Source organism: Pseudomonas sp. Pseusp97 (assembly GCF_047304025.1).
Classification (GTDB): Bacteria; Pseudomonadota; Gammaproteobacteria; order Pseudomonadales; family Pseudomonadaceae; genus Pseudomonas.
Map to the genome: position 1 here is coordinate 1 of NZ_JBGLYK010000025.1, position 44,093 is coordinate 44,093.

At 66.2% G+C, this 44,093-nt stretch carries 37 protein-coding genes; 19 read left to right on the plus strand and 18 right to left on the minus strand.

Features of this window, described 5'->3' with window-relative positions; all coding sequences use genetic code 11:
• Nucleotides 1–54: 54 nt before the first annotated feature.
• The 6 genes from ACCC94_RS07505 (at nucleotide 55) to ACCC94_RS07530 (ending at nucleotide 3,798) form a co-directional block, all read left to right on the plus strand.
• Entirely contained in the window at nucleotides 55–519 is a 465-nt protein-coding gene (locus tag ACCC94_RS07505) for a multidrug transporter (RefSeq protein ID WP_413348684.1), read from the plus strand.
• A gap of 60 nt (nucleotides 520–579) precedes the next feature.
• Complete coding sequence (locus tag ACCC94_RS07510; RefSeq protein ID WP_413348685.1) at nucleotides 580–1,410, plus strand: SDR family oxidoreductase; 831 nt, start codon at nucleotides 580–582, stop codon at nucleotides 1,408–1,410.
• The gene (locus ACCC94_RS07515; RefSeq protein ID WP_413348686.1) at nucleotides 1,410–1,796 is read left to right on the plus strand and encodes a hypothetical protein; all 387 of its coding nucleotides are present in this window, start codon (nucleotides 1,410–1,412) and stop codon (nucleotides 1,794–1,796) included. Before ACCC94_RS07510 ends, ACCC94_RS07515 begins: the two co-directional genes overlap by 1 nt.
• An 85-nt stretch (nucleotides 1,797–1,881) precedes the next feature.
• Nucleotides 1,882–2,553 carry a tyrosine-protein phosphatase gene (locus tag ACCC94_RS07520; RefSeq protein ID WP_413348687.1) on the plus strand — a complete coding sequence of 224 codons (672 nt, stop codon included), beginning with the start codon at nucleotides 1,882–1,884 and terminating at the stop codon, nucleotides 2,551–2,553.
• A gap of 74 nt (nucleotides 2,554–2,627) precedes the next feature.
• The gene (locus ACCC94_RS07525) at nucleotides 2,628–3,515 is read left to right on the plus strand and encodes a TIGR01459 family HAD-type hydrolase (RefSeq protein ID WP_413348688.1); all 888 of its coding nucleotides are present in this window, start codon (nucleotides 2,628–2,630) and stop codon (nucleotides 3,513–3,515) included.
• Nucleotides 3,516–3,546: 31 nt separating this feature from the next.
• On the plus strand, nucleotides 3,547–3,798 hold the full coding sequence (locus ACCC94_RS07530; protein WP_413348689.1) for a hypothetical protein: 252 nt from the start codon (nucleotides 3,547–3,549) through the stop codon (nucleotides 3,796–3,798).
• 563 nt (nucleotides 3,799–4,361) lie between these two features.
• Here the strand turns inward: ACCC94_RS07530 and ACCC94_RS07535 are convergent.
• From ACCC94_RS07535 to ACCC94_RS07550, 4 genes are read right to left on the minus strand one after another with little or no spacing between them, the layout of a single operon-like run.
• On the minus strand, nucleotides 4,362–5,267 hold the full coding sequence (locus tag ACCC94_RS07535) for an efflux RND transporter periplasmic adaptor subunit (RefSeq protein ID WP_413348690.1): 906 nt from the start codon (nucleotides 5,265–5,267) through the stop codon (nucleotides 4,362–4,364).
• A 13-nt stretch (nucleotides 5,268–5,280) separates the two neighbouring features.
• Nucleotides 5,281–5,481 carry a DUF1656 domain-containing protein gene (locus ACCC94_RS07540; RefSeq protein WP_413348716.1) on the minus strand — a complete coding sequence of 67 codons (201 nt, stop codon included), beginning with the start codon at nucleotides 5,479–5,481 and terminating at the stop codon, nucleotides 5,281–5,283.
• Nucleotide 5,482: 1 nt separating this feature from the next.
• Nucleotides 5,483–7,684, minus strand: a complete 2,202-nt coding sequence (locus tag ACCC94_RS07545; protein WP_413348691.1) for an FUSC family protein — start codon at nucleotides 7,682–7,684, stop codon at nucleotides 5,483–5,485.
• 1 nt (nucleotide 7,685) lies between these two features.
• Nucleotides 7,686–9,194 carry an efflux transporter outer membrane subunit gene (locus ACCC94_RS07550; RefSeq protein WP_413348692.1) on the minus strand — a complete coding sequence of 503 codons (1,509 nt, stop codon included), beginning with the start codon at nucleotides 9,192–9,194 and terminating at the stop codon, nucleotides 7,686–7,688.
• 294 nt (nucleotides 9,195–9,488) lie between these two features.
• Between ACCC94_RS07550 and ACCC94_RS07555 the strand changes: the two genes are divergently transcribed.
• Both ACCC94_RS07555 and ACCC94_RS07560 read left to right on the plus strand, forming a co-directional pair.
• On the plus strand, nucleotides 9,489–10,424 hold the full coding sequence (locus tag ACCC94_RS07555; RefSeq protein WP_017519048.1) for a LysR family transcriptional regulator: 936 nt from the start codon (nucleotides 9,489–9,491) through the stop codon (nucleotides 10,422–10,424).
• Between the two features lie 301 nt (nucleotides 10,425–10,725).
• Nucleotides 10,726–11,700 (plus strand): 2-hydroxyacid dehydrogenase, encoded by a 975-nt coding sequence (locus ACCC94_RS07560; RefSeq protein WP_413348693.1) that lies wholly within the window; start codon nucleotides 10,726–10,728, stop codon nucleotides 11,698–11,700.
• Between the two features lie 233 nt (nucleotides 11,701–11,933).
• On the opposite strand, the gene ACCC94_RS07565 is transcribed toward ACCC94_RS07560, so the two are convergent.
• On the minus strand, nucleotides 11,934–12,827 hold the full coding sequence (locus tag ACCC94_RS07565) for a DMT family transporter (RefSeq protein WP_413348694.1): 894 nt from the start codon (nucleotides 12,825–12,827) through the stop codon (nucleotides 11,934–11,936).
• Between the two features lie 137 nt (nucleotides 12,828–12,964).
• Between ACCC94_RS07565 and ACCC94_RS07570 the strand changes: the two genes are divergently transcribed.
• A complete protein-coding gene (locus ACCC94_RS07570; RefSeq protein ID WP_413348695.1) occupies nucleotides 12,965–13,840 on the plus strand; it encodes a helix-turn-helix domain-containing protein in 876 nt (291 codons plus the stop codon).
• A 538-nt stretch (nucleotides 13,841–14,378) separates the two neighbouring features.
• Here ACCC94_RS07570 and ACCC94_RS07575 read toward each other — a convergent pair.
• The 9 genes from ACCC94_RS07575 to ACCC94_RS07615 all read right to left on the minus strand — a co-directional run bounded on the left by ACCC94_RS07575 (nucleotide 14,379) and on the right by ACCC94_RS07615 (nucleotide 27,584).
• Nucleotides 14,379–15,155: an ABC transporter substrate-binding protein gene (locus ACCC94_RS07575; protein ID WP_413348696.1), complete on the minus strand. Its 777-nt coding sequence runs from the start codon at nucleotides 15,153–15,155 to the stop codon at nucleotides 14,379–14,381.
• 758 nt (nucleotides 15,156–15,913) lie between these two features.
• Nucleotides 15,914–16,900: a GTP 3',8-cyclase MoaA gene (gene moaA, locus ACCC94_RS07580; protein ID WP_413348698.1), complete on the minus strand. Its 987-nt coding sequence runs from the start codon at nucleotides 16,898–16,900 to the stop codon at nucleotides 15,914–15,916.
• 177 nt (nucleotides 16,901–17,077) lie between these two features.
• Complete coding sequence (locus tag ACCC94_RS07585; RefSeq protein ID WP_413348699.1) at nucleotides 17,078–17,896, minus strand: peptidylprolyl isomerase; 819 nt, start codon at nucleotides 17,894–17,896, stop codon at nucleotides 17,078–17,080.
• Between the two features lie 97 nt (nucleotides 17,897–17,993).
• Complete coding sequence (gene narI / locus ACCC94_RS07590; RefSeq protein ID WP_045210685.1) at nucleotides 17,994–18,680, minus strand: respiratory nitrate reductase subunit gamma; 687 nt, start codon at nucleotides 18,678–18,680, stop codon at nucleotides 17,994–17,996.
• A gap of 2 nt (nucleotides 18,681–18,682) precedes the next feature.
• A complete protein-coding gene (narJ, locus tag ACCC94_RS07595; protein WP_413348717.1) occupies nucleotides 18,683–19,423 on the minus strand; it encodes a nitrate reductase molybdenum cofactor assembly chaperone in 741 nt (246 codons plus the stop codon).
• Nucleotides 19,424–19,440: 17 nt separating this feature from the next.
• Entirely contained in the window at nucleotides 19,441–20,976 is a 1,536-nt protein-coding gene (gene narH / locus ACCC94_RS07600) for a nitrate reductase subunit beta (RefSeq protein WP_413348700.1), read from the minus strand.
• An 11-nt stretch (nucleotides 20,977–20,987) separates the two neighbouring features.
• Nucleotides 20,988–24,767 carry a nitrate reductase subunit alpha gene (locus tag ACCC94_RS07605; RefSeq protein WP_413348702.1) on the minus strand — a complete coding sequence of 1,260 codons (3,780 nt, stop codon included), beginning with the start codon at nucleotides 24,765–24,767 and terminating at the stop codon, nucleotides 20,988–20,990.
• 99 nt (nucleotides 24,768–24,866) lie between these two features.
• Entirely contained in the window at nucleotides 24,867–26,270 is a 1,404-nt protein-coding gene (locus tag ACCC94_RS07610; protein WP_413348703.1) for a NarK family nitrate/nitrite MFS transporter, read from the minus strand.
• Between the two features lie 12 nt (nucleotides 26,271–26,282).
• Nucleotides 26,283–27,584: a nitrate/nitrite transporter gene (locus ACCC94_RS07615; RefSeq protein WP_413348704.1), complete on the minus strand. Its 1,302-nt coding sequence runs from the start codon at nucleotides 27,582–27,584 to the stop codon at nucleotides 26,283–26,285.
• A 173-nt stretch (nucleotides 27,585–27,757) separates the two neighbouring features.
• Here ACCC94_RS07615 and ACCC94_RS07620 point away from each other — a divergent pair, with 173 nt between their 5' ends.
• Both ACCC94_RS07620 and narL read left to right on the plus strand, forming a co-directional pair.
• The gene (locus tag ACCC94_RS07620) at nucleotides 27,758–29,620 is read left to right on the plus strand and encodes a histidine kinase (RefSeq protein ID WP_413348705.1); all 1,863 of its coding nucleotides are present in this window, start codon (nucleotides 27,758–27,760) and stop codon (nucleotides 29,618–29,620) included.
• The gene (narL, locus tag ACCC94_RS07625) at nucleotides 29,617–30,270 is read left to right on the plus strand and encodes a two-component system response regulator NarL (protein WP_192435315.1); all 654 of its coding nucleotides are present in this window, start codon (nucleotides 29,617–29,619) and stop codon (nucleotides 30,268–30,270) included. Before ACCC94_RS07620 ends, narL begins: the two co-directional genes overlap by 4 nt.
• A gap of 257 nt (nucleotides 30,271–30,527) precedes the next feature.
• Here narL and ACCC94_RS07630 read toward each other — a convergent pair whose 3' ends face one another.
• A complete protein-coding gene (locus ACCC94_RS07630; RefSeq protein WP_413348706.1) occupies nucleotides 30,528–31,421 on the minus strand; it encodes a LysR substrate-binding domain-containing protein in 894 nt (297 codons plus the stop codon).
• Nucleotides 31,422–31,551: 130 nt separating this feature from the next.
• Here ACCC94_RS07630 and ACCC94_RS07635 point away from each other — a divergent pair, with 130 nt between their 5' ends.
• The 6 genes from ACCC94_RS07635 (at nucleotide 31,552) to ACCC94_RS07660 (ending at nucleotide 37,932) form a co-directional block, all read left to right on the plus strand.
• Nucleotides 31,552–32,631, plus strand: a complete 1,080-nt coding sequence (locus ACCC94_RS07635; protein WP_413348707.1) for an ABC transporter ATP-binding protein — start codon at nucleotides 31,552–31,554, stop codon at nucleotides 32,629–32,631.
• Nucleotides 32,632–32,671: 40 nt separating this feature from the next.
• Nucleotides 32,672–33,793, plus strand: a complete 1,122-nt coding sequence (locus ACCC94_RS07640) for an ABC transporter substrate-binding protein (RefSeq protein ID WP_413348708.1) — start codon at nucleotides 32,672–32,674, stop codon at nucleotides 33,791–33,793.
• A 1-nt stretch (nucleotide 33,794) separates the two neighbouring features.
• Nucleotides 33,795–34,646, plus strand: coding sequence for an ABC transporter permease (locus ACCC94_RS07645; protein ID WP_081516856.1), 852 nt, complete (start codon nucleotides 33,795–33,797; stop codon nucleotides 34,644–34,646).
• A complete protein-coding gene (locus ACCC94_RS07650; protein ID WP_413348709.1) occupies nucleotides 34,643–35,485 on the plus strand; it encodes an ABC transporter permease in 843 nt (280 codons plus the stop codon). The genes ACCC94_RS07645 and ACCC94_RS07650 overlap by 4 nt, the downstream gene beginning before the upstream one ends.
• Before the next feature lie 87 nt (nucleotides 35,486–35,572).
• A complete protein-coding gene (locus tag ACCC94_RS07655) occupies nucleotides 35,573–36,724 on the plus strand; it encodes a M24 family metallopeptidase (RefSeq protein ID WP_413348710.1) in 1,152 nt (383 codons plus the stop codon).
• A gap of 113 nt (nucleotides 36,725–36,837) precedes the next feature.
• Complete coding sequence (locus ACCC94_RS07660) at nucleotides 36,838–37,932, plus strand: hypothetical protein (RefSeq protein ID WP_413348711.1); 1,095 nt, start codon at nucleotides 36,838–36,840, stop codon at nucleotides 37,930–37,932.
• Between the two features lie 225 nt (nucleotides 37,933–38,157).
• Here the strand turns inward: ACCC94_RS07660 and ACCC94_RS07665 are convergent, their stop codons facing one another.
• The 3 genes from ACCC94_RS07665 to ACCC94_RS07675 form a co-directional block, all read right to left on the minus strand.
• A complete protein-coding gene (locus ACCC94_RS07665; protein ID WP_413348712.1) occupies nucleotides 38,158–38,958 on the minus strand; it encodes a lytic transglycosylase domain-containing protein in 801 nt (266 codons plus the stop codon).
• Between the two features lie 290 nt (nucleotides 38,959–39,248).
• Nucleotides 39,249–39,608, minus strand: coding sequence for a cupin domain-containing protein (locus ACCC94_RS07670; protein ID WP_413348713.1), 360 nt, complete (start codon nucleotides 39,606–39,608; stop codon nucleotides 39,249–39,251).
• Between the two features lie 11 nt (nucleotides 39,609–39,619).
• Nucleotides 39,620–41,005 carry an NAD(P)/FAD-dependent oxidoreductase gene (locus ACCC94_RS07675; RefSeq protein ID WP_413348714.1) on the minus strand — a complete coding sequence of 462 codons (1,386 nt, stop codon included), beginning with the start codon at nucleotides 41,003–41,005 and terminating at the stop codon, nucleotides 39,620–39,622.
• A gap of 254 nt (nucleotides 41,006–41,259) precedes the next feature.
• Between ACCC94_RS07675 and ACCC94_RS07680 the strand changes: the two genes are divergently transcribed.
• Both ACCC94_RS07680 and ACCC94_RS07685 read left to right on the plus strand, forming a co-directional pair.
• Nucleotides 41,260–42,000, plus strand: a complete 741-nt coding sequence (locus ACCC94_RS07680) for a helix-turn-helix domain-containing protein (protein ID WP_413348718.1) — start codon at nucleotides 41,260–41,262, stop codon at nucleotides 41,998–42,000.
• 268 nt (nucleotides 42,001–42,268) lie between these two features.
• Nucleotides 42,269–43,741 (plus strand): aldehyde dehydrogenase family protein, encoded by a 1,473-nt coding sequence (locus tag ACCC94_RS07685; protein ID WP_413348715.1) that lies wholly within the window; start codon nucleotides 42,269–42,271, stop codon nucleotides 43,739–43,741.
• Nucleotides 43,742–44,093: the final 352 nt, after the last annotated feature.

Sequence of the window (44,093 nt, forward strand, 5' to 3'; positions counted from 1 at the left end):
GCCCCACCCCGCCGCCTGCTAAGGTAATGCTCGAAACCCTGCGCGGAGCGCTCCATGCTGTACGGCATCCTGCTGATCGTCACCTGGATCATCCTGCTGATCCGCTACCCCTCCCGCGCCCTGCCGATCTCCGGCGCCGGGCTGGTCGGCCTGGCCGCAGTGATCGCCATCGCCATCTGGCAGGACAACAGCGACGCCCGCCAACTCCAGCACCTGGAGCTGCGCATCGCCTACCAGCCCGACCAATGCCAACCCGGCCGCCCGCTGGCCGTCAGCCTGAAGAACGGCTCCTCCCGTCCGCTGCTGGAGCTGCGCTGGAAAGTCGCCGCCTACCGTCCCGGCGATACCACCGACCTCGCCGAAAACCTCTACGAAGCCCCGCGCTACCGTGGCCCCGGCGCGCTGCTCGCCGGCGACAGCTGGAGCGACTGCCTGCCGCTGCCGCCGCTGCGCCCCGGCTACCGCGCCAGCACCCTGGAATTTCGCGCCGAGCGGGTGAGCGGCCGCTTCGGCAACTGATTCACCTGCCCCGCACAATCCGGTACGGTAGTCCCGCCCACAGACAAGGACTGCCAGACCATGCCCCAACCCGTCGCCCTCATCACCGGATGCTCCAGCGGTATCGGCCGCGCCCTCGCCGATGCCTTCCAGGCCGCCGGCTATCAGGTCTGGGCCACCGCCCGCCGCGATGAAGACGTCGCCGCCCTCGGCCAGGCGGGTTTTCGTGGCGTGCTGCTGGACGTCAACGACGAGCCCGCCGTCGAGCGCCTCGCCGAGTTGCTGCAGCGCGAAGCCGGCGGCCTCGATGTGCTGATCAACAACGCTGGCTACGGCGCCATGGGACCGCTGCTGGACGGCGGCAGCCAGGCGATCCGCCGGCAGTTCGAAACCAACGTGTTCGCCGTGGTCGGCGTCACCCGCGCACTGTTCCCGGCGCTGCGCGCGCGGCGCGGGCTGGTGGTGAACATCGGCAGCGTGTCCGGCGTGCTGGTCACCCCCTTCGCCGGCGCCTACTGCGCATCGAAGGCGGCGGTACACGCGCTGAACGATGCCCTGCGCCTGGAACTGGCACCCTTCGGCATCGAAGTGATGGAAGTGCAGCCCGGCGCCATCGCCTCCAACTTCGGCGCCAACGCCAGCCGCGAGATGGCCGCGGTGGTCAGCGAGGATTCCGCCTGGTGGCCGCTGCGTAAATTCATCCAGGCGCGCGCCGCCGCCTCGCAGGATAAACCCACGCCCGCCAGCGACTTCGCCCGCCAATTGCTGGCCGCTGCGCAGAAGTCCCCGCGCCCGCGCCTGGTGCGCATCGGCAACGGCAGCCGGGCCCTGCCGCTGATTTCGCGTTGGCTGCCCAGCGGGTTGCTGGACAAGGTGCTGAAGAAACGCTTCGGCCTCGACGGGCAACTCTGATGACGCATCCGCTCCGCTACCTCGCCCTCGCTGGCATCCTCGCCGCCTTCGTCCTCAACGTGGTAGCGCGTGGGCTGCTGCGGGTCGGCGGGGTGCCGGCGACGCTGCTGGTGGCGGCGGTGATCGCCGTCGCCATGGCCTTCTGGTTCGCCCGCCGGTACAAGCGCGTGGCGGAAACCGGCGAGCGCTGGCGGCTGACGGCACTGTACGGCGCAGGGCTGGCGGTGCTCTACGCCATCCTGGTGGGCATGGCCGCGTGGAAGAACACCCCGAGCCCTGCGGCGCTGCTGATCTACGCGCTGAACTACCTGTGCTACCCGCTGTGCGTCTGGTGGTTCTTCCGCCCCGGCGTGCTCGCGCGTTTTCTTCCCGCCGACCGGCGCTGAGCGACCTTCACGCTTTCTTCACCTGTTTTTTATCCGGACACAACCGGGCCCCGCCTAAGGTAACGCGGACCTTAGAGGAGCCCCCATGTCCCTGCCCCCGATTCTCCGTGGCGCCATCGTCGCCGCCCTGCTGAGCACTGCACTGCAGAGCATCAGCCCGCTCGCCCTGGCCGTCGGCGAAACTTCTGCCGACTGGGCCAGGCCGGTGGACAAGTCGTTCAATCTCTACCAGATGTCGCCGACCCTCTACCGCAGCGCCCTGCCCTCCGGGCAGAACCTGCCGGTGCTGGAGCAGCTTAAGGTGAAGACCGTGGTCAGCTTCATCAAGGACGACGACCGCGAGTGGATCGGTCAGCAGAACATCGAGACGGTGAGCTTCCCCACCCACGCCGACCGCGTCGACGACGCCGACGTGCTGAAGGTCCTGCGCATCCTGCAGAGCGCAGAGCAGAACGGCCCGGTGCTGATGCACTGCAAGCACGGCAGCGACCGCACCGGCCTGTTCTCGGCCATGTACCGCACGGTCATCCAGGGCTGGAGCAAGGAAGACGCCCTCAAGGAAATGACCGAAGCCGGCTTCGGCAGCGCCGATGACATGGAAGACGCCATCGCCTACGTCAGGAAAGCCGATATCGGCAAACTGCAGCAGGCCCTGGCCAGCGGCGAGTGCAGCACTTCGGCCTTCGCCGGCTGCCAGCTCAAGGGTTGGCTGGCGGATACCTTCGGCGAGCAGCGCCCGCCTCATCCGGCGCACTGATCGGCACGTCTGTCACACCGGGAGGGTGAGAGTGCGCTAACGTGGGCGCATTCCCACCGTTTCACAGGCATGCCATGACTTCTTCCCGCTTCAGCGCCGTCACCCACACCCGCTACATCGACCACGCCGGCCTGGATGCCTTCTGCGCCGACTACGACGGCTTCCTGCTCGACCTCTGGGGCGTGCTGATCGACGGCGTGGACGTGTTTCCCGGCGCCCTCGACTGGCTCGCCCGCCGCGCAGCCGAAGGCAAGCCGGTGTGGTTCCTCAGCAACGCCTCGCGCAGCGTCCCGGAGATGGCCGACACGCTGGTGCGCCTGGGCGTCTCCCGCGAGCTGTTCGCCGGCATCACCACTTCCGGCCAACTGGCCATCGACGCCTTCACCCATGAGCGCGAATTCCAGCGCGGCGGCATCTACACCGTCGGCGTGGGCGATGCGCTGACCACCTGGCCGGTAGAGATCCGCGAGCGCTTCTGCGACGACATCCATGCGGCCTCGATGATCCTCGGCGTGGGCAGCTTCCCGCAGGATGAGCTGGAAGAGCGTTTCGCCCCGCTGCGCAGCGCCACGGACAAACCTTTCCTGTGCGCCAACCCCGACCGCGTCGTGGTGTCCGGCGGCCAGACGGTGTTCGGCGCCGGTCGGCTGGCCGAGGCCTTCGCCGAGGAAGGCGGCAGCGTGCACTGGTACGGCAAGCCCGATCCGTCGGCCTTCCGCATCGCCCAGCGGCAGCTGGAAGCGCGCGGCGCCAAGCACATCCTGTTCGTCGGCGACTCGCTGGTGACCGACGTGCCCGGCGCGCTGGCCGCACGCATCGACACCCTGTGGCTGGCGTCCACCGGCATCCATCGCCAGGCGCTGGGCGTGCCTTTCAACGGCGCGCTGGACCCGGAAAAGACCAACGCGCTGCTCGACGGCTACCCAGTTCGTCCGCACTTTGCCGCACCGGGGCTGGTCTGAGTTCAGGACATCCACCTGAGCTCGAGCGCCCATGAACGAACTGATCGACCTGCTGCAATGGCCGGCCATGCTGGTCACCGTCCTCGCCGCCTGGCTGGTGGGCTCCCGCGACCGAAGGCGGCGCAAGCTGGGCTTCTGGGTGTTCATCGCCAGCAATGCGCTGTGGATAGCCTGGGGTCTGCCGGCCCAGGCCTACGCGCTGGTGCTGCTGCAGCTGTGCCTGGCGGCGATGAACATCCGCGGCAGCTACAAGAACCGCCGGCGCGAGCAAAACGAAGGCTGAGCGTCCTTGTAGGAGCGAGCTTGCTCGCGAACAGCCCAACTCCGGTGCCATGCGGTTCGCGAGCAAGCTCGCTCCTACGAAGAGCTCCACCCTGAGCTCCGTCCTACGCGCTGTGCCTGGCGGCGATGAAATCCGCGGCAGCTACAAGAACCGCCGGCGCGGAAAGGGCGAAGGGTAAACCGATCCCTGTAGGAGCGAGCTTGCTCGCGAACAGCCCAGCTCCGGTGCCATGCGGTTCGCGAGCAAGCTCGCTCCTACAAGAGCACAAGCCCTGCGCGACTGGGAATCCGTAGGGCGCATAACCCGGAACGGGTTATCCGCCATTGCCGGCGGATAACGCCTGAGGTGTCATGCGCGCTACGCAGCTCGGGTGCTCGCCTCTCGTAGGAGCGGATCTTATCCGCGAATCCTGCGAACAGTTCGACGGTTCAGGTCAGGCACCGTTTTCACGGTGAACGCGGAGAAGCTCCGCTCCTAGAGCCAAATCCCGCAGCACGTAGCACGCGATCCGGCTGCAAAAGAAAACGGGAGCCGAAGCTCCCGTTTTCATTCACCCGATCAGATCACCGCGCCGCCGCAGCCGCGCCGTCGGAGTGCTCCGCGTCGCGGCTCTGCGGGTTGACGATCACGGTGGCGGTGATGCCGGCCGCCAGCAGCACGCCGTCCGGCACTTCGTCGATGTGGATGCGCACGGGTACGCGCTGGGCCAGGCGCACCCAGTTGAAGGTCGGGTTGACGTCGGCCACCAGCTCGCGGCTTTCCGGGTTGTCGCGGTCGTAGATGGCGCGGGCGATGCTCTCGACGTGGCCCTTGAGGCGTTCGCCGCTCATCAGTTGCAGCTCGGCCGGATCACCAACGCGGATGTGCGGCAGCTTGGTCTCTTCGAAGTAGCCGTAGATCCAGTAGGAGTTCTCGTCGACCACGGCCATCTTCGCCTCGCCGACGCGGGCGTAGTCGCCACGGTGCACATTGAGGTTGGTCACGTAGCCGTCCACCGAGGCGCGCACCTGGGTGCGCTCCAGGTTCAGCCTGGCGGCGTCCAGCGCGGCCAGGGCCTGCTGGTAGTCGGCCTCGGAGGCGGCGGCGGTGTTGCTGGCGTCGTCCAGGCTCTCGCGGGAGACGACTTCCTCATCCATGGCGCGACGGCGCTTGGCATTGAGCAGGCGCATCTGCAGGGTGGCCTTGCGCGAGTCGACCAGGGCCTGGGCCTGCTTCACGGCGATCTGGTAGTGGTCCGGGTCGATCTGCATCAAGAGGTCGCCCTTCTTCACCTGCTGGTTGTCGCGCACCGGCACGTCGACCACCACGCCGGAGACGTCGGCGGCGACATTGATGATGTCGGCGCGCACCCGGCCGTCGCGGGTCCAGGGCGTATCCATGTAGTTCACCCAGAGGGCGCGGCCGATCAACGCGGCGACCGCCAGGATGATCAGGGTCGCCAGCAGGCTGATGATGGATTTGAGGGTCATGGGTGCACGCTCGTTACTTGTAGATAGTGAGAGACAGGCCGCCGAACAGGCAGGCAAACAGGCACACGCGGAAAAGCGCCGGGTGCCAGGTGAAGCGGTACAGGCCAATGGAAGCCAGGATGCGGTCGAGGCCCCAGCAGATCACCGCGGCAACGAGGAACATCAGGGTCAGGGTCGGCATGTAGACCCCGTGGAACGCGATCTCGCGGGGCAGGTCAGGCAGCATGGGTCGATCTTCCAGAAGAGGTTTCGCCATCGCGCAGCGGCGACTGCGGGTCGAGCAGGCTGCTGCGGATGAAGTGCAGGTAGCTGAGCACGCGGCGCAGCGGCGAGCTTTCGAAGTCCGGGGCGCGCGGCTCATCGGTGCTCTTCACGCAGTCGATGGCCTGCTCCACGGCGGCCAGGGCACGTTCGCGGTTGGCCTCGCACGGCTTGACGAACAGCCGGATCAGCGCGCGGCCCATGGCGCGGATCGACTGCCGCCACGGCGACGTCTGCGCGTAGCAGGGCTCGTTCGGCAGGTTCTCCTGCTCGACGCGCAGCTCGATGATCGAATGGCCGATCTCCAGCACGACGAAGGTCCAGCGCAGAAGGCGGCGCTGCATCTGCGGGCTGCGCGCGGCAACACCGTAGGCCTGGTTGAGCAGGTCGCGGGTACCGCTCTCGAAGGACGAAACCAGGCCGTCGAGCTTACCGCTGATGGCCTCCACCACGCGCAGGCGCAGGTCCTTCTCCAGGCGCCGCCACAGCCAGGCGCTGGTGGGCGGCATGATCACAGCGGCGACCACCGCGGCCAGGCTTTGCGACAGCACCAGGGCGATGTACTCGTTGAGCATGCGGCCCGGATCGTAGACGGTGAGGTTCGCCGGGATCGCGCCGAAGCTGAAGAACACCAGCAGGCCCAGGCCGTAGCCGGCGTACTGCGGCTTGATGGAAAAGAACGCACCCACCGCGAATACCGGCGCCAGGGCGAAGGCCAGCAAGGCAAAACCGTCCAGGTGCGGGAACACGAAGAAGGTTTCGGAAAAGCCGAGGATGGCCGCGAAGAAAGTGCCCACGGCCATCTGCATGGCCATCTTCGCCGGGTCCGGCGCAGCCGACACCAACGCGGCGACAGCAGCGGCGTTGAGCACGAAGGTGCTGCCGCTGGGCCAGGCGGTTTCGATCCAGAAGATGCCGAACACCAGCACCATCAGCGCGGTGCGCCCGCCGGCCACCAGCGAGGCGACCAGGTTGGCCTTGGGCGAGAAGCCGTGCTTCCAGTTCTCCCGCTCGTGCTTGTGGGCGGCCAGGGAAGCGTGGGTCAGGGCGTAGTTGTAGAGGTCGTCGGCCAGGCGATAGAGCAGCTCGCCGGCGGTATTGTAATCCAGCAGCGCGGACGGCTCGTCCTGCTCGGCGAGCAGCTGCGCGCGGCCAGAGCGGATGCGTTGCATCATCCGCGTGCGGTGGCTTTCCAGCTGGGCGGCGAGGCGTTCGGCGTCACGGTCGGTCACCGACTGGCCGCGCCACGGGGCGAGAACCTGGGCCAGTTCGTCCAGGCACGGCTGCAGCGCACGCAGCACGGCCTCGGCTTCCTGCGCACGCAGGCGCGAGAGCAGCTGGTGCAGCGCGTGGTAACGGGTGGTGAGGACCATGAACTCGTTGTTCAGGCGCGACAGGCGGCCGGAACGCAGGCGCATGTGCGGGTCTTCGAAGCGGGTGGCGCTGCGCAGCGCTTCCAGGCCCACGGCCTGGGAGGCGAAGGCCACGTTGGCCGCCTCGAACTTCGGCCGCTCGCCGCCGCCGAGGTTGTCCAGGACGAAGCCGGCGAAGGCGCCGAAACGCTGGTAAAGCGCACTGCGCATGGCAGTGCTGGAGGTCTGCGGGAACAGCGTGGCGCTGACCACCATGGAACAGAGGATGCCCAGGCTGATTTCCAGCACGCGCCAGATCGCCGACATGAACGCGGCTTCCGGGTGCAGGGTGGCGGGCAGGCCGATCAGCGTGGCGGTGTAGCCGGCAAGCACGCAGGCGTAGGAGCGGAAGTCGCGGTAGCGCGCGGCACCCACGGTGCACAGACCGATCCACAGCGCCGAGACCAGCAGGAACAACTCGCGCTGCTGGGCGAAGATGGCGATCAGCGCGACCATCACGGAGAGGCCGACCAGGCTGCCGAGAATCCGGTAGAAGCTCTTGGCGAACACCTGGCCGCTCTGCGGCTGCATGACGATGAACACGGTGATGGTCGCGGTGCTCGGCTGCGGCAGTTCCAGGCGCATCGCCAGCCACAGGGTCAGCAACGCGGCGAGCAGCACCTTGGCGATATACACCCAGGTGACGCCGTCGCTGCGGCCCCACTCCAGCAGCGCGCGGCGCAGGGCGTCCAGCGGCGCCAGCTGGCGGGTGGCAGTGCTACCGTCGAAGGAATCGCCGGCCATCTCAGCGCTCGCCGGCCGCGCGGACGCTGACGGTCTCGGGAACCATCTTCGTCTCTTTCGGGCCTTCCTGCTTGTCCATCAGGCCGCCGCCCAGGGCAACGACGAGGCCGGCATGGGTGGCCAGGCGCGCGGCGCGAACCTGCTGTTCCACCAGTTGCTGCTGGAACAGGCGGGTCTGCGCGTTGAGCACATTGAGGTAGTCGGTCAGGCCGCCACGGTAGGCCTTGGTGGCGATGTCGTAGGTGCGCTGGGCCGAGGCCACGGACTTGGCGGCGAAGCCTTCCTGCAGCTCCATGGAGTGCATGCGGATCAACTGGTCGGAGATGCCCTTGAGGGCGTTGATCAGCGTCTGGTTGTACTGCGCCACGGCGGCGTCGTAGCCGGCGGATTCCTGGCTCAGCTGCGAGCGGCGGCGACCGCCGTCGAAGATCGGCAGGGAGATGGCCGGGCCGACGCCGTAGGTGAATTTCTCGGCATTGAGGAACTCCAGCACGCCGCCGCCGACGGCGCTGTAGCCGATGCTCGCGACCAGGTCGACGTTGGGGTAGAACTCGGCGCGGGCGACGTCCACGCCCTTGGCTTGGGCGGCAACCTTCCAGCGGCTGGCGACCACGTCCGGGCGATGGCCGAGCAGCTCCATCGGCAGCTTGCTGGGCAGGCCCGGACCTTCGGCAAGCTTCAGGCTCGGCCGCTGGATCGAGGCGCCGGCGCCGGGACCTTTACCGGCGAGAGCGGCGATCTGGTTGCGGGTGAGCTGGATTTCCTCGTCCACCGCTTCGATCTTGCGTTCGGTTTCCGGCAGCGGAACCTCCGCCTGGCTGACTTCGAAATGCGTGCCGATGCCACCGTCAAGGCGGCGCTGGGCCAGGGCCAGGATGCCCTGCTGCTGCGCCAGCATGGCCTTGCCGATGTCCAGCTTGGCGTACTGCAGCGACAGCTGGATGTAGGCGCGGACGATATTGCCCTCCAGCTCCAGCTGGGCCATGCGCGCCTCGGCGGCGGTCATCTTGGCGATGTTGACGTAGCGCTCGGTGTTGCTGCGCTCGCGGCCCCAGAGGTCCAGCGAATAGTTGAAGCCCAGGGCGGCGTTGTTGTTGAAGGTGGTGCTGTCGGCCAGGTCGCCCGGGCCGTAGAAGTAGTCGGTCGGCCAGCGGTGGCGGGTCAGCGAGGCATCCACGCCGATCTGCGGCGACTCGGCGGACTCGGCGATGCCGGCCATGGCCATGGCCATGCGCACCCGCGCCTCGGCCTGGGCCAGGGTCGGGCTGCCCTCCAGCGCGGTCTGCACCCAGGCATTCAACTGCGGATCGCCATAGGCGCGCCACCACTGCTCGGCCGGCCAGCCAGCTTCCTGGTTGGCATGCGCGATGGCGGCGTCGGTGGCCAGCTCGGTGTCGCCCAGGCGCTGTTCCTGCGGGGCGATGCCGTTGGTGCTGATACATCCGGCGATTGTTGAAAAAATGACAAAGGAGCCGACGAACGTCAGTCCTTTCACGAGGTGACGCGACACGGTGGAGGTCCTGGAAGTGGTCTAGCTTTTCAGCGTGGGGCTTTCATGCGTGGAGGTGCCGGCAAAGCCACTGGCGGCGATTGAATTCTAGGGATGGGGAAGGGAACGGATAAGCCGGCTGATTTGTGATTGTTTATTACCGATAATGAAACAATGTGTGTCGCCATCCATGTGACAATAGGCCGCCCCCGCTCTGCTCCGCGCATTGCCATCCATCAAGGACATGCCGCCGGCGACGACGTAACGCTTCATTGGCGTCGCCACTCGGGACAGACGCCCACTGACGAGGCCCCAATGGACACACTGCAGACCATGCGTGCGTTCGCCTGTGTCGCGGAAACCGGCAGTTTCACCGCCGCCGCGCAGCAGCTGAACACCACCACCGCCTACGTATCCCGCGCGGTCGCCAATCTGGAGTCCCACCTGCGGACCCGCCTGCTCAACCGCACCACCCGGCGCATCGCCCTCACCGAAGCCGGGCAGCGCTACCTGCTGCGTTGCGAGCAGATCCTCGCCTACGTCGAGGAAGCCGAAGCCGAGGCCAGCGACGCCCACGCCCGCCCCGCCGGCCGCCTGCGCGTGCATTCGATGACCGGCATCGGCCAGCATTACGTGATCCGCGCCATCGCCAACTACCGTCAGTTGCACCCGGACGTGACCTTCGAGCTGACCATGGCCAACCGCGTGCCGGACCTGCTCGACGAAGGCTTCGACGTGGCTATCGTGGTCGCCTCGGAACTGCCCGACTCGGGCCTGGTGTCCCAGCGCATCGGCGAGACCTACAGCATCCTCTGCGCCTCGCCCGACTACCTGGCCCGGCGCGGTACGCCCAAGACCCCGACGGAGCTGATGGAGCACGATTGCCTGCGTCTGATCAGCCCGGTGCTGCCGCTGGACAAGTGGCTGTTCGACGGCCCCAACGGCCAGGAAATGATCACCCTGGGCCCCTCGCCCTTCCAGGTGAACGTCGGCGATGCGATGACCGAGGCCATCGGCTCGGGCATGGGCATCAGCGCCCTGCCCGTCTACTCGGCCATCGACGGCCTGCGCGACGGCTCGCTGGTGCGCGTGCTGCCGCACTACAAGCTGCAGATCCTCAACGTCTACGCGCTGTACCCGTCGCGCCAGTACCTGGACGCGAAGATCAAGACCTGGGTCGCGTACCTGCGAGAAAACCTCCCCGGTGTGCTCCAGGCCGATGGCGCCGGGCTCGCCGATGTGGGACCCTGACCGCCCTTTTCGTCGTGTTTCGCGGGCAAGCTCACTGTGTAACTCCTTACCCCGGTGTTCAGTGAGCTTGCCCGCGAACCCATCTTCTTCCCCCTCCCGATATTCCCCGGACCTGTAGGAGCGAGCTTGCTCGCGAACGTATTCTCCGGCGGCTCTACTGCTGGGCGGTTCGCAAGCAAGCTCGCTCCTACATAAAAGCGGGCACGTTCGATAATCGCCCGGCGCGCACACAAGCCTTGCGCCGCTCTAGCTCGGCAATGGTAGGGTTAAGCCCCCTCCGCCTCCCAGCCGTCCGAGAGCCATGAAAAAGAACGTCTTCGTCTTCAGCCGCCTTGCCCCCGAACACCTCGACCGCCTGCGCAGCCAGTTCAACGTCACCGTGCTCGATCCCAAGCAGGGCGACGTCGACGCACAGCTGGCCGCCGCCCTGCCGACTACTCACGGCATGATCGGCGTCGGCCGCCCGCTGGGCGAGAAGCAGCTGGCCCAGGCCACACAGCTGGAGGTCATCTCCAGCGTCTCGGTGGGCTACGACAACTACGACCTGAACTACCTGAACCAGCGCGGCATCCCGCTGACCAACACCCCGGACGTGCTGACCGAAACCACCGCCGACCTGGGCTTCGCCCTGATCATGGCCGCCGCCCGGCGCACCGCCGAGCTGGACGCCTGGACCAAGGCCGGGCAGTGGAAGCGCACCGTGGACGCCCAGCACTTCGGCGTCGACGTGCACGGCAAGAAGCTCGGCATTCTCGGCCTGGGCCGCATCGGCGCGGCCATCGCCCGTCGCGGCCGCTTCGGCTTCAATATGGACATCCTCTACCACGGCAACAGCCGCAAGCCGGAGCTGGAAGCGGAGTTCGGCGCGCGCTTCTGCGGCTTCGAGGAACTGCTGGGCGAGGCGGATTTCGTCTGCGTGGTGGTGCCGCTGTCGGACAAGACCCGCAAGCTTATCGGCAAGCGCGAGCTGGAGCTGATGAAGCCCAGCGGCATCCTGGTGAACATCGCCCGCGGCCAGGTGATCGACGAGGCCGCGCTGGTGGAAGCACTGCAGGAGAAACGCATCCTCGCCGCCGGCCTGGATGTCTATGAGAAGGAACCGCTGGCGGAGTCGCCGCTGTTCTCGCTACCCAACGCCGTGACCCTGCCGCACATCGGCTCGGCCACCCACCAAACCCGCCAGGCCATGGCCGAGTGCGCGCTGGACAACTTCGAAGCCGCGCTGCGTGGGGAGCGTCCGAAGAACCTGGTCAATCCGCAGGCGTGGAAGGCCTGACGAGTTTTCGTAGGGCGCATAACCTGGAACAGGTTATCCGCCGGCACCTCCGCGGCGGATAACGCTGGCGCGTTATTCGCCCTACGAAGCTGCGCGGCGAGCGGTCGAAGAACTTGGTCAACCCGCAGGCTTGGAAAGCCTGAGCGCGGGCCGCTTTTCGTAGGAGCGAGCTTGCTCGCGAACGAACCCCGCTGCGGAGCGGTTCGCGAGCAAGCTCGCTCCTACAATAACCACTATGCTCTGGCGGCCTGCAGCACCGGCCTGGGCTTGCGAAACACCAGCACATTGCCCGCCATCACCAGCCCCAGCCCGGCCAGGGCCGGCAGGCTCCACTGATAGCCCTCGGCGAAAGCCGAGACGTTGAGCGCCACCACCGGGAACAGCACCGTGCAATACGCCGCCCGCTCCGGGCCCATGCGCCCGACCAGGGTCAGATAGGCGGTAAAACCGATCACCGAGCCGGGAATCGCCAGGTACAGCAGCGACCCGACGTATTGCGGGCTGCTGTCGAACGTCAGCGGCACGCCCTGCACCAGGCAGATCGCCAGCAGGATCAGCGAGCCATAGAGCATACCCCAGGCATTGGTCGACAGCGGCCGCAACCCGGCCTTCTGCTGCAGGCTCGACAGCAGGTTGCCCGCCGAGAAGCACAGCGTGCCGAGCAGCGCCAGACCCAGGCCGTAGAAGGTTTCCCGCGTGGCCTGGTGCCCGGCCAGCTCCGGCCAGAACAGCAGAGCCAGCCCCGCCAGGCCGAACGCTCCGCCACCAAGCACGTTGGGCGCGATGCGCTGGCCGAAGAATATCCGCGCGTTCAGCGCATTCCACAGCGTCGCGGTGGAGAACACCACGGCCACTAGCCCGCTGGGGATCCACTGGCTGGCGGTGTAGAAACACAGGAAGTTCACGCAGAACAGGCATAGCCCCTGCGCGAAGCAGATCGCCTGCCCACGCCGTCCCAGTGGCTGCAATTTGCGCGAAACCAGCAGCAGGGCGAACAGCACCAGCGCCGCCAGGATGAAGCGATAGGCGATGGACAACGGAATGGCGACCACCCCGACCTGCAGCTTGATGGCGATCCAGGTCGTGCCCCAGATGAGCACGGTTAGCAGGTAGAGCGAGAGGTTCATGGCGGTCTCCGAAAATCCTGTGGAAACAGTCTCCCGCCCGCCCCCGGCGCCGGCTTGCAGATTCTTGCGCTTATTGCGACAACCGGGCTGGCAAGGCGCGCCCGCGCGGGTAGAGTGAAGGCAGCAGAGGAACAACCATGTCAGCCATTTCGCAGCTCGAAGTCTTCCAGTCGATGAACTCGTCGCCCAACGCCCGCCTGGAGCGTTGCGCAGAGCTGGGTGACGGGCTGTCCGCGGCGATCTGGAGCAACAGCCACGATGCCCGCGACTACCACGCGCCGAGCCACCACACGCTGTCCTGCTACCTGAACGACGGCACCGGCACCTTCCGCCGTGGCGCACCGGGCAGCAAGGGTGCGCCGGACAAGCTCTGCGTGATGCCGGCCGGCGCCGAGTCGGCGTGGATCGTCAATGGCGACATCCGCTTGGCACACCTTTACATCGGCCAGGAACAATTCGCCCTGGGTTGCATCCGTCTACTCGACCGCGAGCCGCGCGAACTGCAGCTGCACGAGCGGACCTTCCTCGACGACCCGCAACAGGCCGCGCGCTTCCGCCAGCTGGTGAGGCTTGACTGGCATGAGCCGGGCGAGCGCATCCGCACCAGCACGCTGGCCCATGACCTGATCGATCACCTGCTGCTGAACCAGGTCGGCCTGCGCGAAGGCCTGAAACTCAAGGGCGGATTGGCACCGGTGATGCGCCGCCGGGTGGCCGACTACATCGAGCAGCGCCTGGACCAGCCGCTGTCGCTGGGCGAGTTGGCGATGCAGACGGCGCTGTCGGAATACCACTTCGCGCGGATGTTCCGCGAAAGCTTCGGCATGCCGCCGCACCAGTACGTGCTGGCCCGCCGCGTGGCCCTGGCGCAACGCCTGCTGCGCGACACCCGCCAGCCGTTGAGCCAGGTCGCTCTGGCCTGCGGGTTCTCCAGCGCCAGCCATTTCGCCAACCGCTTCAGGTCGGTGGTAGGCGGGACGCCGGGGGAATATCGGCAGGCGTTCGGGGAGTAGCGTTTCGACCGTGTACCTGCCGGTGCGCGGTTCGCGAGCAAGCTCGCTCCTACGAAAAGCCAAACGCCCTGATCCAGCTCTGGCTCTGACTCTAAAAGGCTTCCAGAGAAATATCCGCGCACTCCGACTGCCCCGTTCAGGAGGCCTCGTTGAAGCGGAGTTTCAGGGTTGAGCGACATGGATGTCGCGAGAGCCGCGATGGGCCAGGGATGGCCCTTCGTGGGGGGACGCCTAGTTCGGGCCCCTTAAACTTCGCTTCAACGAGGGAATTTTTCGCCTAGGCGAAAAACCGGATGTCCGGGGCAAGACCTTTGGTTACTTTCTGGCGTTTGAGAAAGTAACTCGCCCGAGGGGGCGAAACAGGAAGCCTGCGCGTACGCCGAAGCGGCGCAGAAACATCCAACCACAAGCAAGAACATCGCGGACAAGGTCCGCTCCTGCAGGGAGACGGCAGCGTCAAGCAATTCGCGAGCAAGCTCTGTCCTACGAAAAGCAAAAGGCCGCCCGAAGGCGGCCTTTTGCATGACTCGGCGAAGGATCAATCGCCGTAGATATCGCTCTTGAAGTACTTGCCCTCGATGGCCTTGTACTTGCCATTGGCGCGCAACGCGTCGATGGCGGCGTTGAGCTGGCCGACCAGTTCGGTGTTGCCCTTGCGCACTGCAATACCGGCACCCTCGCCGAAGTATTTCGGGTCCTTGAACTCCGGCCCGATGAAGGCGAAGCCCTTGCCGCGCGGGGTATCCAGGAAGCCGATCTGCAGCGGGATGGAGTCGGCGAAGGTACCGTCCAGGCGGCCCGCCAGCAGGTCCAGGTAGATCTCGTCCTGGCTGGTGTAGCGCACCACGTTGGCGCCGGCCTTGCCCAGTACCTCGGTGGCGAAACGGTCGGCGGTGGAGCCACGCTGCACGCCGATATTCTTGCCCTTGAGCTGGCTGAACTGCTCGTCCAGCTGCGAGCCTTCCTTCATCACCAGGCGGCCCGGGGTGAAGTAGTACTTGTGGGTGAAGTCCACCGAGTGCTTGCGCTCTTCGGTGATGGTGATGGAGGACAGCGCGGCGTCGATCTTGCGCACCTTCAGCGAGGGGATCAGGCCGTCGTATTCCTGCTCGACCCACTGGCACTTGCGCTTCATCTCTTCGCACAGCGCGTTGCCGATGTCGTAGTCGAAGCCGGCGATCCCGCCTTCCGGGGTCTTGAAGGCGAAGGGCGGGTAGGCCGCCTCGATGCCGATGCGCAGCGGCTTGTCGTCGGCATGGGAGAGGGTGGCGAAGGCAGCCAGCATCAGGCCGCCCAGCAGGGCTTTGCGATTCATCGATGAACTCCGTTATGTGGTCGCCGGGGCGAGCGCCGGCCGTTACGTCTTGGCAGTGAGTACGGCATGTCTTGTTCGTCCAGGGGCGCAACACGAACGGTCGCAGCGGCATTGCCTTGCCCTGACCCAGGCGAACGACTTCTTGTTCTGGTCCGTTCACGCGCGGGCGCGCGTAAACTTAAAATCCAATCTGGACTAAAAAGTACACAACGTCAATCATCCCTCGGCGCAGGCTTCGACCGTAGGGCGCATAACGCCTCTGGCGTTATCCGCCATCCGCCGTTCATGGATACCGAGACGGCGGATAAAGCATTCCGCTTTATTCGCCCTACGGGTTGTACCGGCTCGCCCTGCGACAGCCCGGCGCACTCTCCTTTGCTGCCCCGTCCTTACTCCTTCGGAGGGATGTCGCGCACCGGGCCGGCGCCTTAGTCTGGAAGCGTTCCGAAGCGATCCGAGGAGGATTCGAAACGATTCTTTCGCATGATTTACCGTAGCTTCCACGGTTATACCTTTGGCAAATGCCCGTAGCCCCCGCGATACGCTCATGTCGCCGGGGCTTTTTTATGCCTGCTGTGCGGCCCTTTGTAGGAGCGAGCTTGCTCGCGAATCGCACGGCACCGGCATCACCGGCAGAAGGTGGTTCGCGAGCGAGCTCGCTCCTACAGAACCCGGGCAGTACGAGCTCCGTGGGGAGTTTTTTCTGTTCAGGAACGCAAGGCACGCGGCGGGCATAGGCCCGCCAAGGGAGGACTGTTTCAGCCGCCGCTGAGGTTCATGAAGCGCAGCACCTGCACGTCGCCGACGGTGAACTCGTGGCGTGCCGGCTTGCGCTGCAGCGCGCCCTGCAGAGCTTCCAGAATGGGTTCATCGTGGATCGGATGGCGGCGCAGCAGGCCGCGCAGGTCCAGGGAGTTCTCGTGGCCCAGGCACAGCAGCAGGCGGCCTTCGGCGGTCAGGCGCAGGCGATTGCAGGTGGCGCAGAAGTTGTGCGAGTGCGGCGAGATGAAGCCGATGCGCGTGCCCGGATGCTGCGCCAGGCGCGCATAACGCGCCGGGCCGCCGCTGTGCTCGGCGCTGTCCAGCAGTTCGTGGTGCTCGGCGATCATTGCGCGGACCTCGTCGCTGGAGCAGAAGCTCTCTTCGCGCTCGCGACCGACCTGGCCCAGCGGCATCTCTTCGATGAAGCTGATGTCCAGCCCGTGGGCGATGGCGTAGTCCACCAGTGCCGGTACCTCATCGGCGTTGCGGCCCTTCATCACCACGCAGTTCAGCTTGATCCGCTCGAACCCGGCCTGCTGCGCGGCGTCGATGCCGCGCAGTACCTGCTCCAGGCGTCCGGTGCGGGTGATGGCGGCAAAGCGTTGCGCATCGAGGGTATCGAGGCTGATGTTCAGGCGCGTCAGGCCGGCGGCGTGCAGGTCGCCGGCCAGCCGGGTGAGCTGCGAGCCGTTGCTGGTCATGCACAGTTCGCGCAGACCGGGCAGCGCGGCGAGGCGCTCGCAGAGGTGGACGATGCCGGGGCGCACCAGCGGTTCGCCGCCGGTGAGACGCAGCTTCTTCACGCCGCCCTCGACGAAGAGGCGCGCCACCCGCTCGATTTCTTCCAGGGTAAGCACCTGCTGGCGCGGCAGGAAGCGCATGTTTTCCGACATGCAGTAGACGCAGCGGAAATCGCAGCGGTCGGTTACGGACAGGCGCAGGTAGTCGATCCTGCGGCCTTGGCCGTCGATCCATTCGGACATCTGATAGTGCTCCATGGCAGATCAGAGTTTGGGCGTTCCCCTCTCCCCCGCCCTCTCCCTGAAGGGAGAGGGAGCTGTCCGTGCCGGCTGACGCCAAGGATTTATCCCGCACGGAACGAATCCCCTCTCCTTTCGGAGCGGGGCGCGCAGCCAGGGTCAGGGAGAGGGGCTCTGGCTTTACTGCACCAGCGGCGACTCCGCCCCGTCGAAGACAAAGCCATCGATCCGCGCTTCACCGGCCAATACGCTGATGTACTGGCTGACCGCGCGCTGCAGCACCTGGGCGCGCAGGTAGGCGGCGATGCGCGGGCGCGCCTGCGCGAAGTCCAGCGGCTCGCCGCCATCGCGCTCGATCAGCTCGACCACATGCAGGCCGTAGCGACTTTCCAGCGGATGGCCGAGCAGGCCGGGTTGCTGTTGCAGCAGGCGTTTCTCGAACTCGGGGACGGTCTGCCCCGGTTCGATCCAGCCCAGGTCACCACCATCGTCCCTGGACGGGCAGTCGGAGAAGCGCATCGCCTTTTCGGCGAAACGCTCGGGATATTCGCGCAGTTCGGCCAGCAGTTCTTCGGCCTGTTCGCGGGCCTTGGCGCGGCCTTCCAGGTCGTCCGGCGCGATGCCCAGCAGCACGTGGCGCAGGCGCATGCGCCAGGGTGCGGTCAGGCGGGTCGGGTTGGCTTCGTACCATTGGCGGCAGCTGGCGTCGTCGGCTTCGGGCACGCCGACTTCACGGTCGATCAGGGCGCGGATGCGCGCTTCTTCCAGCGCCTCGCCCTCTTCCGCGTCGGCCTCAAGGCCCAGTTCGTCGGCGCGCTGCACCAGCAGCTGGCGCACCACCAGCGCGCGGCAGGCGGAGTACAGCGCCTCGCCGTGGCTTGCAGCAGGATGGTATTGCAGCTCGCGGGCCAGTTCGTCCTCGGCGATGGCGACGCCGTTGACTTCGATCTTCGGCAGGTCGACGTGTTCGACCTTGGCTTCGTAGTGGGAGCAACTCATTTCATTGACCTCCGTAACCCTCTCCCCGGCCCTCTCCCTGAAGGGAGAGGGGGAAGAGCGTGGGGCGAATAACACGCCAGCGTCATTCGCCGTTTCATCAGGCTGCGCGACGCTTGGTGCGGACCACCTGGTAGCGGCGCCCGAAGTACCACACCGGGGCGCTGACGATGTGCACCAGACGGGTGAAGGGGAACAGCACGAACAGGGTCAGGCCGAGGGTCACGTGCAGCTTGTAGACCAACGAGACCGGTGCGATCGCTTCGGCGGCGGCCAGCGGCTGGAAGGTGACGATGGACTGCGCCCAGTTGGCCAGCATGACCATCACCGAACCATCGAGGTGATGAGTCGAGGCGACTATGGTGGACAGGCCGAGGATCAGCTGGACGTAGAGCACCAGCAGGATCATCAGGTCCGACGCATTGCCGGTGGCGCGCACGCGCTCATTGGTCAGGCGGCGCAGGATCAGGCCGGTCAGGCCGATGAAGCAGAGGATGCCGAAGAAGCCACCAGACACCATCGCCAGCAGTTGCTTCTGCTCGGTGCTGATCAGGTGCTCGTAGACTGCGTGCGGGGTCAGCAGGCCGACGAAGTGGCCGGCTAGGATGAACAGCACACCGACATGGAACAGGTTGCTGTAGACGCGCATGCCCTTCTTGCTCAGCATCTGGCTGGAGCCGGCTTTCCAGGTGTATTGCGAGAGGTCGAAGCGCGCCCAACTGCCGATCAGGCAGATGGCGAGCGCGACGTAGGGATAGATCCCGAACGCTAGAAGATCGAGGGACATGTTCAGACTCCTTCTCTGGCCGCCCGGTACTGCATCTGCGGCACCGGCTGGGCGACCCACTGCATGGGTTGTTCGGCGGCGGTGGAAATCCGCCGGGCGCTGGTGGACGGGCAACCGACGGCGGGCTCGGTAAAGCTCACCGGGGTTTCCTCCCAGGCCTTGTCGATGGCTTCCAGGCTGTCGTCGCGCGCTTCCTGCTCGCGGTCGCGCTTGAGCGCGCCGAGGTCGGGCTGTTCGCCGGACAGCTCCAGCAGGCTGTTGAAGACCGCCGCATAGCTGCTGCCGCGCTCTTCCAGGCGCAGGGCGATCAGCGCGAGGATGTGGGCGACTTCGGCGAGACCGGCGCGGGCCGACTCGGCGTCCTGCAGGGCGAGGAACTCCAGGTACAGCGGCAGGTAGTCCGGCAGCTCGTTGACGTCGATCACCAGGCCCGCCTGGGTGTAGCGGTCCATCAGGTCGACCATCGCCTGGCCACGGTCGCGGCTTTCGCCGTGGACGTGTTCGAACAGCAGCAGCGAGACCGAGCGACCGCGCTCGAACAGCCCGTCGTAACGGGCCTGGACGTCGAGGATGTCGCCCTTGCACAGCTCGTTGAGCAGCGCGGCGAGGCCGTCGCGCTGCTTTTCCGAGAGGTCGCAGGTGCGGATCAGCGCATGCAGTGCCAGGCTTTCCTCACGCAGCTCGACGCGCGGGTAATCCAGCATCAGCGCACTGAGCTTGAGCAGTTGGCTGTGACTTTCCATTGAGATGGCCATGATCGTCACTCCTGTATCTGCACGGTCTGGATGACGTTGCGCTGGTCCACGGCCTTGCCGCCGAACAGGTTCACGCCGGAGTTGCCGGAGCAGCCGTTGCCGAAGCTGAAGCCACAGCCCGAACGCTCGGCGAAGGCATCCGACAGGGCTTCCTCGCGGTGCGCGGTCGGGATGACGAAGCGGTCTTCGTAGTTGGCAATCGCCAGGTAGCGGTACATCTCTTCCACCTGGTTCACGCTCAGGCCGACCTTCTCCAGCACCTCCAGGTCCTGCTTGCCTTCCACGTGCTCGGCGCGCTTGTAGGCACGCATCGCCAGCAGGCGCTTGAGCGCCAGCAGCACCGGCGCGGTGTCGCCGGCGGTCAGCAGGTTGGCCAGGTACTGCACGGGAATGCGCAGGGACTCGACATCCGGGATCACCCCGTCGCTGCCGATATGGCCTTCGGCGGCGGCGTTCTGGATCGGCGACAGCGGCGGCACGTACCAGACCATCGGCAGCGTGCGGTATTCCGGGTGCAGCGGCAGGGCCAGCTTCCAGTCCATGGCCAGCTTGTACACCGGCGACTTCTGCGCGGACTCGATGACGCTGTCCGGTACGCCGTCCTTGCGGGCCTGCTCGATCACTTTCGGGTCGAACGGATCGAGGAAGATTTCCAGCTGCTTCTGGTACAGCTCGCGCTCGTTCTCGCAGGTGGCCACTTCGTGGATGCGGTCGGCGTCGTACAGCAGCACGCCGAGGTAGCGGATGCGGCCCACGCAGGTTTCCGAGCAGACGGTCGGCTGGCCGGCCTCGATGCGCGGATAGCAGAAGATGCACTTCTCGGATTTGCCGCTCTTCCAGTTGAAGTAGATCTTCTTGTACGGGCAGCCGCTGATGCACATGCGCCAGCCGCGGCACTTGTCCTGGTCGATCAGGACGATGCCGTCTTCCTCGCGCTTGTAGATGGCGCCGCTCGGGCACGAGGCCACGCACGCCGGGTTCAGGCAGTGCTCGCACAGGCGCGGCAGGTACATCATGAAGGTGTTTTCGTACTCGCCGTAGATGTCCGCCTGGACCTGGTCGAAGTTCTTGTCCTTGCGCCGCTTGGCGAACTCGGTGCCGAGGATTTCCTCCCAGTTGGGGCCCCACTCGATCTTCTGCATACGCTGTCCGGAGACCAGCGAGCGCGGCCGGGCGATCGGCTGGTGCTGGGCCTTGGGCGCGGTGTGCAGGTGCTGGTAGTCGAAGTCGAAGGGCTCGTAGTAGTCATCGATTTCCGGCAGGTCCGGGTTGGCGAAGATGTTCGCCAGTACGCGGAACTTGCCACCGATGCGCGGGACGATGGAGCCGTCGGCGTTGCGCTTCCAGCCGCCCTTCCACTTCTCCTGGTTCTCCCACTCTTTCGGGTAACCGATGCCGGGCTTGGTTTCGACGTTGTTGAACCAGGCGTACTCGACGCCTTCGCGGCTGGTCCAGACGTTCTTGCAGGTGATGGAGCAGGTGTGGCAACCGATGCATTTGTCGAGGTTCAGCACCATGCCGACTTGCGAACGAATTTTCATGGCAGTAATCCTCAAATGTCCTGGGGCAGCGGTTGCGGCAGGGCGTCACCGCCCAGTCCGCCCTGCTCCGGCTCGTCGAGCCAGTCGACCTTGTTCATCTTGCGCACCACGACGAACTCGTCGCGGTTGCAGCCGACGGTGCCGTAGTAGTTGAAGCCCCACGCCTGCTGGGCGTAGCCGCCGATCATGTGGGTGGGTTTGAGGACCACGCGGGTCACCGAGTTGTGGTGGCCGCCGCGGGTGCCGGTGGTCTCGCTGCCCGGCAGGTTCACGATGCGTTCCTGGGCGTGGTACATCATCACCATGCCGTCCTTCACGCGCTGGCTGACCACCGCGCGGCAGGTGGCGGCGCCGTTGGCGTTGAAAACTTCGACCCAGTCGTTGTCCTCGATGCCGACGCTCTTCGCGTCGTGCTCGCTCATCCAGATGATCGGGCCACCGCGCGACAGGGTGAGCATCAGCAGGTTGTCGCTGTAGGTGGAGTGGATGCCCCACTTCTGGTGCGGGGTGATCCAGTTCAGGGTGATCTCGGCGTGGCCGTTGGGCTTCTTGTTGAACAGCTTGTCGGTGCTGCGGGTGTTGACCGGCGGCCGGTAGCTGACGAAGCCCTCGCCGAAGGCCTGCATCCAGGGGTGATCCTGGTAGAACTGCTGGCGACCGGTGAGGGTGCGCCACGGGATCATCTCGTGGACGTTGGTGTAGCCGGCGTTGTAGCTCACGTGCTCGTCTTCCAGGCCCGACCAGGTGGGGCTGGAGATGATCTTGCGCGGCTGCGCCTGGACGTCGCGGAAGCGGATCTTCTCTTCTTCCTTGGGCAGCGCCAGGTGGGTGTGATCGCGACCGGTGAACTTCGACAGCGCTTCCCAGGCCTTCACGGCGACCTGGCCGTTGGTTTCCGGCGCCAGGGCGAGGATCACCTCGGCGGCGTCGATGGCGCTCTCGATGCGTGGACGGCCCTGGCTGACACCCGGTTCGGTGACCTTGTGGTTCAGCTCGCCGAGCAGCTTGATCTCCTTGTCGGTGTTCCAGCCGATGCCCTTGCCGCCGTTGCCGAGCTTGTCCAGCAGCGGGCCGAGGGAGGTGAACTTCCTGTAGGTGTTGGGGTAGTCACGCTCGACCACGTGCAGGGTCGGCATGCTGCGGCCGGGGACCGGTTCGCACTCGCCCTTCTTCCAGTCGCTGCCGCCGAACGGCTGCGCGAGTTCGTTGGCGGTGTCGTGCAGCAGCGGCACGGTGACCAGGTCCTTCTCCACGCCCAGGTGGCCGACGGAGACCTCGGAGAACTTCTTCGCGATGGCCTTGTAGATTTCCCAGTCGCTCTTGGCTTCCCAGGCCGGGTCGGTGGCGGCCGACAGCGGGTGGATGAAGGGGTGCATGTCGGAGGTGTTGAGGTCGTCCTTCTCGTACCAGGTCGCGGTCGGCAGGACGATGTCCGAATACATGCAGGTGGAGGACATGCGGAAGTCCAGGGTGGTGACCAGGTCCAGCTTGCCTTCGGCGCCTTGGTCGACCCAGTCGACTTCGCCCGGGCAGGGCCCGCCGGCCTTGCCGAGGTCGTCGTTCATCACGCCGTTCTTCGCGCCCAGCAGATACTTGAGCATGTACTCGTGGCCCTTGCCCGAGGAGCCGAGCAGGTTGGAGCGCCAGATGAACATGTTGCGCGGGAAGTTCTGCGGATCGTCCGGCTGTTCGCTTGCGATACGCAGGTTGCCGGCCTTGAGTTCGCGGATCACGTAGTCCTGCACCGGGATACCGGCCTTTTCGGCATCAGCGGCGATGCGCAGCGGGTTGCGGTTGAGCTGCGGGGCGGACGGCAGCCAGCCCATGCGTTCGGCGCGGATGTTGTAGTCCAGCGCATGCTCGGGGAACTGTCGGGTGTCGGCCAGCGGCGAGAGGACCTCGTGCATCGAGATCTTCTCGTGGCGCCACTGCGAGCTGTGCAGGTAGAAGAAGCTGGTGCCGTTCATCTGCCGCGGCGGACGGCTCCAGTCGGTGCCGAAGGCCAGCGGAACCCAGCCGGTCTGCGGGCGGAGCTTCTCCTGGCCGACGTAGTGCGCCCAGCCACCACCGCTCTGGCCGATGCAGCCGCACATCATCAGCATGTTGATGACCGCGCGGTAGTTCATGTCCATGTGGTACCAGTGGTTCATCGCGGCGCCGATGATGACCATGGCCTTGCCGTGGGTCTTGTCGGCGCTGTCGGCGAACTCGCGGGCCACCTGGATGGCGCGGGCAGCCGGTACGCCGGTGATGCGGGCCTGCCAGGCCGGGGTGTAGGGGACGTCGGCGTCGGTGTAGGAGGCGGCAACGTTGCGGCCGCCCAGGCCACGGTCGACGCTGTAGTTGGCCATCTGCAGGTCATACACGGTGGCGACGCGCAGGGTCTGGCCGTCGGCGCCGGTCACCTCGCGGAAGGGTACGCGGCGCACCAGCACCTCGTCGTTTTCCACGCCCTTGAAGTGCGGGTGCTCCTGCCCGGCGAAGTATGGGAAGCCGACGTCGCAGGCCTGTTCCGGGCCGTCGATCAGGGTCAGCGCCAGGCGGGTTTCACGCTTCTCGCCGCCTTCGGTTTCCTCGATGTTCCACTTGCCCGACTCGCCCCAGCGGTAGCCGATGGCGCCGGTGGGCGAAACCAGCTCGCCGGAGATTTCGTCCAGGCCGATGGTCTTCCATTCGGGGTTGTTGTCCTGGCCGAGATTGCCCGCCAGGTCCGCCGCACGCAGGTAGCGGGTCGGCTTGAGTACGCCATCGGTGTGCGGTTCGAGCAGCACCAGCATCGGCATGTCGGTGTACTGGCGGCAATAGTCGACGAAGTAGGCGCTGGGTTTCTCGAGGTGGAATTCCTTGAGGATGACATGACCGAAGGCCATGCCCAGCGCGGCGTCGGTGCCCTGCTTGGGGTTGAGCCAGAGGTCGGTGAGCTTGGCCACTTCGGAGTAGTCCGGGGTGACGGCCACGGTCTTGGTGCCCTTGTAGCGGACTTCGGTGAAGAAGTGCGCGTCGGGGGTACGGGTCTGCGGGACGTTGGAGCCCCAGGCGATGATGTAGCTGGAGTTGTACCAGTCGGCCGATTCTGGCACGTCGGTCTGCTCGCCCCAGATTTGCGGGCTGGCCGGCGGCAGGTCGCAGTACCAGTCGTAGAAGCTCAGGCACACGCCGCCGATCAGCGACAGGTAACGGGCGCCGGCGGCGTAGCTGACCATCGACATGGCCGGGATCGGCGAGAAGCCGATCACGCGGTCCGGGCCGTAGGTCTTGGCGGTGTAGACGTTGGCGGCGGCGATGATCTCGGTGACTTCGTTCCAGCTCGAACGGATGAAGCCGCCCAGGCCGCGCTCGCTCTTGTAGCTCTTCGCCTTGGCGGAGTCCTCGACGATGCTGGCCCAGGCGTCCACCGGGTCGTTGTGCGCGGCGCGGGCTTCACGCCAGAGCTTGAGCAGCGGCTTGCGCACCTTGGGGTACTTCAGGCGGTTGGCGCTGTACATGTACCAGGAGTAGCTGGCGCCACGGGGACAGCCGCGCGGCTCGTGGTTGGGCAGGTCCGGGCGGGTACGCGGGTAGTCGGTCTGCTGGGTTTCCCAGGTGATCAGGCCGTTCTTCACGTAGATCTTCCAGGAGCACGAGCCGGTGCAGTTTACGCCGTGGGTGGAGCGAACGATCTTGTCGTGCTGCCAGCGCTGCCGGTAGCTGTTTTCCCAGGCACGGCTTTCGTTGGTGACCTCGCCATGACCCTCGGCGAATTCACCCTGCTTCTTCTTGAAGAATTGCAGGCGATCGAGCAGGTAACTCATCTGTATCTCCTCACCCGGTCTGCGCCGGGCGTTCAATCTCGAATCAGGACTTGCGAATCACGTAGGGCGCATAACGCACAGCGCTATGCGCCGAAGGGGTCAACAAGGGCTTTCCGCACCTTTGCGCGCGTACCACCACCAAGTGGCGACGATGCAGCTCAGGTAGTACGCGACGAAGACGTAGAGGGCGCCCTGGGCGCTGCCGGTCATGGCCAGCGAGGTGCCGAAGGCCTTGGGAATGAAGAAGCCGCCGAAGGCGCCGATGGCGGCGGAGAAACCGATCACCGCGGCCGACTCCATGCTCGCGCCCTTGGCTGCCTGGGCTTCGGTGAAGCCGCCCTGCTTCAGGCGCGCGGCCCACTCGTTGCGGAAGATCACCGGGATCATGCGGAAGGTGCTGCCGTTGCCGATGCCGGCGAAGAAGAACAGCGCGATGAAGGAGCCGAGGAAGCCGAAGAAGCTGCCCGCACCGTGGGCGCCCGGCAGGAAGCTGATCACCGCGAACACGCCGGCGATCATCGCCGCGTAGTTCCACAGGGTGATGCGCGCGCCGCCGAACTTGTCCGCCAGCCAGCCGCCCAGCGGCCGGCTCAGGGCACCCACCAGCGGGCCGAGGAAGGCGTACTGCAGCGGGTTGATGTCCGGGAACTGGGTCTTGCTGAGCATGGCGAAGCCGGCGGAGAAGCCGATGAACGAGCCGAAGGTGGCCACGTACAGCCAGCACATCAGCCAGTTGTGCTTGCGCTTGAAGATCACCGACTGCTCGCGGAACGAGGCCTTGGCATCAGCGATGTCGTTCATGCCGAACCAGGCGGCGATGGCCACCACGGCGATGAAGGGCACCCAGATCCAGCCGGCGTTCTGCAGGAACAGCCGGCCACCGTCGGAGAGCTGCTGCGGCTCGCCACCGAAGGCGCCGAACAGGCCACCGGCCACGGCCAGCGGTACGGCGAACTGCATCACCGAGACGCCCAGGTTGCCCAGGCCGGCGTTCAGGCCCAGGGCGGTGCCCTGCTGGTTCTTGGGGTAGAAGAAGCTGATGTTGGACATGCTGGAGGCGAAGTTGCCGCCGCCAAAGCCGCACAGCAGCGCGATGGTCGCGAACACCCAGTACGGGGTGGTCGGGTCCTGCACGGCGAAGCCCAGCCACAGGCAGGGGATCAGCAGCGAGGCAGTGGACAGCGCGGTCCAGCGGCGGCCGCCGAACACCGGCACCATGAAGGAGTAGAACACCCGCAGGGTGGCGCCGGAGATCGACGGCAGCGCGGCGAGCAGGAACAGCTGTTCGTTGCTGAAGCTGAAGCCGGCGGCGTTCAGGCGCACGGTGACGGTGCTCCAGATCATCCACACGGCGAAGGCCAGCAGCAGCGCGGGGATCGAGATCCATAGGTTGCGCGCGGCGATGCGTTTGCCGCTGCGCGCCCAGAACTCGGGGTCCTCGGGGCGCCAGTCGATCAGCAGCGGACCGCTGGCGGCTTTGAGTTGGGAGTTGATCATGCCCATGACGGCACTACCTCAGGATTGACGAGAAGGAATGGGGGTAGCGTCGACGTCGGCCGCCCGGGCCTGGCCATCGAGGCGTTGCTGCTGCTTGATCGCGTAGTGCATCCAGACCATGCAGATCACGGTCAGGCCGAACAGCAACATGAAGCAGGAGGAGCGCACGCCGATGTGGTCGGCGGCGTAGCCGAACAGGATGGGCAGGCAGAAGCCGCCGAGGCCGCCGATGACCCCGACCATGCCGCCGACGGTGCCCATGTTCTGCGGGTAGTAGTCGTGGATGATCCGGTACACGCTGGCCTTGCCGAAGCCCTGGGCGATGCCGACGACGAACACCAGGAAGGTGAACAGCCAGACGTTCAGGCCGATGCCGAGGCTGACGTCGCCCTTGATGCCGTGGATGGTCATGGTGGTCGGCGGGTAGGAGAGGAAGAACAGGCAGACCAGGCAGATCCAGAACACGCCCCAGTTCACCGCGCGGGCACCATAGTGGTCGCTGAACCAGCCGCCCAGCGCGCGGATCAGGCCCGACGGCAGGGTGAACAGCATGGTGATGAAGGAGGCGGTGCGCAGGTCCAGGCCGTACTCGGCGATGTAGTACTTGGGCAGCCACAGGGCCAGGGCGACGAAGCCGCCGAAGACGAAGAAGTAGTACAGGCCGAAGCGCCACACGCGCAGCTCGCCCAGCGGCGCCAGTTGCTTGGCCAGGGTCGGCCGCGGACGGCTCGGGTCGGCGTCGCCGCCCTTGGCGTGGGCCGGGTCGGTCCAGGTGCAGCACCAGAACAGCAGCGCGGTCACCAGCATGGCCACCGAGTAGATCTGCGGAACCATGCGCCAGCCGAAGGCGACCACGATCATCGGCGCCACCAGGTTGGTGATCGCCGCCCCCGCGTTGCCGGCGCCGAAGATGCCCATGGCGGTGCCCTGGCGCTCCTTCTCGAACCACGAGGAGGTGTAGGCGATGCCGACGGCGAAGGAGCCGCCGGCCAGGCCGACGAACAGGCCCAGCACCAGGTAGTGCCAGTAGAGGGTGGCGAAGGCCAGGCCGTAGATCGGGATGGCCACCAGCAGCATATGGATGAAGAACACTCGGCGTCCGCCGAAGCGGTCGGTGATCAGCCCCAGCGGCAGGCGTACCAGCGAACCGGTAAGGATCGGCAGCGCCACCATCAGGCCGAACTGCGCCTCGGACAGGCCCAGCTCCTCCTTGATGCGGATACCGATGATCGAAAACATCGTCCAGACCGCGAAGTTCACGGCGAACGCCAGGGTGCTCATGCCGAGCACGGAGTACTGTTTCTGACGGTGGGACAACATGGCTAAGCTCACTTCCTGACAGCCTTTGCCCGCACGTTAGGTAAGGACTAGCCGCGTTCTCTTGATCGCCATCAATGAGCCAAACGGCGATTCATGAGCAGATGCGCGCCGCTACCTCCTTGTGGGTATCACTGAAATGAATGCTTAACTAATTGTTTTAAAAGGCATTTCTTATGAATACGGCACGCACTGCCGACCCTTCCGGCAACGACCGACTCTTTGTGGGTAGACCTCCCGCCGGACGCCCTTCCCTGCGCAAATCCATCGTCGTGCGCTTCGGCTGCTACCTCACCCTGCTGGTCTCCCTGGCCCTGGCGGGGATGTTCAGCGCCCTGCTGTTCGCCGACTATTCGCACCAGGATGCGGCGGTGATCAACCAGGCCGGCTCGCTGCGCATGCTCACCTACCGCCTGGCGCTGGACCCGTCGCCGATCAACCGCCAGGCCCTGCAATCGACCCTCGCCGCGCGCCTGGACAACGACGAGATCACCCGCCTGCTGCGCCGTTCCGATGCCGATGCGCCGATCCGCCAGCAGCACGAGCAGTTGCGCAGGGAGCTGCACAACCTCGACCTTTCCCAGGCCCCCGCCCTGGCCACGCTGGACACCTTCGTCGGGCACATCGACGGTTTCGTCGGCACCCTGCAGCGCAACGCCGAATACCGCTCGCAGATGCTCAGCACGGTGCAGGGCCTGTGCCTGTTCCTCAGCCTGCTGGTGGTGTTCATCAGCCTCTACGACCTGAGCTACCACGTGGTCGGCCCGCTGCGCGAACTGACCACCACCGCCCGCCGCCTGGGCGAAGGCGACCTCGACGCAAGGGTCAGCAGCAGCGGCGAGGACGAGCTGAGCCAGCTGGGCGAGCGCTTCAACCAGATGGCGGCGGAACTGCAGGCCAGCTACCGCGAACTGGAAGCGCGGGTGGAAGACAAGACCCGCGACCTCTCCAACAGCCACCAGCGCCTGGAACTGCTCTACGACAGCGCCCGTCGCCTGGGTCAGGACCCGTACGACGAACGCTCGCTGCAGCCACTGTTGAACCAGCTCGAACGCGTGCTGCAGGCCGGCAAGGTGACGCTGTGCCTGAACAAGGACGGCGTCGAGCGCGCCTACACCTCGCTCACCACCGACGGCATCACCGGCGGCTTCTGCCTGCAGGGCAACTGCGGCGACTGCCGCGCCCAGGCCGACCACTGCAACAACCCGATCCGCGGCGTCAACCCGCTGCTGATGCAGCCGTTGTCCATTGGCGAACACCGCTTTGGCGAGCTGTTCATCGAGACCCCGGACGGCCATCTGGAAGACTGGCAGCAGCAATTCGTCGAAGGCTTCTGCGACAACATCGCGCGCACCTTCGCCCTGTCCCTGCAGCAGGAACAGGAGAACCGCCTGGCGCTGTTCGCCGAGCGCAGCACCATCGCCCGCGAGCTGCACGATTCGCTGGCGCAGTCGCTGTCCTACCTGAAGATCCAGGTCAGCCGCCTGGCCACCCTGCTCAAGCGCGACGTGCCCGCCGAGAAGATCGACGAAACCCTCGACGAGCTGCGCGAAGGTCTCAACAGCGCCTACCGCCAGCTGCGCGAGCTGCTCACCACCTTCCGCCTGAGCCTGGAGCAATCCAGCCTGGAGGCGGCGCTGGTGAAGACCGTGGAAGAGTTCGGCGAGCGCGGCGCTCTGTCCATCGAACTGGACAACCGACTGGCGCACATCCCGCTCAACCCCAACGAGGAAATCCACATCCTGCAGATCGTCCGCGAAGCGCTGTCCAATGTGGTGCGCCATGCCCAGGCGCATCATGCCACGGTCACCCTTTTCGAAGACGCCGAGGACCAGGTGTGCATCACCGTGGACGATGATGGAGTCGGCTTTGACCCAGCGCAGAGCCGCAACGGGCACTACGGGCTTAGCATCATGCGGGAGCGCAGCCAGACCCTGGAAGCGAGCTTCGAGATAGCCCCGCGCGAACCCAAGGGCACCCGCGTCAGCGTGCGCTTCGCCCACAAACCCCTGTCGCAATACCCGGAGACCCACCCATGACGGCCACCCCCACCGATGACCGCGCGCGCATCCTGCTCGTCGACGACCACCCGATGATGCGCAAGGGCGTGGTCCAGCTGCTGGAGTTCGAGGACGACCTGGAGGTGGTGGGCGAAGCCGGCAGCGGCGAGGAAGCGCTGCGCATGGCCGCGGAGCTGGAACCGGACATGATCCTGCTCGACCTCAACATGAAAGGCATGACCGGCCTCGACACCCTGCGCGCCATGCGCGAGAACGGCGAGGACGCGCGCATCGTGGTGTTCACCGTCTCCGATGACCGCAACGACGTGATCAACGTGCTGCGCGCCGGCGCCGACGGCTACCTGCTCAAGGACATGGAACCCGAGCGCCTGCTGGAGCACATCCGCCAGGCCGCCACCGGCCAGCTCACCATCAGCCCGCAGCTGACCCAGGTGCTGGCCCAGGCCCTGCGCGGCGACGATCGCCCCAAGGGCATCGAGGAACTGACCGACCGCGAGCGGCAGATCCTCCGCCAGCTCTCCCACGGCTACAGCAACAAGATGATCGCGCGCAAACTCGACATCACCGAAGGCACCGTGAAGGTCCACGTCAAGCGCGTGCTGCACAAGCTGGGTATGCGCTCGCGCGTCGAGGCGGCGGTCTGGGCGGTGGAGAACCATCTCGTCTGAATACCGACCGTAGGCGTTATCCGCCAGCGACCCACGACGGCGGATCCCCCACACCGAACCTGGCCCTGTAGGAGCGAGCTTGCTCGCGAACGCCCCATGCCGGCCTTGCCATAGAGCGCCAACGTAGGATGGGTCGGGCGGCGTTCCGTGAGCTTAGCAATACCCATGCTGGTGCCACACGGAATCGATGGGTAGCGCTTCGCTCCACGCCATCCTACGGGGTGTTTCCCCTGACGCTCCTGCGATGCAATACCGCATCAATCAAACTCCGGAATCGCCTCCAGCTCATGCAGCAGCCAATCCGCGAATTCTCGCGCCAGCGCCTGGTTGCCATGGGGTGGAATGATCAGGAAATAGGGATGGGGTGCCGGGAAGTCGATGTCGAACAGGCGCACCAACCGCCCCTGGTGCAGCTCCTCGCCGGCGAGGATGTGGTCGCTGATGGTCACGCCGCCGCCGGCCAGGGCGGCGCGGATGGTCAGGTAGGCGTCGGGCAGGAAGACGTTCTGCCGCGCCTGCAGGCCGGGCACGCCGGCGGCGAGGAAGTAGCGGCTCCAGTCGAAGCCGTCGTCCTCGTGCAGCAGCACCTGGCGCGCCAGGTCGCGGGGTTTGCGCAGGTGTTCCTGGGTGTTGAGCAGGCGCGGGCTGCATACCGGGAAGTAACGGATGTCGCCCAGCGCGGCAAAGCGCTGGCCCTCGATGTGCGTCTCGCCGAAGGAAATCACCATGTCCACGTCGCCCAGGTCGCTGCTCATCGGCAGCAGGTGCAGGGCAACCTCCTGGTAATTGCGCAGGAATTTCTCCAGCAGCGATGACACCCGCGCCAGCAGCGCTGGGGCGCAGGCGATGCGCAGTTCGCCGGCGGGTTCTTCGGTGGGCAGGGCGCGGCGGATATCGCGCAGCTGGTCGAAGGCGCTGCTGATCTGCTGGCTCAGCTGGCGCCCGGCGGGGGTCAGCTTCACGCCCTTGCCCTGGCGCTCCACCAGCGCCACGCCCAGTTCTTCCTCGAGCTTCTTCACCTGGTGACTGACCGCCCCGTGGGTGACGTGCAGCTCCAGCGCCGCTCGGCTGATGCTGCCCTGGCGGACCAGCGCCTCGAAAGCGCGCAGGGCGATCAGGGATGGCAAGCGAAACGCACTGTTCTGACGCATGAAAAGGCCTTTTCCGTGAATTTGACTAACGATTCAGATGGAAATCTATTGAATTGTCGTTAGTTAAATTTGCACAGAAGATGAGCCCAAGCCAACACCGATCAACAAGAAAAACGGCTGGAGATCCGCCATGCAGCATTTCGTCGACTTGCTCGGCCTGGGCAAGCGCTACGGCAACCTGCAGGTCCTGAGCGACCTCAGCCTGAGCATCCGCCAGGGCGAATTCCTCACGCTGCTGGGGCCGTCGGGCTCGGGCAAGAGCACCACGCTGATGATGCTCGCCGGCTTCGTCGAACCGAGCCAAGGGCGCATCGAGCAGGACGGCCGCGATATCACCCACCTGTCGCCGGACCAGCGCGAATTCGGCGTGGTGTTCCAGGGCTACGCGCTGTTCCCGCACATGAGCGTGGCGCAGAACGTCGCCTACCCGCTGCGCATCCGCAAGGTGCCGGGCGCGGAGATCGAACGTCGGGTCGCCGAGGTGCTGGAACGCGTCGGCCTCGCTGGCATGGGCGAGCGGGGTATCAGCCAGCTTTCCGGCGGGCAACAGCAGCGCGTGGCGCTGGCACGCGCGCTGGTGTTCAAACCGAAATTGCTGCTGCTCGACGAGCCGCTGTCCGCCCTCGACCGCCGCCTGCGCCAGGAGATGCAGGGCGAACTGGCGCGCATGCACAAGGACTTCGGCACCACCTTCGTCTTCGTCACCCACGACCAAGAAGAAGCCCTGGCGCTGTCCGACCGCATCGCCGTGTTCAACAAGGGCCGCCTGGAGCAGGTCGGCACTCCGCGCGAAGTGTACGAACGCCCGGCCAGCCGCTTCGTCGCCAACTTCCTCGGCGATACCAACCTGCTGGAGGTGGGCGTGGTCGCTCGCGAAGCCGAAGCCACGCTCTGCGATTTCCGTGGCCAGCATCTGCGCGTGGCGCACGCACCCAAAACCGGGCAGGGCTGCAAGAGCTGGCTGGCGGTGCGCCCGGAGCACATCGACCTGCGCCCGTTGCAGGACGCCGGCCGCGACAACGGCCTCTGCGCCACCGCAGGCAGCGCGACCTACCAGGGCGCCCACGTCAATCTCGAACTGACCCTGGAGCAGGGCGATCGCCTCGACCTGCGCCTGCCGGTGTCGCACCCGCTGCTGGGCAGCCTGCGCAGCGGCCAGCGCTACTGGTGCAGCTGGTCGCCGCAGCACTGCCATCTGTTGTCCGCCTGACACACGCATAACGAAAACAAACGATCGGGGAGCAATCACAATGAAAGAACGCCAAGGCTTCATCGAAGACGCCATCGAGATCGCCGCCCGGAAGGGCGAGCGCGCCGGCATCAGCCGCCGCGATTTCAACCGCAGCCTGCTGCTGCTCGCCGCCGCCAGTGCGCTGCCGTTCGGCGCCGGTGGCCGGGCGTTTGCCGCGAGTGGCAGCCTGGTACTGGCCAACTGGGGCGGTGATGCGGTGCCGGCCTTCGAGAAGAGCTTCGGCGGCTTCGACCAGGCTTCCGGCCTGGCGCTGAAAGTCGACGGCAGCGGCCCCACCGAGGGCGCGCTGAAGACCCAGGTGAGCAGTGGCGCGGTACGCTGGGACGTGTGCGACGGCGAGATGTATTCGTCCTACCGGCTGGGCAAGGACAAATTCCTCGCTCCCATCGATTTCGGCATCGTCGACAGGTCGCTGATCGGCTACGGCGATGTGCATGACTTCGGCCTCGCCAACTACACCTACAGCTACGTGATCGGCTACGTCCACGAGCAGTTCGGCAAGAACCCGCCCAAATCCTGGGCCGACTTCTGGGACGTGAAGAAGTACCCGGGCAAGCGCACCCTCTACAAGTGGATGAGCGCCAACCTCGAATGCGCGCTGCTGGCCGACGGCGTGCCGCCCGAACAGCTCTACCCGCTGGATGTGGACCGCGCCCTGCGCAAGATCGAGGAGCTGCTGCCGCACATCGCCACCCACTGGTCCACCGGCGCCGAATCGCAGCAGCTGATCCGCGACGGCGAAGTGAGCATGGCGCAGATGTGGCACACCCGCGCCGAGCTGGTGAAGAACGACACCGCCGGCAAGATCGATTGGAGCTTCGACGGCGGCATCGTCTCGCCCTCGGTGTGGATGGTGCCCAAGGGCAACCCGGCCGGCGCCAAGGCGGCGATGGACTTCATCGCCTATGCACTGCGTCCCGAGGTGCAAGCCAAACTCATGGAGGTCTACAACATGGGCCCGGTGAACCTGGCGGCCAATGATCTGCTCAGCGCCCAGCTGCAGGCGATCAACCCCACCGCGCCAGGCAACCTGAAGAAGCAGGTGTCGCTGAACAACAAGTGGCACGCCGAACACTACGGTGAAACCCTGGAGCGCTACCTCGCGCTGATCGGTGGCTGAGATGCGACGTTTCGCACCGGGCGTGCTGCCGGTCTACGGCCTGCTGATCCTGCCCCTGCCTGTGCTCGTCGTGGTCGGCTACCTGCTGCCGACCCTCGGCGTGCTCGGCTGGAGCTTCAGCCTGCCGGAGTGGGGCACGCAGAACTACGCGGCCATCGCCGACAACGCCAACCTGCAGGCGGTGATCTGGCGCACCCTGCGCATCTGCCTGCTGACCACCGCGATCAGCGTCGCCATCGCCTACCTGATCGCCTACCGCTGGCGTTTCGCGACGCCGCGCGGCCGGCAGCTGATCGAGCTGTTCGTGTTGCTGCCGTTCTGGCTGTCGATGTTGATCCGCGCCTTCGCCTGGCTGGTGCTGCTGCGCAACGGTGGGCTGGTCAGCCAGGGGCTGATGGCCACCGGCTGGTTCGACGCGCCGCCGCCGCTGGTGCGCAACGAACTGGGCGCGCTGATCGGCATGGTGCACTTCATGGTGCCGTACGCGGTGCTGCCGCTGCTGTCCTCGCTCAAACAGGTGGACGACAGCCTGCTACGCGCCTCCAGCAGCCTGGGCGCCAGCCACTGGCAGACGCTCAAGGACATCTTCATCCCGCTGACCTTGCCGGGTGTGGTCGCCGCTTCCGCCATCGTCTTCGTGTTCAGCCTCGGCTGCTTCGTCACCCCGGCGCTGCTGGGTGGCGGCAAGGCCGCGATGCTCGCCGAGTACATCTACGTGCAGATGTTCCAGCTCTCCAACTGGGGCCTGGGCGCGGCGCTGAGCATCGTGCTGATGCTGCTGGTGGTGGGCTGCGCGCTGCTGTTCGGACAACTCATCGGCTATCGCCGCCTGCTCGGGAGGACTGAGCTGTGACCCCGCAGGGAACCTATCTCTCCGCCATGCCCAAGGGCGTGAAGAAGCCGCAACTGCCGCGCCCGCCGCTGGGGCGCTGGCTGTCCTGGACCGCGCTGGTGCTGTCCGCGTTGTTCCTGCTGCTGCCGATCCTGGTGATAGTGCCGCTGTCGTTCGGCAACCAGCGCTACCTGGCCTTCCCGGACGGCGGCTGGTCGCTGCGCCACTACGCGACGCTGTTCGACGGCGCGTGGCTGCTGTCGATCCTGCAGAGCCTCGGGCTGGCACTGGTGGTCGGCGCGCTGTCCACCGCGCTGGCCTTCCTGTTCGCCACCGGCATCTGGCTGCAGCGGCGCTTGCGCACCGTGCTGACGCTGATCGTGCTGCTGCCGATGATCGTCCCGCAGGTGGTCTCGGCCATGTCGATCTACTACCTCGACGCGCGCCTGGGCATTCTCGACAACCTGCTGGGCGTCGGCTTCGGCCACCTGCTGATGGCGCTGCCGTATTCGGTGATCGCCCTGCTGGTGGCCTACGCACGGCTCGACCTGAGCCTGTACAAGGCTTCGCGCTCGCTGGGCGCCGGGCTCTGGCCGACGCTCTGGCACGTGCTGCTGCCCAACGTGCGCGGCGGCCTCCTCGGCGGCTTCTTCATGGGCTTCGTGATGAGCTGGGAAGAGGTGGTGGTGACCCTGTTCACCAGCGGCCTGAACGTGGTGACGCTGCCCAAACGCATCTGGGACGGCCTGCGCTACAACCTCGACCCGGCGATCGCCGCCGTGTCCACCCTGATGATCGTCCTCACCCTGGCGGTGATGCTGCTGCGCATGGTCCTGGCGCGACAACGACCGCCTTCCTGATCCACCCCGACTCACATCCGGTCGCCGCCCTGGCGACCCCAACCACTCTGTCGCAAACACCTGCCTGTCCCTGAGGAGGGAATCCCCATGCTTACCGCTTTCCCCGCGCGCACTTACCGTCAACGCGTCGAAGCCGTCAAACGGCGCATGGCCGATCGCGGCCTGGATGCCCTGGTGGTCAACTACCCGGACAACATCAACTACCTCACCGGCTTCGACAGCCTGGGCTTCCTCTGGTACCAGGCGCTGATCATCTCGCCGAAGCTGGCGGAGCCGGTGTTCCTCACCCGCACCAGCGAGGAGCCCTGCACCTGGGAGCTGTCGTGCATCAACGAGGCGATCTTCTATGACATCGCCAGGCAGGACCCGCTGAAGATCGTCGCCGACGTGCTCGCCCAGGCCGGCCTGTCGCAGGCGCGCATCGGCCTGGAAATGACCGCCTCGACCTTCTCCCCGGCGCAGTACAACGCACTGCTGGGCTACCTGCCCGAAGCGCGCTTCGAGGACGCCGGCCCGCTGGTCGCCGAGAACCGCCTGATCAAGACCGCCGAGGAAATCGAGTACCAGCGCAGCGCCGCGCGCATGGCCGACCAGGGCATGCTGGCCGCCTTCGAGGCGCTGCGTCCGGGCATCTCCGAGGTGGAAGTGGCCGGCATCGTCGCCAATGCCCTGGGCCGCGCCGGCAGCGAGTACTCGGCGATCAGCCCGATGTGCGCCACCGGCCGCCGCAGCACCATGACCCACGCCATGCCGCACCGGCAGACCATCAGCCACGGCGACGTGGTGATCCTCGAACACGCCGGCGTGTGCAACCGCTACCACGCCATCCTCATGCGCACCGCGGTGATTGGCAAACCCAGTCCGCGCGTGAAGGAAGTCGCGACCCTGCTGACCGAGGCCTTCAACGCCGCCATCGACATCGCCAAGCCGGGCACCCCGGTGGGCGAGGCCAACCGCGTGTGCAACCAGATCCTCGACCGCATCGACCTCTCGCGCACCCGCGTGCACCGCATCGGCTACAGCCTGGGCCTGGCCTACCCGCCGACCTGGCTGGAAGCGATGATGGTGGACGAGGCCGACGACCACGTGTTCCAGCCGAACATGTCGTTCTCCATCGAGCCCAACCTGTCCTTGTACAACGAAGGCTTCGGCATCAAGCTCGGCGACACCGTGCTGTGCGGCGAGAAAGGCTCGGCGAGCCTGTCCGAGTTGCCGCCGGAACTCACCATCATCGATTGAGTGAAGTTCGCCCTCTGGCGGCTCTTCGCTGGCCGTCCGGGGGCGAATCCGTTCTGTATGTCTGCGCCTGCGGGCGCAGTGACGAAGTCCGAGGGTTTCCGATGAGTCACACGATGGATGTTTTCTGGTACGACGACGTGCTGCGCCACGACACCGCCGCCGGCGTGTTCGAGGCGCCGCCCAGCGACCTGCTGGCCGAGCAGCTGCTGCACCCGGAGAGCAATCCCCGGCTGCTCAACATGCGCGCCATCCTCCAGCGCGGGCCGGTCGCCGATTCGCTGCGCTGGCACGAGGGCCGCCACGCCAGCGAAGAGGAACTGCTGCGCTTCCACGATGCCGACTACCTGCGCGGCATCTTCGAGGCCGATGCCCAGGGCAAGCGCTTCAGCAGCACCACCCTGATGTCCGCCGGCAGCCTCGCCGGGCTGCTGGCCGCCGCCGGCACCAGCCTGGCGGCGCTGGAAAGCGTGCTGGCCACCGGCAACCCGGCCATGGCCCTGGTGCGCCCGCCGGGCCACCACGCCGCACCGGCCATGGCCGACGGCTACTGCTTCTTCAACAACGTCGGGGTTGCCGCGCGCGCCGCGCAGGCGGCGGGGCTGGAACGCGTGGCCATCGTCGACTGGGACGTGCACCACGGCAACGGTACGCAGGAGGGTTTCTACGACGATCCCTCGGTGTTCACCGTGTCCCTGCACATGGACCACGGCGCCTGGGGGCCGAGCCACCCGCAGAGCGGCGCGGCGGACGAGCGCGGCTACGGCGCGGGGCTGGGCAGCAACCTCAACCTGCCGCTGCCCATGGGGTCCGGCGACCAGCTCTACGAGATGGTTTTCAGCCGCTACGTCGAGCCGACGCTGCGCGTCTTCAAGCCGGACCTGCTGATCATCGCCAACGGCCTGGATGCCTCGCAGTTCGACCCCAACGGACGCCAGCTGGTGACCATGCAGGGCTTCAACCGCCTGGCCCGCCGCGCCCGCGCGCTGGCCGACGAACTCTGCCGGGGGCGGCTGCTGGTGGTGCAGGAGGGCGGTTACAACCCGGCTTACAGCGCTTATTGCCTGCATGCCGCGACGGAAGGATTCCTGGGCCAACCGTCCACGCTGCCCGATCCGCTGGCCTACATGCCGGAACCGGCGGCGCGGGTGGAAGCCGATCTCGCCGCGCTGGATGCACGGCTGGCGGCGGCGGGGTGGAAGTTCGCTTGAGCCTGTGGTGCGATCCGTTCGCGGCGGATTGAGCGCCTTCGTAGGGCGGATAACGCGCCAGCGTTATCCGCCGTGGATGACCCGGCGGATAACCTGTTCCAGGGTATGCGCCCTACGTAGCTGTCAGTGCGGTTCGCGAGCAAGCTCGCTCCTACGAAAGCGCGCCGGAGTTTGGCCTGACTGTAGGAGCGAGCTTGCTCGCGAACCATCGCCGCACCAGAACCTTCAGCGATGGTTGCGATAGCGTTCGGTCAGCGATTGCACGCGGGCGACGTAGGTCTGCGTCTCCGCGTAGGGCGGTATTCCATTGTACTTGTCGACGGTCATTTCACCGGCGTTGTAGCTGGCCAGCGCCAGCCTCTGATTACCGTTGAAGCGCTTGAGCAACCAGGCCAGGTAGCGCACGCCGCCACGGATGTTCTGCCGCGCGTCGAACGGATCGTTGACGTTGAAGCGCTCGGCAGTGTCGGGCATCAGTTGCATCAACCCCTGGGCGCCGGCGATGGAGACGGCGTTCGGCTGGAATGCCGATTCGGCGTGGATCACTGCGCGGACCAACGCCTGGTCGACGCCATAGCGAGTCGAGGCGGAGGCGATTTCCCGCCGATAGGAGCGGGTATCCAGGCGCAACGCGGCGACATTGAAATCTTTCGGCGCCATGCACAGGTAGCAGCCCTTGATGTAGTACACATCGATCACATCGACCCGCGCGGTGATCCCGACGGGGCGCCGGCTCACATACTGGCGAACGCCCTTGTGGACGAAGGTGTATACCCGGATGCGCTCTGCGCCCGAGGCGCTGCCTCGCTCGATCTGTGGGGCGGTCTTTGCCTTGGCCCTCTGACCAGTCTTGTTGCCTTGCTGGGTGCAGCGAGCGCCGGCGATGGCATGGCTGCCATGGCTGACGGCGCCGTCGCGGGCCTTGCACGTGAACTGGGCGTTGGCATAAAGCGGAGCGACCAGCAAGGCCAGGCCGAAGCATCCAGGTAGGCACTTGCGAGCCCATCGCCAGGTTCTGGAACTCATCAAACCGCTCCGCGCCGCGGGCGCCGATCAGGCTGGGGTACCTGATCCGGGTAAAGGGAAAGGGCCATCAGGGGCGGTCGTCACAGGGTTGAACCTGAGCGACCTGACGTTTCGCTTCGCTAGTTATAGCCCTTTCGAACGGCAGTGGAGCTTGGGGGGACGTACGGCTGGTTGGCGCTCCAGGTCCGCGGAGCCGGTCCGCAGATTCGCGAGCAAGCTCGCTCCTGCGCAGAGCGTGTGGCACCCCCTTGTAGGAGCGAGCTTGCTCGCGAACACCTGCAACGCTGAACTCAACCGAGAATGAAATACACCTTGCGCACCGGCGTGAGGTTTTCCCAGGTGCCCTTGAAGCCCGCCGCGACCACGAAGGAATCCCCCGGCCCGAAGGTCTTCGCCACGCCGTCGGCGTCGGTCAGGCGCACCGTGCCTTCGAGGATGTGGCACAGCTCGTCGTAGTCGCACTCGCAGCGCTCCAGGTGCACGCCGGCTTCCCAGATGCCGGCGATGGCGTTCTTTTCCGGGGCGCTGAAATGCCGCCAGCTGCGGCTCCGGTAAGGCGCATCGACGATGGCCGGGTCGTTGATCTCGCGCTCCTGCGGGGCGAGCTCGGGGTTGGCGAAGTCGATTACGTGGCGGGGCAGGGTGGACATGAAGTTCTCCATCAGGAATCGAAACCGACGCCGAAGGCATCGAGGGTCTTGAGCAGCAGGTCGCGGCGGCCGGTGCGGTCTTCCCTGGCCAGCGAACGCTGCGCCAGGCGCACGCCGAGGTAGCGCAGCGGCTCGGGCGGGAAGGGGAAGGGCTTCTGCGAGGTCATGCGCAGTTCGGTGCGCTCGGTGCGCTCGCCGCCCAGCTGGTCTAGCATGTTCAGCGCGGCGAAGCGGCTCGCCGCCACGCCCTGTCCGGTAAAGCCCAGCGCATAGGCGACGCGGTTGTCGAGCACGCAGCCGGTGAACAGCGTGGTGCGCGCCGAGGTATCGATGATGCCGCCCCAGGCGTGGCTGAACTCGACCGGGCCGAGCTGCGGGAAGGCCTCGCGGAACTGTTCGGCCAGGCGCTGGAAGCTTTCCGGGCGCTGGGTCAGGGCTTCGTCGCGGCGGCTGCCGAAGTGGTAGATGGCGTCGAAGCCGGCCCAGAGGATGCGGTTGTCGGCGGTCTTGCGCAGGTAGTGGAACTGGTTGCCGGCATCGGCGATGCCGTAGCGCTCGACCCAGCCAATGGCGCGCAGCTGATCGTCGGTGAGCGGCTGGGTGACCAGCGAGTAGTCATACACCGGGATCACGCTGGAATTCAGGTGCCCAAGCAGCGGCGGCGCGATGTTGGTCGCCAGGGCGATCTGCCCGGCCTCCAGCTCGCCGCGGTCGCAGCGCAGCATCAGCCGGTCGCCGCGCTGGTGCAGCTCGTGCACCGGGGTGTTCTCGAACAGCTCGATGCCCTGTTCCAGGCAGACCCGGCGCAGCTCGGCGGCCATTTTCGCCGGGTTGAGCAGCGCGTAGTTGGGCTCGAACACGCCAGCCTTGTACATCGGCGAATCAAGTTTCTGCGCCAGTTCCGCACCTTCCAGCCACTCACAGTCGATGCCGAAGCGCTGGTAGTTGCGCTGCATGCCGCGCAGGCCCTCGACCTGCCAGGGTTGCATGGCGACGCTGAGCTTGCCGCGCCGCTCGAACTCGACGTTCATGCCGAAGCGCTGCAGGTCTGCCTCAAACTCGTCCAGATTCTGACGGCCCAGGCGTACCAGGGTTTCGGCTTCTTCCGGCCAGCGGCGCAGGGCATTGCCTACGCCGTGGGAAATACTCGGCGCACAGAAGCCACCGTTGCGTCCGCTGGCCTCGCCACCGCAGCGACGCGCCTCGACCACCGCGATGCTCGCACCGGGCCAGCGCAGGCGGGCGTGCAGGGCGGTCCAGAGACCGGTGAAGCCACCGCCGACCACCACCAGGTCGAAACGGCGATCCGCTTCCAGTGCCGGTGCGGCGGGAGCGGGATCGAGGGTGTCGAGCCAGAAAGGTCGGGGAATGGCGTGCGCAAGAAGGGCGGATCTCATCGGAAAACTCCGGCAGAATGTCGGAAGAAAAAGCGGTCTTCGGGCCGCGTCCGAGTTTTTTAATCGCTCCGGGGTGCCCAGGCATACGGCTTGCCGCTCTTTGCGGGCACGCCCGGAGCAGCAATAGCCGGCCAAGACCGGCAGGGGCAAACCATGAGCGCAGAAGCATGAGCGAAGAACAGGGCTGGAGCGCCACGCTCGAAGGCACGACCTACCAGCCCGACCCGGCGAGCGCCGCTACCCACGCCGTGGTGATGAGCTATCACCAGGCCTGGCGCCGCCATGACATCGAGGCGCTGATGGCGCTGTTCGATCCGCAGGTGGAGTACAACGATTTCTTCCAGGGGCGTCGGATCGCGCCCCACGAACTGCGCGACTACCTGAAGACCAGCATGCCGGCGGCGGGCGACGAATCGCAGGTCTACACCGACCGCCTGCGGGTGGACGGCGACACCGCCTTCCTGCAATACCGGGTGACCCTGCGCGGCACCCAGGGGCTGGTGTCCTTCCGCGCCACCGAGGCCTATACCGTGCGTGACGGGAAGATCATCCGGGTCAACGAGCACGCCGCGCTGGTCGGCCAGCCGGAGAAGCCCGCCAGCGAGCCGCAGCCGCGCATGGCCGACAGCCGCCTGGGGCTCTCCGCACGGCAACTGAGCCTGCTAGGCGGGGATATCCAGCAGTACTTCCAGCAGACCCGGCCGTTCCTCAACCCCGACTTGGACATGCCCCAGGTCGCGGCGGCCACCGGCTACACGCGCAACCAGATTTCCTACTTCCTCAACCAGGTGCTGGGCCTGAGCTTCTACCAGTACCTGAACCAGCTGCGCCTGCGCCACCTGCTCGGCCAGCTCGACGGCGCCACCAGCGTCACGCGTATCGATGAGCTGGCGCGGGCGGCGGGGTTCCGCTCGCTGTCGACCTTCTACCGCTGCTTCCGCGAAGAGACTGGGCTGTCGCCCAAGGCGTACCTGGAGCAAAAGGCGGCTTCGTGAGCGGATCGCTTTTGTAGGATGGCGTTGAGCGAAGCGATACCCATCGATCACGGGTGACCCGGGCGATGGGTATCGCAAGCTCCACCCATCCTACGGGGGGCTTCCCCTCGGATTCGCAGCTGGGCGGTTCGCGAGCAAGCTCGCTCCTACAGGTGGCGCCGGCACCGCTCCGCGCGTGCCCGCATGCACGGTGACTGCGTTATCAACGTGACGCGCATTTCCCTATGCTCGGCCGACAACTATTCCAACCCGCTCAGGAGACCTTCCCATGCGCGACAAGCTCTATATCGACGGCCAGTGGCAGGCGCCCGCACAAGGCGGCCGCTTCGAGGTGTACGAACCCTCCAGCGAAGCCGTGCTGACCGAAGTCGCGTCCGCCACCGGCGAGGATGTCGACCGCGCCGTGCAGTCCGCGCGCCGGGCCTTCGATGAGGGCGAGTGGGGCCGCAGCAGCGGGAAAGAACGCGCAGGCTACCTGCGTGCCATCGCTGACAACCTGCGTGGCCGCCGCGAGGACCTGGCCCGCCTGGAGGTGCAGGACAACGGCAAGCCGCTGCCCGAGGCGCAGTGGGATATCGACGACGCCATCGGCTGTTTCGACTATTACGCCGAGCTGGCCGAAGGGCTGAACGACGAGGGCGAAGTGGTCGCGCTGCCCGACGAGCGTTTTGCCTGCCGCGTGCTGCGCGAGCCGGTTGGCGTGGCCGGGCAGATCATCCCGTGGAACTACCCGCTGCTGATGGCTTCCTGGAAGGTCGCTCCGGCGTTGGCGGCCGGTTGCACCGCCGTGCTCAAACCTTCGGAACTGACGCCGCTTACCTCTTTGGAGCTGGCGGCTGCCGCCGACGCGGTTGGCCTGCCCAAGGGCGTGCTCAACGTGGTCACCGGCCTGGGGCGCGATGCCGGTTCGCCGCTCTCGGCGCATCCGGGCGTGGACAAGCTGGCGTTCACCGGCAGCGTGCCGACCGGGCGCGCGATCATGCAGGCGGCGGCGCAGGACATCAAGAACGTCAGCCTGGAGCTGGGCGGCAAGTCGGCCTTCATTGTCTTCGACGATGCGGATATCGAAGCGGCCGTGGAGTGGATTCTCTTCGGCATCTTCTGGAACCAGGGCCAGGTGTGCAGCGCCACGTCGCGCCTGCTGGTGCAGGATGGCCTGCATGACCGGCTGATCGAGCGCCTGGTGGAAGAAACCCGCCGCATCACCATCGGCAACGGCCTGGAGCCGGGCGTGCTGCTCGGCCCGCTGGTCAGCGCCGGGCAACACGCCAAGGTGCTGCAGGCCATCGAAGCCGGCGTGCGCGATGGCGCGAAGCTCGCCACCGGCGGCAAGCGCCCGGCGCATCGCGACAAGGGCTGGTTCGTCGAGCCGACGGTGTTCATCGATGCCCCGCTGGACAGCGCTGTATGGCGCGAGGAAATCTTCGGCCCGGTGCTCGCCGTGCGCCGCTTCAAGGACGAAGCCGAGGCGCTGCGCCTGGCCAACGACAGCCAGTTCGGCCTGGCAGCAGCGGTGATGTCTGCTGATCCTTCGCGTTGCCAGCGGGTGAGCCGTGGCCTGCGCGCCGGCATCGTCTGGGTCAACTGCTCGCAGCCGACCTTCACCCAGGCGCCCTGGGGCGGCTACAAGCAGAGCGGCATCGGTCGCGAGCTGGGGGTGTGGGGGTTGGATAATTACCTGGAGACCAAGCAGGTTACCGAGTACCTCAGTGATCAGCCGTGGGGGTGGTACCTCAAGTGATGTGAGGGGCGGCGGATAACCTGTTCCAGGTTATTCGCCCTACGGTGCTGCGAAAGCTGATTTGTAGGGCGCATAACGCGTCAGCGTTATCCGCCGTTGTCGTTTGTGTTTCTGCGCCGCTTCGGCGTACGCGAGGAATCTGTGTTTCGCCCCCTCGGGCGAGTCCCTTTTGGCAAACGTCGGATAGCCGCCCTCCCAAAAGGAAGCAAAAGGTCTTGCCCCGGACATCCGTTTTTTCGCTTAGGCGAAAAATTCCCTCGTTGAATCGAAGTTTCAGGGGCCCGAACTAGGCGTCCCCCCACGAAGGGCCATCCCTGGCCCATCGCGGCTCTCGCGACATCCATGTCGCTCA

Coding starts and splice junctions, on each gene's coding strand:
- ACCC94_RS07575 (WP_413348696.1), bottom strand. CDS start 15,155: ATGAATCGCAAAGCCCTGCTGGGCGGCCTGATGCTGGCTGCCTTCGCC.
- ACCC94_RS07615 (WP_413348704.1), bottom strand. CDS start 27,584: ATGTTGTCCCACCGTCAGAAACAGTACTCCGTGCTCGGCATGAGCACC.
- ACCC94_RS07685 (WP_413348715.1), top strand. CDS start 42,269: ATGCGCGACAAGCTCTATATCGACGGCCAGTGGCAGGCGCCCGCACAA.
- ACCC94_RS07660 (WP_413348711.1), top strand. CDS start 36,838: ATGGATGTTTTCTGGTACGACGACGTGCTGCGCCACGACACCGCCGCC.
- ACCC94_RS07630 (WP_413348706.1), bottom strand. CDS start 31,421: ATGCGTCAGAACAGTGCGTTTCGCTTGCCATCCCTGATCGCCCTGCGC.
- ACCC94_RS07645 (WP_081516856.1), top strand. CDS start 33,795: ATGCGACGTTTCGCACCGGGCGTGCTGCCGGTCTACGGCCTGCTGATC.
- narI (WP_045210685.1), bottom strand. CDS start 18,680: ATGTCCCTCGATCTTCTAGCGTTCGGGATCTATCCCTACGTCGCGCTC.
- ACCC94_RS07680 (WP_413348718.1), top strand. CDS start 41,260: ATGAGCTATCACCAGGCCTGGCGCCGCCATGACATCGAGGCGCTGATG.
- ACCC94_RS07535 (WP_413348690.1), bottom strand. CDS start 5,267: ATGACCCTCAAATCCATCATCAGCCTGCTGGCGACCCTGATCATCCTG.
- ACCC94_RS07505 (WP_413348684.1), top strand. CDS start 55: ATGCTGTACGGCATCCTGCTGATCGTCACCTGGATCATCCTGCTGATC.
- ACCC94_RS07610 (WP_413348703.1), bottom strand. CDS start 26,270: ATGGGCATGATCAACTCCCAACTCAAAGCCGCCAGCGGTCCGCTGCTG.
- narJ (WP_413348717.1), bottom strand. CDS start 19,423: ATGGAAAGTCACAGCCAACTGCTCAAGCTCAGTGCGCTGATGCTGGAT.
- ACCC94_RS07510 (WP_413348685.1), top strand. CDS start 580: ATGCCCCAACCCGTCGCCCTCATCACCGGATGCTCCAGCGGTATCGGC.
- ACCC94_RS07520 (WP_413348687.1), top strand. CDS start 1,882: ATGTCCCTGCCCCCGATTCTCCGTGGCGCCATCGTCGCCGCCCTGCTG.
- ACCC94_RS07515 (WP_413348686.1), top strand. CDS start 1,410: ATGACGCATCCGCTCCGCTACCTCGCCCTCGCTGGCATCCTCGCCGCC.
- ACCC94_RS07640 (WP_413348708.1), top strand. CDS start 32,672: ATGAAAGAACGCCAAGGCTTCATCGAAGACGCCATCGAGATCGCCGCC.
- ACCC94_RS07585 (WP_413348699.1), bottom strand. CDS start 17,896: ATGAGTTGCTCCCACTACGAAGCCAAGGTCGAACACGTCGACCTGCCG.
- ACCC94_RS07530 (WP_413348689.1), top strand. CDS start 3,547: ATGAACGAACTGATCGACCTGCTGCAATGGCCGGCCATGCTGGTCACC.
- ACCC94_RS07635 (WP_413348707.1), top strand. CDS start 31,552: ATGCAGCATTTCGTCGACTTGCTCGGCCTGGGCAAGCGCTACGGCAAC.
- ACCC94_RS07555 (WP_017519048.1), top strand. CDS start 9,489: ATGGACACACTGCAGACCATGCGTGCGTTCGCCTGTGTCGCGGAAACC.
- narL (WP_192435315.1), top strand. CDS start 29,617: ATGACGGCCACCCCCACCGATGACCGCGCGCGCATCCTGCTCGTCGAC.
- narH (WP_413348700.1), bottom strand. CDS start 20,976: ATGAAAATTCGTTCGCAAGTCGGCATGGTGCTGAACCTCGACAAATGC.
- ACCC94_RS07525 (WP_413348688.1), top strand. CDS start 2,628: ATGACTTCTTCCCGCTTCAGCGCCGTCACCCACACCCGCTACATCGAC.
- ACCC94_RS07675 (WP_413348714.1), bottom strand. CDS start 41,005: ATGAGATCCGCCCTTCTTGCGCACGCCATTCCCCGACCTTTCTGGCTC.
- ACCC94_RS07560 (WP_413348693.1), top strand. CDS start 10,726: ATGAAAAAGAACGTCTTCGTCTTCAGCCGCCTTGCCCCCGAACACCTC.
- ACCC94_RS07655 (WP_413348710.1), top strand. CDS start 35,573: ATGCTTACCGCTTTCCCCGCGCGCACTTACCGTCAACGCGTCGAAGCC.
- moaA (WP_413348698.1), bottom strand. CDS start 16,900: ATGTCCGAATGGATCGACGGCCAAGGCCGCAGGATCGACTACCTGCGC.
- ACCC94_RS07545 (WP_413348691.1), bottom strand. CDS start 7,684: ATGGCCGGCGATTCCTTCGACGGTAGCACTGCCACCCGCCAGCTGGCG.
- ACCC94_RS07665 (WP_413348712.1), bottom strand. CDS start 38,958: ATGAGTTCCAGAACCTGGCGATGGGCTCGCAAGTGCCTACCTGGATGC.
- ACCC94_RS07570 (WP_413348695.1), top strand. CDS start 12,965: ATGTCAGCCATTTCGCAGCTCGAAGTCTTCCAGTCGATGAACTCGTCG.
- ACCC94_RS07620 (WP_413348705.1), top strand. CDS start 27,758: ATGAATACGGCACGCACTGCCGACCCTTCCGGCAACGACCGACTCTTT.
- ACCC94_RS07605 (WP_413348702.1), bottom strand. CDS start 24,767: ATGAGTTACCTGCTCGATCGCCTGCAATTCTTCAAGAAGAAGCAGGGT.
- ACCC94_RS07670 (WP_413348713.1), bottom strand. CDS start 39,608: ATGTCCACCCTGCCCCGCCACGTAATCGACTTCGCCAACCCCGAGCTC.
- ACCC94_RS07565 (WP_413348694.1), bottom strand. CDS start 12,827: ATGAACCTCTCGCTCTACCTGCTAACCGTGCTCATCTGGGGCACGACC.